The organism is Martinezella miluonensis (genome assembly GCF_900094545.1).
Taxonomy (GTDB): Bacteria; Pseudomonadota; Alphaproteobacteria; order Rhizobiales; family Rhizobiaceae; genus Rhizobium; species Rhizobium miluonense.
This window is the reverse complement of sequence record NZ_FMAH01000015.1, coordinates 1-43,732: the sequence shown is the minus strand read 5'-3', so window position 1 is coordinate 43,732 and position 43,732 is coordinate 1. Positions and strand designations below refer to the sequence as shown.

Sequence of the window (43,732 nt, the reverse complement as noted above, 5' to 3'; positions counted from 1 at the left end):
AAGCTCTGCGGCGTCACCTGCGAGGCCGTCTGCGCTAACGCAACACCTGCCGGTGCCATTACTGCAACGCTCGCAGCTAGGCCCCAAGATCGCGCAAAACGGTATCCGAAAATCAAAGTGAACCTCTATCCATCTATGTTCGCTCGAACCGATTCCAGCTGCCACGGACTTTCTGCTGGAGCGGCTTCAGGCCGCTCCATGTCTCTCAGCGCACGCAGTACTTTCCAAAGAAATGCCGCCAGAAATGGCCACGGATCGCCGCCACAACCCCTTCTCGCAGCAGAACTAATAAAATTGGCCGCAGGCGTCAGCGTCCATTTTTGACTTGCGGGATTTTGAGGACTTTCCGCAGATGAATGTCTGCAGGGGCGGTCAAGGGGGACACACTGCATCATTCGCAATTGTGGGCTCCCCGAGAAGCCGATGAACCGCCGGTTAAAGCTTTCGCGAGCGCGCCATTGAGGATGACCAGCTTTCGCGCCTGGAACTGCGCATATTCCTCGTAGAAACCGCGCGAAATCCAGATCGGCGAATGCCCCGGCCGCCCAGTCCAACCGAGTCCTCCGATCGATTGAGCTTCCGAGAGCTTCCGGCTCGTATGCGCGCGTGAAAGACCGGCAGATTGGGCCAGATACGCAATCGAACAGACGTCGGTGAGGTATCGGTCTTGCCCTGAGAGGGCTTGCCAATCGACACCCGCGATCAGCCGGTCCATCAGCCACCCGCCTGAATCGATCCAGGTGAAGATCGTGTAGAGCGGGCCTGGCGCGCGCACTTCGGAGCTGAAGAACAACGCGTCAGCTACAACCGGCTGGATCAATGGAAGCAAGTCCTCCCATTGAGCGGAGAATTGTGCGTGCCTTTGTCCACCGCCGAGCAGGTCAAGCGCCTGAAAGTGCAGGCTGTACCAGAGTGCCAGAAGAGACAGAGATTCGACGGATGGCTTGGCCAGTCTGCCGTGGCCAGCCGCTCGCTCGTCTACGGGCTGAATCACGCCGTACTTCATGGCTTCATCGAAAAAGGTATAGGCTGTATTGCGGCTGGCGAGACCAAGGAAAGGTCCGAGAAGGCCAAGGCTTCTGCGGCTGAGACCCGGCTCCACATCGCCGATAGGCCGGAAAAAATGTGCCAACGCGGCATGACTCAGAAGCCAACGCTGCTGTGTCGCAAACAGCGCTGCGGTCCGCGGCGATGTCTTGTGAGCCTCAAACATCCCGGAAGCCAAGAAGAAAACAGCGTATGGAAACGATTTCTCCGCAATTATGCCGCTGATGCCTCGATGCTGCAGGTCGTTTGTTTCCTCCCCTGCAAGAGACGAAAATGAAGCCGGAAATTCTATGATCTGCCCCAAGAACGCGACCTCCGGCTAGCACATCCGCCAGCGAAACAACCCTAAGTCATTGCCCGAGTATGCCATTCTGGTGATTCCGTACTTGTTGTCGTCTATGCGCTTTTTGGCAGCCCAAGCCGGAGACGTCCTGATTAGCCGTGGCGTAAGCTCTGAAATTTTGCTGAAATTCCGCTGAAACCCAGGGATTTTCATGGGTTTTGACGGAATAGCGTGATTAGTGGCTCTGTGCCGGAATACGGGACTGTCGCAGGAGGAAGGGGGATCGGTGCTCCAATTTTCCGGCTTTGAACTCGAAGAGAAGCACTCTGAATTGCGCAGGCTCGGTGGTGAAACAATCAAGCTGAGGCAGAAGAAAAACGGGCAAAGGCCGACCTCGAAATGATCGTCAATCCATCAACCTCTCAGTGGCACATGACCGACCCGATTGAGGCTCAAACCTTAAAGAAGGCGTTTGCTCCTCTACTGAAAGAACAGGACTAGCCGCTTCTGGATGCAATCAAGAGACGTCGACGAAGCGCGATATGCTGCTCTTGACCGGAGTTGAACCGGCAGCGTCGATCCCAGTACGGTCGGCATAAGTCCTTATTGCGGAACTATTCAGAGCGATATGAGAAGCTGTCGAACTCCCCGATGCCTTGCCCCATATGTGTTCGCACTGGAGTAAGAACGGGGTGGGTTAGCCGTCGATCGCTCGTTCGGCCAAGTCCTGCCATTCAGTAAGAAAGCTCATTATCCGTAGCGAATCCGCAAGGCTTGGCGACGGAAGCGGGGCTTCGCGATGCCCATTCCCGATGGCCGCTTCTACAAGTTGAACCTGATAATCGAAAGCATCGTATCTCGATGAGCGCGTTACTCTTTCGACCGGATGGCCATAAAGTTCGATTTCGAAGCTATTGTCGCCCGCTGCCGGCAGCCAAGGATTGGTGAGAAAGCGCAACGAGCCGAGTTCCCCTCGAACAGTGAATTCATAGGACATACCAAAGCTATCGGTACTCGTTAGTCCTGCGATAAGTCCGTTATCGAACCTAAGAATTGCCGTAGCGTCACAAAGGTTCCCATCCTTGGCGGAGCGATTGCCGGTGGCTTGTACTTGCCTTCGCGGGAAGGCCGTGTCACCGCAGCCCATTTTCAGGACATAGTGTAGCAGCGAAGCCGGATAGCATCCGAGATTGAAGATCGTTCCATTGCCATGCGGATTAACGACGTCCCAGATATCGGCGGCATAAGTCGCCGAAACCGTGCGCAAACGCCCCAAGCGGCCAGATTCGATAACTTCTCCGAAGGCAGCAATGATCGGGTGACTTAGATACATCAGCCCTTCGACGAAAAATATCCCGGTTTCCGTAACAGCTTGAGCTATCGCACGAGCATCATCCATATTCGTGGCAAGCGATTTCTCGCAAAGAACTGCCTTACCGCGGGCGGCTGCACCAATCACAGCTTGGGCATGAAGGTTGTTTGGAAGGCCAACATAGACCACGTCAACATCCGCATCTTCTGCAACAGCGTCCAACGTGTCATATCGTTTCGGCACCTCGTATTGCGTTGCGAACGCGTCAAGTCGGGCTGGATCGCGTCCGGAAACCGCCACGAGCTTGGAGCCGGCGCTTTTTGCAACCGCTTTCGCCATCGTGTGGGAAATGAAGCTCGTTCCCAAAAAACCCCAACGCAACATGCCAATCCCTCCGGTTTGTCCACCGGCAAAGGCGATACCTGCTGCTCGAAGAGAAAGAAAGCGCTTTAAATCTGCCAGTGGAAGCAGAAAATCTACCACTTACAGCATGACAGGCTGCGGTCCTACGCTCGACGCCTTTGGCACCATTGAGGCGGCCGAAAGTTATCGGCAGCCGTCCCGACCTTCCGACCAGTGTGTGCGATCGCGCAATTCCTGCACCTTCGGATGACTGGCCTGCGCTTCGTCCGGGGGGGGCCTGAGGTCAAAGATCCGGGCCTCACATCGCAGACTTTCGAGCAATCGGAGGACCTCAAATGCAAGCGGCGGTCGCACGACACCTCCGGAAGAGGGCCGCAAAGGATCGAGATCTGTGGTTTGCGACAATTGTCGGCAGGTGATACCTATTGAAACGTCGGCTCCCCACCCCAATCTCAGCTAGGTTACAGGAGCCTGGTCATGCCATATCTTATCCTCACCCTGTGCGCGGTTGTTTGCACGTTTTTCATTACACGCTTCTTTGCCGTCAAAACCCGGCTCGCCGAGAAGGCGGTCGATGACATGATTGGCCTTAAGTTGAAGGCCTCCCCTCTGATTGGCGAACTGGAACGCCTGAAGGAGGAGAATGGAGTGATGCGCAACTTGCTGATCGATATGATCGAGAACGAGGCGTCCGTACCGCCAGCTAACGTCGCGGTAACGGAAGCTGAGCGGGCGCGTGCGATCATCGTTGCAAGGCAGCGGCGACGCGAGATCTTCGGTGAGGCGATCTACGTCATCAGGCAAGCCAAAGAGTCGCGAAACCTGTCTCAGTCCACCCACTCCGACGATACCCGGTATAACGCAGCCAATCGCGACTGATTATGATCCCGATAGGCATCTCCGCTGTCGGTGTCCACAACGCTCTGACCCGTATTTCCATTTGACGCCGATGCATTCAGACGCGGGAAGCCATTGGGAAATTGGCCATATCAATATCGGAGCAGGGTCAGGTCGAAAGCCAAAACCGGGTGACATCGCGATAGAAATGGACAGAAGGTGATCGTCTGAGATTTTCCGCGGCAGCGTTCTCGGATTAACTGCTAAAACTGTCGCATTTTCATATTCAAGTGCGAGGCGATATCTATTTCGATGCCATCGCTGTCGAGTCACGCAACACAAACTGCGGCCGGACTTGAAGTACCGCTGGCTTTAGACTGGAGCCCGATATGTGGTCCAAAAGATGTCGCGCTGCCTGCTCTCCCATTTCCGCGAGTCCGATCTGCACCGTCGTAAGCGGCGGGGCAACCATGTCCATCAAAGGCATATCGTTGTGTCCAACGATCGAAAGGTCAGCCGGACACGACAGGCCACGTACCTTCAGTTCCTGAATAGCGCCGAGCGCGAGCAGGTCGTTGCTGGCTGCAATGGCTGTCACATCGGGCCAGCGGTCGAGCAGCGACGCGGTCGCGGAGCGGCCGGCCGGCCGGCTATATTCGGTGGTAACCACAACTGCGTCGGCGGCAAGTCCCGCTGTCCGCATCGCATCCTCGAATCCCTTGCGGCGAAGCACGCCGGTGGAGAAATCAACGGGGCCTGCAAGATGCCCGATCCTATGGTGTCCAAGCTCTATAAGATGCTCGACGGCCAGGAACATGCCGGCAAGGTCGTCGGTCACGATCGATGAGGCCCGGAGCTCATCCTCGCGCCTATTGACAAGCACCGTCGGCACGCCGGCGTTCAGGCAAATGGTGAGAACGGGGTCGTCGCGGGTCGCAGTCGCAAGTACCAGCCCGTCGACACGCCGAGCGATCAGCTCCTCGACGATGGCTGCCTGTGCGGCAGCGTCAGGCCCCCCGTCTGCGACAAGCATCGAATAGCCTTCACTCGACAGTTGCGCGCCGATCCCATCCAGGATCGGCGCGAAGACCGGATTCGCGAGGTCCGGAACCACGACGCCGACCAGCCTTGATCGGCCCGTGCGTAGCGATGCTGCGATCGCATCCCGGCGATAGCCTTGTCGCTGTGCCTCGGCTCGTACGCGTTCGACCACCTCCGGCGAGATGCGGTGGCTCTGCCCTGGATCGAGCGCACGCGCAGCTGTCGAACGATGCACGCCGGCAGCTGTGGCGATCGATTGGAGTGTGGCCCCGCGCATGGCGGCAGGCGAGCGTGTGGATATAGCGTTCATCAAAACCGGCACGACAGAATCAACTTCGTCAAGAAAGCACTTTCTCCCCGACTTGACAACGTGCAATCGATCGCATAAACATCGTGCAATCGATCGCACAGATGTATCGACAACCGCGTCGGAGGAAGCGATGAATGTAGATACCGCAACCGGCGGAGCCGAGATCGGGCAGCGCTCCCATATTATCGAGGATCAGGATGCTGTGACGGACGTCGTACTCGACGCCATGTCGCGGACACCGAATGAGCGCCTGAACGAGATCATGGCCGCCTTCGTACGGCACATGCATGCCTTTGCCCGCGAGGTGAAGCTCACCGAGGAGGAGTTCGAATTCGGCGTCGACTTCCTCAACCGCATAGGCCAGGCCACCCATGAGGCGCATAATGAAGGCATCCTGTTCTCCGATGCCATCGGCTTCTCGACGCTGGTCTGCCTACTGAACAATGGCCAGAACGGCGCCACAGAAACGGCCGCAGCCCTGCTCGGGCCTTTCTGGCGCCTGCACTCCCCGGCAACGGAGAACGGCGGCTCAATCGTGCGGTCCGATACACCGGGTTCGGCCCTGTTCGCCAACTGTCGCATCACCGATCCGGACGGCAAGCCATTGGCGAATGTCGAAGTCGACGTATGGCAGGCCTCGCCGGTCGGGCTCTACGAGAACCAGGATCCCGATCAGGCCGACATGAATCTGCGCGGAAAGTTCCGGAGCGATGTGGACGGGCGAATCTGGTTCCGCTCGGTCAAGCCGGCCGGCTATCCGGTACCGACCGACGGCCCGGTGGGCGAGCTTCTGCGCGCGCAGCTGCGCCATCCCTATCGTCCGGCGCATCTGCACTTCCTCTGCTACAAGCCGGGCTACAAGACGCTGATCACTCAGGTCTTCGTTGATGAGGACCGGCACCTCAAAAGCGACGTTGTGTTCGGTGTCACCCGTCACCTGGTCGGCGATTTCCAGCAAGGCTCCGGCCCAGCCCCAACTCCCGGAGTGGAAGGCCCTTGGTTCCGGCTGACCTATGATTTCGTGATGGAGCCTGGCAAGGCCAAGTTGCCGAAACCGCCGATCCGCTGACCCCTTTCACACAAAGCGAGAGCACCCCATGTCCAGTCAAGTCCCGTCGGCGGCTGTTGCCGCCCCATCCAACGCTGCAGATCGGCGAGCACCCTATCCTCGCTCACTGGCCGGCAAGGTCGCGCTCGTTGTCGGTGGCGCCGGAGCCATCGGCGCCGCTACCAGCCGCATGCTGGCGGCCGCTGGCGCAACCGTCGTGATCACATATCTCGACAGCGAGCGTGATGCAGCCGCAGCCCGTTCGCTGGTGGCCGAACTGGGTGTCGACCATGCCGCCTATGTCGCCAACGTCGTCGATACCCCGTCGCTGATCGCACTGCGCACACAGTTGCAGGACCGCTACGGCCGGCTGGACATCCTTGTCAACGCTGCCGGTTTCACCAAGCCCGTGCCGCATGCCGATCTCGACGCACTGACCGACGACCTCATCGACCGCATGCTGCAGGTCAACTGGCGTGGCCAGTTCGCGTCGATACGCACTTTTGCACCGATGTTGAAGGCTTCCGGCGACGGCCTGGTGGTGTCGATCTCCTCCATTGCCGCCTTCACTGGCGTCGGCTCGTCCATCGCCTATTGTGCCGCCAAGGCCGGCATCGATGTGATGACCAAGGCGTTGGCACGGGCGCTGGCGCCGGAAGTGCGGGTACTGGCGGTGTCGCCCGGGGTCGTTGATACCGAGTTCGTACCTGGCCGCGGCGCCGATTTCAACGAGAAGGTCAGCGCCTCGACGCCGCTAAAGCGGCTCGGCGAGGCAGAGGACATTGCCGCCGCCATCACCGCATGCGCCACCATGCTCGGCTATTCGACCGGACACATCATCCAGGTCGACGGCGGGCGGGCGCTCTAGAGGGGGGAAGGTAGATCTATGATGCGCTCGCCACTGCCTAAAATCGTCATCACCTGTGCGATCACCGGCAACCTCACCAAACCGGAACAGACGCCACACCTGCCGATCACGCCGCAACAGATTGCCGAATCGGCGCTTGGCGCTGCCGAAGCAGGAGCTGCGGTCGTGCATATCCATGTTCGCGACCCGCAAACCGGACGCCCGTCGATGGAGCTCGAACTCTATAGCGAGGTCATCGAGCGCATACGCGCCCGTAATCCGGAACTTATCATCAATATAACCACCGGCCCCGGCGGGCGTTTCGTGCCGTCGCACGATAACCCCAGGATCGCCGGTCCGGGTACCACGCTGATGGCGCCCGAGCGACGGGTGGAGCATATCGCTGCACTCCGACCGGACATCTGCACGCTCGACCTCAACACGATGAACTCAGGCGGCGAGGTGGTGATCAACACGCCCGCAAACATTCGACGCATGGCCAAGGTCATCGCTGCAGCCGGCGTGAAGCCGGAAATTGAACTGTTCGATTCGGGCGACATCGCGCTGTTGCGCGATCTGCTCGATGACGGCACATTGCAAGGACCTGTGCTCACGTCCTTCGTCCTGGGCGTGCGTTACGGCTTCCAGCCGTCGCCGGAAACCGTGCTTTATGCGCGCAACCTTCTGCCCATGGACGCCACCTTCACCGCGATCGGTATCGGACGCTCCGCCTTCCAAATGGTGGCGCTCTCTTATCTCTCCGGCGGCCATGTCCGCGTCGGACTGGAGGATGCGGTGTATATGGACCGGGGTGTGTTGGCCCCTTCGAACGCAGCGATGGTCGAGAAGGCGCGAAGCATCGTCGAACATCTTGGCGGGCAGATCGCCGAGCCGGGCGAAGCCCGCGCCATTCTCGGCCTTACCAACTTTGCAAATACTCCGAGTGAATGAAGGGCTTCCCCATGTCTCTGACCAGCCGTCTTCCATACACCGTGCAGATCCCAGCAAAGGGCCTGCGCCTCTATGAGAAAGCGCCGGACTACGCTGCGATCAAGCTGAACGTGGAGGAATTCCCATTGCGGGCCATAGCCAGCCACGAGGTCGTGGTCGAGATCCATGCCGCCGCGGTCAACCCTTCGGACGCCAAGGCGGCCACCGGCCTGATGCCTTATGCGGTGTTTCCGCGCACGCCGGGACGCGACTATTCCGGCAAAGTGGTGGCTGGTCCCGACGCCCTGATCGACAAGCTCGTCTTTGGTTCGTCCGGCGACCTCGGCATCCGCCAAGACGGTTCGCACGCCAGCCACATGATCGTTGAGGCGGATGCGCTGGTCGAAGTGCCGCAAGGTGTTGATGCCCGTCAAGCCGCCGGCATCGGAGTACCCTTCGTCACCGCCTGGGAGGGCCTGCGCCGTGCCGGCTTGCCGGCGGCCGGGGAAACGGTGCTTATACTCGGGGTCAACGGCAAGGTCGGCCAGGCCGCCGCACAGATCGCGACCTGGCGCGGGGCACGCGTGATAGGCGTCGTGCGGCGCGATGAGCCTTACGCGGGCCATGCGAGCGGGCCGATGGAAGTCATCGCTGCGAACACAACCGACGTGCCGGCCAAGGTCCGCCAGCTGACCGACGGTAAGGGTGCCGACATCGTCTTCAACACCGTTGGCGATCCCTTCTACGAGATCGGCCAGAAATCAATGGCGGTCGGCGGTCGCGCCATCTTCATCTCTGTTGTGGACCGCTTCGTCACATTCGACATCCTCGCTTTCTACAAGGGCCGCCACACCTATGTCGGCATCGACACGATCGCGCTCAGCTCGATCGAGACAGGTAGTATCCTCAAGGCGCTGACGCCCGGCTTCGCCGAAGGCGTGCTGAAACCGTTCCCGATCGTCGACAGCGCGGTCTACCCGCTCGAGGATGCGTATGCCGCCTATCAGGCGGTGATGGGGGCATCGCGCGACCGCATCGTGCTGGTGCCCGGGAGCTGATGCAATGCATGTCGTCCGCTATGCCGAAGCGCCTGCCTATGACGCACCTGGCCATCACGACATGCACCTGGTTCGGCTGCAGGGGCGTGAGGCAGGCCCGGCTGATACAGTCTGGATTGGCGTATCGACCCTCGAGCCGGGCGGCGGCACGACGCTCGACGCTTCTAACGTCGAAAAGATGTATGTGGTGCTCGACGGCGAGGTGACCATATCGAATGGTCGGGAGGAAGAGCGCCTCCAGCAGTGGGATTCCTGCCGCATCAGCCCGAATGAAGCACGTCAGTTGCGCAACCATACGCTGGGGCTCGCCAAGATCCTACTTGTAATGCCGCTGCAGACGACCGGACCGCCGCGCTGACCGGCGAACAGAAAGCCCGCTAGCGCAGCGGACTCTGCAACTTTCATAGCAACCAGATCAACTCACGCGACAGGCTCCGCCCGTCTCGGCGATGTCATTCGTACTCAGGAGGAGAACCCTATGACAAATGTGCATTCCTCGCGTCCACGTAGACCCTGGTACCAAATCCTCTATGTGCAGGTGCTCATCGGCATCGCATTTGCCATCGTGCTCGGCCATTTCTGGCCCAAGGTCGGCATCGACATGAAGCCGCTCGGTGACGGCTTCATCAAGCTTATCAAGATGGTGATCGGCCTGGTCATCTTCTGTACTGTTGTGTCCGGCATTGCCGGCATGAATGACCTGAAGAAGGTCGGTAGGGTGGGCGGTAAAGCACTCCTCTATTTCGAGGTCGTTTCGACGGCTGCATTGTTCATTGGCCTGATCGTCGGCAACCTGATCAAGCCCGGTGCCGGCTTCAACGCCAACCTGGCAGCGCTCGATATCAGCGCCGTCCAGGCCTACGCAGGCAAGGCTGCGCAACAGTCAGTCACCGATTTCCTGCTGAACATCATTCCGACTACCGTGGTCAATGCTTTCGCCGAAGGCGACATCCTGCCGATCGTTCTGATCTCGATCCTGTTTGGTTATGTACTGTCGCATCTTGGCGACCGCGCCAAGCCGGTCAGGGAAGTGATCAATGCCGGCTCGCACATGGTGTTCGGTGCGATCAACGTCATCATGAGGCTGGCGCCGATCGGCGCATTCGGGGCAATGGCCTTCACCGTCGGCAAATACGGGGTCTCCTCGCTCGGCCCGCTCGTGGTCCTGATCGGAACCTTCTACCTCACCAGCATTATTTTCGTGCTTGGCGTGCTCGGCCTCATCGCCCGGTGGGCAGGTTTCAACATCGTAAAATTCCTATTTTACATCAAGGAAGAGATCCTGGTGGTGCTCAGCACGTCCTCGTCGGATCCGGCCCTGCCCAGTTTGATGGAGAAACTGGAGCGTGCCGGCATATCCAAGCCCGTCGTCGGTCTGGTCGTCCCCACCGGATACATCTTCAACACGGACGGCACCTCGATCTACATGACGCTGGCGGCGCTGTTCGTCGCTCAGGCCACCAACACCGATCTGTCCCTGTCCCAGCAACTCATTATCGTCGCGGTCGCCATGCTTACCTCCAAGGGCGCATCCGGAGTCACCGGCGCCTCGTTCATAGCGCTAGTCGGAACCCTTTCGGTCATCCCCGCCATTCCGGTCGCCGGCATGGCGCTCATCCTCGGCATCGATCGCTTCATGAGCGAAGCCCGGGCGCTGGTGAACATGATCGGCAACGGCGTCGCCACGATCGTAATGGCGCGCTGGGAAGGCGAACTCGACAAAGAGCGCCTTGACGCAGCACTGTCGGGCCTCCTGCCCGACGAGCCCTATACGCTCGACGTCATCGAAGTCGACGGCAAGCCGGTTGCTGCAACGCCTCTTTGAGCCCTCCCTGCCCCGGTCAACGAGCTTGAACAATTGCACTGCTTCGACGCGCTGCTTCGTTCGTCAGGTATTCATGCAACTTCTTGCTTGCCTGCTCCGACGCAATCCATATCCGCGTGATTGCTTCGAACTGTTTCCGGTGCTTGAGATCCGTTGGGCGTAAAAGCCCGACGGAACTGGGCGAACCCAAGCGATTTTGAAGAAAAGTCTCCTATTTTGACGCAAGCTCCTGTCATGAGTCCCGACCTATGGCGATCAATGATCGAAGATGTTAAGCCTCCGCCGGGGGTTGGTAAAACGCGTTCTGATCGGGGGTTGCCTGATGCCGATGCTGACGGTTCGTGATAACACGCGGCTCTATTACAAGGACTGGGGCGACGGTCCAGCGGTGGTCTTCAGCCATGGCTGGCCGCTGAATTCCGACATGTGGGAAAACCAGATGATGTTCCTCGCATCCGAAGGCTACCGTGTGATCGCACACGACCGCCGCGGCTTCGGTCGATCGGATCAGCCCTGGGTTGGATATGACCATGATACGTTCTCGGATGACCTTTGCGAAATTATCGAAGCGCTTGATCTGAAGGATGTTTCGCTCGTAGGCTATGCGATGGGCGGAGGAGAAATTGCACGCTATATCGGCCGCCACGGGACCGGCAGAATTTCGCGCGCTGTGCTCATTGGCGCAACGACACCAAAGCTTGCACGCAGTGAGGACTATCCGAACGGCGTTCCCGAGGCCGTTTTTGAGGGCGTTCGAGCGGGGCTTCGCGCCGACCGGGCGGAATTCATTCGCGGGTTTTCACGATTGTTTTTCGGAGCCGATCGCGATGGGGCGAACGTCTCCGAAGGCAGCCTGATGCAATTGCATCAAATCGCCATGCAATCTTCCTTGAAAGCCGCGCATGATTCCATCACTGCCTGCGCGGTGACGGACTATCGGCATGATATCGAGAAATTTGATGTGCCTGTCCTCATAATTCACGGCGAGGATGATGCCTTTGTTCCCTTTCACGCTACGGCACGCCAGGCGGCCGAACTAATTCCAAATGCAGTACTCAAGGTCTGCGAAGGTGCTCCCCATGGGCTGCTGTTTACCCACAAGGATCGGCTGAATAGCGATCTGCTTACATTTCTGCGACAATGACCGCAGACAAGGAAAAACTTGGCGATCACAACCTCGTTGCTGCAATGCCTTTCGGGATCATCCGTCTGGACGTCCGCAAGGCTCAAAATCTTATCATCGAGATAGGACGGGGCAACGCGCGATCACGAGCGTCTGAACTCACTCAGAGTGTCATCTGTACTCTCGTCAATGCGGCCATTATTGTTCAAGCAAATGACGCGGCGTGCAAATTAGCGGATTTCAATAGGGAGCAATTGCTTTCCGAACCGCTCGCGACAATACTTACCGAGGACGCGTGTCGAACCATCAGCAACGACCTCTTGGATCTCTTTGGCGGCTCCAGCGGCACATCTTCCGAGGGGCGGTTGCTCCGTCCAGGCAAGGAAGGTCTTTCCGTCGTCTTAAACCTTTGGCTCGCCGAAGGCGGAGATTTTCCCGACAGCGTCTATCTCGGGATCACGAATATCAGCGGAAGAGTTACTAGCGAACAGATGAGGGACGACCTTCAGAGCAAGCTCGCCCATGCCGGACGCATTGCGATGCTGGGCGAGATGACGGCTTCCATCGCTCACGAGGTCAATCAGCCTTTGGGATCTATCATCGCAAGCGCAGAAGCGGGCCTAAGATGGCTCGATCGGACGGAGCCGGACCTGGCGGAGGTCAAGGCCCTGCTTGAACGCATCGCCGGAAGCGGCAGGCGCGCTGCCGAAATTGTCGCAGCGATGCGCTCCATGGCACGCAACAAGAAGGCCGAGAGGGAGCTCGTTTCGGTGAACATGATCATCGATGAGGCGATTGTGATATTGCGATCCGATCTTGTAAAACGGCAGATTTCTCTTCGACTTGATCTAGCGTCCGAATTGCCGGAGGTGTCGGTGGATCGAACGCAGATCCTGCAGGTCATTGTCAATCTTGCATTGAACGCTGCACAAGCAATGTCTGATGGGGAGGCCTGGAACCGCACTTTGCTCATCCGCACCAGAAGAGATTCCGAGACCACCATTATCGTGGAGGTTAGCGACAGCGGCCCCGGTGTTGACCCCAATGTTGGAGAGAAGCTATTTGAGAGCTTCTATACGACGAAGCAGACCGGGATTGGTATGGGCCTTGCCATATCCCGAGCGATTGTCGAGGCGCATGGAAGCAAAATCGAGTTCCAATCGTCGCCACACCTTGGGGCGCATTTCAGCTTCAGATTGCCATTGCCGAGCAAATCCGGGCTTCATGACGGAATCCATGGATAAAGCAGCGCACGAGGCACAGGTTGGCCGCAGCGAGTTCTCGTCGTAATATCTGCCTCGATCGTTAAGGCTGCCTGGCGCGTACCGGCAACACTGCAAATCTCGGTGCTAGAGGGCCGATGCGCCCAGCCGGCGCCCATAGGCGGCGATTTCCTTACCTACCGGCAGGCGTTCGTGCTCATAGCGCGCCAGCGCTTCGGCGAGATTATCCGATCTCGACAATGCCTCCCGCAGCGCAAGGGCGTCGCCTGCAGCCTTCGCAACTCCCATTGCGGTGTGAGGGCGCACGACAAATGCGGCATCTCCAACGAGTGCAACGCGACGTGACACCATCCGCTCAGCCTCGTAGTCGAAAATACCGTGAATCGAGGGCAGCGGCTCGGCCTCGACCACCTGTGCAAACTGAGGCGGAAGGACAGAAAAGGCATCTTGCCTCAACGTCTGCAAGCGCGTCTCCGACAGCGCACCCCGCGGCAACGAGTACTCGAATGTACGCCCATCGACGCCCGTAAAGAGGGCCGCGAGCTCCGCATGTGGCACCAAACGATACCAAACCCAATTGTACCGCCGCTTTCCTTTCTCCATTTCGCCATTTTGACCGGGGACGAGATAGCCGAGCATATGAACGCCGCGGACAATGTAGAAGGCAAATCGATCAACGAGGATCGACACTTCGGCCGGAAGCGCCGTTTCAGGGATTAGACCGCGCCAGGCTACATAACCGGCAAATTCGTTGCGGTTCTCTCGACTGACGAAGCCGCGAACAACCGAGCCCATACCGTCGGCGCCAATAACCAGCTCCGCTTCCTCAGTCTCGTTCCCCTCGAACGTCAAACGCACGCCTTGCGGAGTTTCGGCCACGTTTTTGACGGCCCGCCCAACGACGTAACTGTCCATCGGCAGATGCGATGCAACTGTCGCGTAAAGAACATCCCAGGAAATCTGGGTTTGCGGGGTCGAAAAAACCTCGGCCACGCCTCCGTCCCTGTTTAGATATATTCGCTCCTTCGCAACGACGCCGACATGGGCCAGATGCTCGCATCCAAGCACGCGCAGTATCTTGAAGAGCTCGCGCTGCCCTACAAGCCCGGCTCCTCGCCCGGCCAAGCCGGACGAGGAACGTTCATAGATCTTGACGTCATGACCATCCCGCTGAAGGAGATTTCCGATGAACAGACCAGCCAGGGATCCACCAACGATACGAATTCGCATTGGTTTCACGGTGAAGTCCTCAATGGGCCGCGCGAACAGCCGAGCGGACTCGACGCGCTGCAATCTGTATCAGCAGCGCTACGAGCGCCAGCGACGCACCAAGAGCGCTGACCCCAATCCAGCCGGAATACTCCCACGCCATCGTTGCCAAAGCCGCGCCGGCTGCACCGCCCAGAAACATGGCCGTCATGAAGATGGTGTTCAATCGGCTACGTGCCTCCGGGTCGAGGGCATAGACGACATGCTGGTTCGACACGAGTGCGCTCTGGACACCAAAATCCAGAACGATAACGCCAATCACGAGGGCGATAATCGAGGTCCATACACCGAAGACAATCCAGGCAACCAGTGTCAGCAGCGCACCCAACAATACCACGAATTGAGGTCCGCGACGGTCGGCCACGCGACCCGCAAGGGGGGCGACGACAACGCCGACGGCACCAACGACACCGAAAAGCCCTGCGACATCAGCGCCGAGATTGAAGTGCGGCGTTTGCAAATACAGAGCCAAGATCGTCCAAAACGCCGTGAACGAACCAAACAGCGCCGCTTGCATGAGGGCCGCCGTGCGCAGCGCGCCTTCTCTTCTCCATAAATGTGCAAGTGACTTCAGTGCGGTGTGATAGCGCATATGCGAGGCCGGACGATGGCTGGGCAGCGTGAAGAACATCAAGGCGGCGGCGACCAGAGCAAGCGGGACGCCGATCCAGAACATTTCGCGCCAGCCGGCATGGGCACCAACAAAGCCGGACAATGTGCGGCTGAGCAGAATGCCCGTCAGTACGCCGGCCATGACGGTGCCGATTGTCGCGCCTCGCCTTGCGGGTATCGCAAGCGATGCCGCGAAGGGCACAATTTGCTGTGCGACCGTTGCCGTTGCGCCAACAACAAGCGACGCGGCGATGAGTGCCAGGGCGGATTGAGCGATCGCGGCCAATGCTAAGGCCCCCGCAAGCACGACGAATTGACCAATGATCAGCTTTCGGCGATGCACGATGTCGCCCAAGGGAAGAAGAAAGAGAAGCCCCAAGGCATAGCCGAGCTGTGTCGCAGTCGGAATGAAGCCGGTGATCGCTTCACCTGGGAATTCTTTTTCAATGATCCCCAGCATCGGCTGATTGTAATAGATGTTCGCGACAGCAATGCCACTAGCAGCCGCCATCGCAAACAAGGCAGGCTTTGCGATGCCATGAGCGGTTGACGTATCAGGCACGTTTTCCATGTTCAAAATCCTTGATTTCTGCGGAATGCATGTGCTGTTAGTTAGCTCTTAATCGCATATCGATTTAGTGGTCTTGAACGATCATCCGGTGTAACGAGTTTTGATATAATGGACACGGACGATGTCTCGGTTTTCACTGCCGCAGCTTCCGCCGGTAGTCTCGCGGCAGCGGCGAGACGCCTCGGCTTGACGCCCATGGCCGCAAGCCGGCGGCTCGCGGCCCTCGAAACGTCTCTTGGCGTCCGCCTTCTGCATCGCACGACGCGCTCGCTATCTCTTACTCCGGAAGGTGAGAGCTTTCTCCCCTTCGCCCACGCACTTGTAGAAAATGAGAATGCGGCGATGGCGCTATTGCAGTCTGGCGCCAAGGGAGCAGCCGGATTGCTTCGCGTATCCGTGCCCATCGCCTTTGGGACCAAGTTCGTTACGCCGATCGTGCCATCTTTGCTAAACGAGAACCCTGAACTGCGGATATCTGTCGACTTGACGGACAGCCTACCCGATCTTGTGGCAACCGGAACGGACCTTGCCATCCGTATCGCTCGGTTGCGGGACAGCAGCCTCATCGGCAAAAAACTAGCCGATAATCCGCGGCTGGTCGTGGCTAGTTCGGACTATCTCGCGCGTCGGGGCAAGCCGAAGACACTTGACGATATTGCTGGTCACGACTGCTTGGCTCACGCCGGCACGACCCACTGGATCTTTCACCACGCCGATGGGGAGAGGCAGGTGAAATTGGGCGGTCGCTTTTCCTCAAACAGCATCGCTGGCTGTTATACGGCATGCCTTGCCGGGGGCGGACTTGCCTTGCTCTCAAATTGGTACGTGGCCGACGATATCAAAGCCGGGCGCCTGATACGAGTTGACCTTCAAGACGTGCAACCCGAAACAATCAACATTTGGGCAGTCTATCCTACCGCCCGACTTGTGTTGCCAAAGGTTCGTGTTTTCGTGGCGGCATTGCGTGCCGCCCTTGTCGCCGCCGGCGTCGGCGATGATGCTAAAGAGTGACGATCGCAGCCCTCACTTTCTCCGGCGTCAAGGGCATGTCGCGGAAGCGAATACCCGTTGCGTCGGCCAATGCATTGGCAAGGGCTGCCGAGGTTGGTCCTTGACCACATTCGGCGACACCAAGGAAAGGTTGGCCAGGTTGCTCTTCAACGATTACATCGATCTTTTCAGGTATGTCGAGGAAGCGCAGGATCGGATAGGAGCTCCAATCGAAGCTGGTGCGGATGACTGCATCATTGGTAACAGCCTCGCGCGTACACCAACTCAGAGATTGAATGATCGCGCCTTCGATCTGGTTTTGGACGCCGTTCGGACTGACGACCTCTCCGCAGTCCGCTGCGGCTTGCACACGGTGGACAGAGACACGGCCAGTATTTTGATCGACGCTGATCTCCAAACAGACGGCGCAATAGGCACCCAGGTTCTTGTAGCGGGCGAAAGCCATTCCGAAACCGTGAAACGGCCCTTTCTTGTGCCGCTGTCGCCAGCCAAAGGCGTCGGTCGCCGTCTGCATGACTTGGCGCGCTCTGGGATCAGCCATATGTTTCATTCGCAGATCAAGCGGATCGATGCTGCCGGCGAGCGCGAGTTCGTCAAGCGTGCTTTCGATTGAGAAAACGTTCAAATGTGCGCCAAGCGAACGCAGCGCCGAAACCCGGATCGGCATTTCCTTTATGAAATGATAGATCACCTTCATGTTCGGCAGGTCGTAAAGCGGATTGGAATTCCTGCTTCCGTCGCCCTCCGGCATTGGTATCGGCTTGCCTTCAGGAGGCGGGAAACTCGGCACGACCTCGCTGCCGACCAGAACTCCGCCGGCGCCGACAGGTCTGTTGTTGTGCGGATTGCTCCATACATCGTAACGCCACTCAACAATACGGTTGCCGGCATCAATGCCTGCTTCGACCTCCGTGACCATGCCAGGTCCCAAGGGCTCCCAGCCGAACTCCTGCTCACGCATCCACTGTAGCCGCACAGGCCGACCTGGAACTGCCATGGCGATAAGCGCGGCCTCCGCAGCGACATCGTCGGCGCCATTCTGACCGTAGCAGCCTGCCCCTTCAGCGTGAATCGCTCGGATCTTGTCGATCGAAAGTCCAAGCAATTCCGCGGCAACCCGGCGCACGTCAAACGTGCCCTGACTATGCGTCCAGATCGTCAGAAGACCATCGAGCATCCATGCAATTGCGCAGGATGGACCAATGGAACCGTGAGAGATCCATTGACGACTGTAGCGCCCGCCAGCGGTCTTGACGGGAACGCCGGTCGGATTGGCGACGTCAAGAATCGAAATCTCCTCGGCCGGAAGCGATTTCAGCGTATCTGCGACGCTACCGGTTGGGAAAGGCCCGGCGGTCGGTTCGTAGCGGGATGCCTGCAGTTTGCGCATCAGCTTGATCGCATCCCATTCCCGTTCCGCCACAACCGCAGCGAAGTCGCCGTTCTGAACAAATTTGAACAGCTGCGGCATCACCTCTATCTCGGCAAGCGGCGGGAATTTGAGCCTCGTTCGCTCGCTGGGACCACGCACGACCCGGGCGTGCAGCATACCCGGTAGCCGCATATCATGGATAAAAGCCTGACCTCCGGTCGTTTTTGCCGGAATGTCCAACCTTGCAAGGTTGGTACCCATCGTGCGGAACTCTGTTTTTTGTCTAAGCGGCGCCTCTGCGATGGCCTCTACGTGAAGGGATAGAGTCTTTGCAATATCGCCGTAGCTCAATCTTTGACCATCGGGTGCAAGAACATGTCCGTCACCCGTCGTCGTCAGATCCTTGACGTCGCGCTGAAAACGCGCGGCCGCCTGCCGAAGCAGCAACATCCGGACGTTGGCGGCCGCATTGCGGATTGCGGTTCCGCTATCCTGCATCGAATGGCTGCCTGCCGTTAATCCTTCGTCCGGGGTCTTGGCCGTGTCGACGGTTATAAGCGTCACGACGTCCGGCTTCAGATCGAGCTCTTCGGCAGCGACCTGCACGAGGGCAGTGCGTATTCCCTGGCCAAGCTCGGCCTTGCCAGTGAAAACCGTAGCATGCCCGGCTCCGTCGAGCTGGATCCAGGAGTCCAAATAGGGCCATGACTTTAGGCTGCCCGGCAAGTTCGGCGCCACGATTGACGGGCCAGCTCCGCCCTCGCCACCACCAGCGAGCTGCGCCAAAGCGGGTCGAGCCAGCGCGAACGCGACAGTGATGCCGCTCGTGGCAAGAAACGAACGCCGGCTGACGGCTTTTCCAAGCAAGGTACTCATTGCGCACCTCCATTGGAGACTGCCTGTGTCAGCTGATCGCTTGCCCGGCGTACGGCCCGCAATATCCGCGCATGCGTTCCGCAGCGGCAGAGATTGGGCTGCATATGAGTTCGAATCTGGTCTTCGCTTGGCGCCGGATTCTTATCGAGCAGCGCTTGCGCGCGCATGATCATCCCGGCGATGCAATAGCCACATTGTGCGGCCTGCTCGTCCTGAAACGCCTTTTGCACAACGTTTGGTGCCGACAATGAGCCAAGTCCTTCAATCGTTCGAACTTGTCTCTGCCCGAGAGCACCCACAGGGGTGAGGCAAGAAAAGACCGCATGCCCATCAATGTGCACGGTACAGGCTCCACATTGACCAAGGCCGCATCCATATTTCGCGCCATTCAACTGGAGTTCGTCACGCAAGACATAGAGAAGCGGCGTATCGGGATCGGATGTGACTGAGTGCTCACGCCCGTTGATATTGATCGAGATCGTCATTCCGCGTTCTCCTTCCGGATATCAGCAACCTTCGCGTCCAAATTCTTCCACGCCGGCTTGTCGGTGAATCGGGCCCGGGCATAGGCAAGCAGATCAGCAACCTGGCTGTCCGTCAGTATGTTCGAAAAGGACGGCATATAGGGTCCTTTGTCGCCCTCAGGCGCTATTCCCTGCAAAACCGCCTGAATGGCGTTTCGGGGGTCGTCCGCTCGCAGGTCCGTCGCCGTCGAGAGCGCCGGCCGGCTGCGAAGGTTCATTGGAGCTCCGGGAGCGTGACAGCCGGCGCAAGAACCGTTGAAGAGCCTGTCGGCTTCAGGATGGGCTGTTCCTGCGGATGGGTTGTCCATAACGGCTGCTGAAGCCGACGCGGAAACATAGGTCGCCGAGCCATGCATCTGGGAGTTGATATAAACGGCGATTGCTTTCACATCCGCATCATTCAGCCGCGAGAGACCTTCCGTTACGGGGCCCATCGGACCTGCGGCCGCACTATGTTCGCGATCCAATCCCGTCTTCAGATAGTTGAACAGAGACGCCGTGTCCCAAAGCGCAGCGGCCGGATTGCTAGCATCAAGAGCAGGGGCGTTCCAGCCCTCTGCGATGCCGCCAGCAAAACTTTGACCGAGCTCTTCGCCGCCGGCAAGGTTCCTGGGTGTGTGACATCCGCCGCAATGGGCAAGACCCTCGACAAGGTATTTTCCGCGATTCCACTCCGGGCTTTGATCCGCCTGCGGCACGACCTCTCCTTGATGCAGGAAAAGAAGCTTCCAGCCGGCAAGGAGCTGACGAAACCCAAGACCAGGAATGAGCTTGTTATCGGGTGCGGTCTGCGAGACCGGCTGACGCGTCATCAGGAAGGCATAGACTGCCTTTAGATCTTCGTCGCTGACATGCGTAAAGTGCTCGTAGGGCAAAGCGGGATAGAGATGGCTGCCATCTCGAGCGACACCCTGTTTCATGGCCCGGGTAAAGGCCTGCAGCGACCAGCTACCGATTCCTGTTGCCGCGTCAGGCGTGATGTTATCCGAGTAAAGTGTACCAAAGGGCGTCGGCAACGCCCGCGAACCGGCAAAGGGGCGGCCGTTTGGAGCCGTGTGACAGACAATACAGTCACCAACGGTGGCGAGCTGCTCGCCTTTCTGCACGAGCTTTGGGTCGAAGCTAGATACATCCGGCCGGGCAATCTTCGGTATCTCCGGCTCGTAAACGATCCACGCCGCTACCGCCAGCCCAAGCGCAGCCACGACGGCTGCACCACCCAATAACTGCAGTCTTGATAGCCTCATGTCGGACACTTCGTTTTGTTTACCCTTGGTGCTTTCATGTTCGCGCTAGGCCAATCGGTCTTGTCCATCCTCTTCAGTTTTGGATATTCCGATTGCAATTCGCCACACCACAGGATGCATCGATCCCTATGGCCGGCGAGAACCGTTTCGCTGAACAGTCCCTCGCGCTTTCGCAATGCTTTGCCGTCGTCTCGCCGGGCATCGATTCGACGATCGCATGTGCCGGATAAAGGACGGGAGCGATAGCATCGACGCCACCTCCTTTGAGAACAGGAGGTGGCGCCTTCGTTCAGAAGGTTGCTTGGGCGAAGCCGCCAGCTACGCGTCGCCATTGGCGCGCACATGCGACGATAAAGCTTCCAGCCGCCTGTCAATTGCGGCTGCCGTCAGGACCTCGTCTCTCCTCCAAAAGCCTTCGGGTTCATCGCCGCGCCATTGGTTCGAAGCGAAAGCCGGTGTCAATTTTCTGCACGCGTCCGACGCCTGGATAAGTCCAGTGATAACCGAGAAGCGTTGCATTCTCGCTCGCAGCCCGCTCAAGTAGCCTGTGGCGTGTCTCCCTGGCCTGATTGGGGTCCATATCAAAGCCGAAACTCCAGTCAGGATGTTCCATCGAAACAATCTCGCTGGCGGTTGCATCAACAGTTATGATCAACGGCGTCTCGCCAGCAAGAACAAGGGAAATATGTCCGGCAGTGTGGCCTGGAGTTGCGATCACTTTGAGGCCTGGAGCGATCTCGTCACCATCATCGACAAACGTCACACGCGTCTCGATCGCCGCCAGCTCGCGCCGGGCGCCTTCGACAAACGGCTGCAATTGCTCAGGCAATGCGCTTGCCTCCGCCCCCGTCCAGAAGATCCACTCCCGTCGGCTCATGTAGTATCTTGCGTTTGCAAAGCGCAGAGTGCCATCGTCTCGCGTCGTTCCCCAAATATGATCCGGATGCGCGTGCGAGAGGATCACCTTCGTGATGTCATCAGCCGGAACACCGATGGCGGCGAGGTTGGTCTCCAGCCGGCCCTCCCCGGGCTGAAACCGATGTCCGGCACCGACGTCGACCAAGATCTTGTCATGTCCCGTCACGATCAACGGAATGTTGGATTGGGCATCGGCGATATTATCCCGACCATGCAGCCGCCGAATAATGTCTTCACGCTCATCTGATGTCGCCTCAGGCGCGAATATCTCGCCGGGAAGGCTGATCGGCCCATCGGAAAGGACAGTAATGTCAAACTGACCATGTCTGAAGCCGTGAAATTCTGAAACCGTCGCCATTCGTCTAACCTCAATTGTTATATCCGAATGTTAGTTTGGCGAGCAGAGCCATAATTTTAAACTGACGAATCTGGAATGAGGCCGTTCAATTTTGTAGGGCCGAAAACGCCAAATCCGACCCAACCGTTCAAGCGATATCTCCTGCGGTCAGCTAGTAAGGGATGTTAAGCCGCAAGAGATGTTTGATACTTGTTTTGTCAGATCCGGTCATCCAGTTAGCTTTTTTGGCGATGTCCATGCTTGCTGCGCGGTTTGCGCTGCCGAAGAGACAAGCGTTCAAACTTGCAGTGCACAGTGCGTTCTTCGTCATTCTGACAGCGCTGCTTTTAAGCCACGGAATAGAGCCCTATTCGACATCGGCGCCGTCAGGCAGCCTGTGGAGACAGCTGTTCTTCGCGCTTGCCAAGATGATTTGGTGGTTCAGCGGAGCGACAATGCTCGTCAGCTCCATCAGACTGTTTGTGATCTTCGAGCGCCGGCCTCGCGAAGCAAAACTCATTCAGGACATGCTCGCCGGCATCATCTATGTCGGCGCGATTCTATCGGTGATCTCTTACATATTTGGTGTTCCCGTCGGCACCTTGATCGCCACGTCAGGTGCTTTCGCCATCATCCTGGGCCTAGCGCTACAGAGCTCGTTGTCCGACGTTTTCTCCGGCATCGCTTTGAATCTCGGGCGGCCATACAGTGTCGGCGACTGGATCATGCTGGAGAATGGAACGCAGGGCCGCGTCGTCGAGACAAACTGGCGTGCCACTCACCTTTTGAACGCAGCAAACGACCTCGTGGTGATTCCGAATAACTTGTTGGCCAAGTCGCAGTTGGTAAACCTCAACAATCCCGACGAGAGCCACGGGATTACAATGCCGATAAGGCTGATACCGACCCGTTCCCCAGGAGCCATTGAACAACTGCTTGAAACGGTTCTACTGGCGAGTAATCGCATCATGCACTCACCTGCCCCAATGGTTACGATCACAGGCTTGGACGGCGATGTCATCGAAGCCGACCTCTCCTTCCGCATCAAAGACGTTTCCCAGAGCTCGACAGCAAAAAACGAGATCTATGACCTTATCTATCGCCATGCCCATGCAGCCGGGATTTCGCTCGCATTACGCTGCAATCCGCCCTCCGAAACGCTTGTCAGACCGGAAAACCCAATCGATGCGGTAAAGGAAAGCTCCGCAATCCTACTGAAAGCGATGCAGCTATTTTGCACCTTGACGGAGGCTGAGCGCGAAACGCTGATGTTGTCTATACAACAGAATACTTATCCCCGAGGGAGCGAAATTCTGGCGCAGGGAGAGCGGTCTTCTGCACTGATGATCGTCGCAAAGGGCGTCGTTGCCATTCGAAGGCGCTATGATGGCACCGAGATAGAGCTAAATCGCCTCTCTCCTGGCGACTTCTTCGGCGAGCGCGGCGTGCTCATGGGCGCCGAAGAGCCTGGGCGTGCCGTCTCGTTGACGCAACTTGTCGTCTATCGAGTGTCATCGGACTGTTTCTCCGAAATCATGCAAAAGCGTCCTGCCCTTGCCGACGAAATCGGCCAGATACTCGCCGAGCGACTGGAAAAGGAAAAGCGTCTCGTTGGCGTCGGCGACGAAACCTCCAGCCATCCGAACAGCCTCGCGGACCGCATTCGCTACTTGTTCCATCTACCGCATACGGTCAGCCCGCAGAGATCCTCAGGGCGCTAGCATGGCGACCGCCATATCGACGAAGGCTCTCAAGCGACCAAGGCGCCGAAGATCACGATGATAACCCATCCAAACCTCTCTCGAGGGCGGTTCATCCTCCAGCTCCAATCGACGAAGCCCGGGCAGTTGATCTCCGACCGGGCGAGGCAGGACGGCGAGCCCCAATCCTTTCGCGCATAATTGTGCCTGTACATGTCTATTGTTACTTTTCAGCGCCACAGACGCATTGGGAAAGCGCTCACGAAGCCATTGCGCATCTGGAAAATTGCCGAGCGATCCATCCATCGTGATCAGCTCAAAACCGGTACCGTCGCCCAGGATCGGGTCCTTGCTGTTCGTTCTAAGGTATACGCCATATTGCATATTGACCAATCGTCGTTGCACGATATCGGCCTCATCGAACGGGACGATTCTGAACACCAAATCGGCTTCGCGATGAGCAAGATTGAATAGCCTTGTGCCGGTCAGCAGCTCGATATGCACTTTCGGATAAGTCATGCGATATGCTTCAATGACAGAAGGCAGAACATAGCCGCCGAACCAATCCGCTGACGAGATGCGAAGTATGCCGTCAGGTTTCCCAGCATCGCCGGCAAGGCGGCGCTGGATCGTAACGGCGCTTTCTTCCATCTGCGTCGCCAAATCGAGAATCGCATGTCCCTCATCCGTGAGAATGAGACCATCCGCGGTTCGCTGAAAGAGTGTCTGTCCCATCGCTCCCTCGAGTGCGCGAAGTCTGCGACCAATCGTTGGATGGCTAAGCTTCAAGGATCGCGCCGCTCCACCCAAGGTCGAGTTTCGCGCTACCGCAAGGAATATTCTGATATCGCCCCACTCCATCATGAGGCTACTGAGTACTGAGCCCAGGCAGCAGATGCTTCGGATCTGGCAGCCTGGCGCCTCCAGGCGCTCGGCGTGGTTCCGGTGACGCGACGAAAAACACGCGAGAGATGCGCTTGGTCGGCCAAGCCGCAATCGAGGGCGATTTCACAAAGAGGTACGTCACTTGTTACCATCCTGTGCTTCGCATAGGCAACTCGTCGCTCGACGATGTAGTTGTGTGGTGAAGTTCCAAAATTGACTTTGAAGGCCGTAGAGAAATAGCTGGTGCTGAGCCTGACCAGTTGCGCAAGCTCCTCGAGAGAAATTGGCGCTGAAAGATGGTCATCAACGAAGCGCTTCAGACGGCTCACCTGCCACGGCGCCAAACCGCCCTGGTAGCTGCGCTCTCTTGAGCGCCTGTCTTCCGCAGGCTCGAATGGGCGTAGAAGAACCGACGCCTTCCTGATGAGATCAAGCGCTACAGCTTCATCCCACTCAACGCAGCTAATAGCCCGCAGGACCAAGCGTGAGACCTCGTCGGAAGTTTCGCCGGTGACATCATCATATTGCAAGGAGGTGATCGTGTGTGCGTAAGCGGCGGGGCGGACAAGCATCAATGATCTCCTTTGAACCTCGTGAAACAAAGTTTCGGGAGTTCAATATTGAAGCCTTGATGGCCCTCTGGGGTATCGTACTCTCATTGAGTTTTGGCAAACATGAGTTTTATTCCAGCATACCTTGGTATGATTGCCAGCGACCTGGATCTGATGGCTATAATGGAGGATTTGGACCTGGAAGTTCGCCCATCCTTGCCGTGGCCGCGAGATCGCCGCCAAATGAAACTGAAGCTTTCGCCACAAGGTTGCCGCCGCGTGTCGGCTTCTCACTCCATCGCATTCCATTTGATGCGCCAGCCATCGCGCTGCATTCATCGCAGGTAATGGCGAACACCTTTGACGGTTAGACGCCCATGCAGGGCTTCAGACACAACAGCGAGCCTTGCCGGCAAAATCCGTAGAGGCTCGTGCCCCGAACTTCGCCCGTTTCCATCCTGATATGCATTTGGGGCTAGCCCACATTGTCTTCGGATGGAGGCCTCCCGGATATCGGCCTTTGTTGCGATGGGCTATCGAGAACACGCCTGCGGTAAGGAGAAATCTTATAAGGAAGCTCGCCTGCGAGATCCTCCATTTCCGGCAGGCTCGCTATGCTGTCGCGAATATGCTCTTCGTTGTTTCTCGTTTTTCCGATCATGGCATATGCTCTCCATTTGCCGAAAAGTTTACAACAGGCCATTGCAAACAACGATCTTGCTCCGGGCGGGGCTCAGTGCGAGCTTCATGGTGACTTGGCAGGTGCGGCCTCATAGTTTGTTGGAATCCAGTAGAACTTGCCGTCGCGCGCCCCAACGTGCCCAAGGCCTGGAAACGATATATGCGCGGCACCGATCAAATATCCCTTGCGTGCCGCATCCGAATAGATTGCTTCCCGCTCGCTTTCCGCTGCCGCAGCATCGCTATCGTAGGCGACCGTTACACCCGGGTCTGGAAATTGAACGGACGCGACGTGCACGACATCACCCCAAAGCAATAGGGATTGCCCATCGCTTTCAGCCAGGTAAAAGCTGTGGCCAGGCGTATGCCCCGGACTTGCAATTGGACGAATGCCCGGCACCAGCTCGCTATCATAGGAAAACGGCTTGAATCTCCCAGCCGCAATATAGGGAGCAAGCGAAGACCTGTCGCCGTCAAACATTGGTTTTAGCAGCGCGGGTGCGATGGTCTCATTCTTCTCGCTCAGCCAATAATCAGCATCTGCCTGACTGACGCGCACAATGGCATTGGGAAAGGCCATGGCTCCGTTAAGGGCGATGCCTCCAACATGATCGGCGTGCAAATGGGTAAGATAGATTTCGTCAATCTGCTCTGGCTGATAACCGGAGGCTCTCAGATTCTCGATCAAATGGCCACAGCAATCGCCGTAAAGTGATCCCGCCCCGCTGTCGATCAACACGAGCTTTGATCCCGTATTGATCAGAAAGGCGTTGATCGAACCTGCGACAGGCATTGCAAGATGGCTCTCGGCAAGCAGGGCATCCGCCTCACCCGGCGATGCTTGATCAAGCGGAATCATTTGACCATTCGACGTCGTTGGCCGCATCAGTACGGTGTGAACCGGAAATGCATGAGTTCCATCGGACAAGGCGGTTACTTCAAAGCGACCAAGGGACAAACGGTAGAACCCCGGTGCTTGCATTCCTGCTTTTGGAGCCGCCGCATTAGCAGAGCCGGTGAACAATAAGACAGCAATCAGGAGAGTAACGGCTATAGCCATTGCAAACGATATAAGTGGGTCGAAATTCCGCTTGTCCTTGCTGCGCAAATTGCTGAAGTAACTCGACCCCATAGCATCCCTCCATCAAAGATGACATGCAGTCTCGGCCCAATCTCATATTTTCTATTGCATGGAATCCTTGCCATTTGGCGATACGGATGGAAGAAACGAGTTCAATCACCTTCAGGTGTCTCAATCTTCGCAACGAACATCAGCGCGCCGAGAACCGCGGGAACGACAAAGCACCAGACCGGTGAAAGAATGAAAGCGACCGCAGCTGCTGCACAACCGAAAGCGAAGGTAAGAACGCTCAGTGCCATACGCTTGCTGCGCTTGAGCGCGGTGGCAGCACTCTCTCCGCGCGTTACCAGCACCTCCGCCAGATCAAGCATGATTTGCGTGGTGGTACCGGTCATCAGGGTCGATGGCGGCGATTTTGAAAGATGAACACGATGCAGGCCATTCTGAATTGCCATGGCGGCCACAAGCGTCATGCCCATTGCCAGTGCCGCGCCGCTATTCGCGTCAGCAAACCCTCCATGAACGATAGCAAAAGCGGCGGCAGCAATCAGCAGAATCAGCTTTACCGCCAAAAGCGGACGGAGCACGGGCCACCCGGCCCTCTGCAACTGGATGCTGACGATCCTGCTGAGCAATACGACAACACAGAATACAGGAAGAGCAAGAAGCTTGGGGAGTGCGCCAGCTGTTCCCATAGCCACCGCGGCACCTAGGGTTACAAAGTTGCCGGTGACATGTGCTGTAAACAGACCCTGCAGCGCGAGGAATCCGACGGTATCAACATAGCCACCGTTCAGGCTAAGGAGAATCGAGAGCGGGATGCCTTTCATGACTGTCTTCCTAGATCGTCAGGGAACAAAGCTTGGCGCCGGAAAGCGAAGCCAATCTAGCGGACAACCCGCGGCGGGCTAAAGCTCGCCGCGGGTTGAATTCTCATACGCGTTCAGCGCCAAGAGCTGAAATCAGCCCTTGATAAAAGCCAGAAGATCCGGGTTGATAATGTCGGCATGCGTGGTCAGCATGCCATGCGGATATCCCTTATAGACTTTCAGCGTACCATTCTTGAGAAGCTTAACCGAAAGTTCGGCAGAATCGGAAATTGGGACCACCTGATCGTCATCGCCATGCATGACGAGCGTGGGTACCGAGATTTTCTTCAAATCCTCGGTTTGATCCGTCTCGGAAAAGGCTTTGATGCCGTCGTAGTGTGCCTTTGCACTTCCCATCATACCCTGGCGCCACCAATTCTGGATCACACCCGGATAGACCTTTGCATCGGGACGATTGAACCCATAGAAAGGTCCTGTCGGAAAATCCAGAAACAGCTGCGCCCTGTTGTCCGCCAACGACTTGCGGATCCCATCGAAGACTTCGATCGGCAGGCCGCCCGGGTTCGATTCGGTCTTCAGCATCAACGGTGGAACCGCACTGACCAGCACAGCCTTTGCTACGCGCCCCTGCGGTTGGCCGAATTTTGCGACGTAGCGCGCCACCTCGCCTCCGCCCGTCGAATGACCGATATGGACAGCGTTCCTAAGGTTGAGATGCTCTACCACCGCTGCGGCATCCGCCGCGTAGTGATCCATATCATGGCCGGTGCCAACATCGGAGGAACGGCCATGGCCGCGACGATCGTGAGCAATGACGCGATATCCGTGCTGGACGAAGAACAGCATCTGGGCGTCCCAATCGTCAGAGGAAAGCGGCCAGCCATGGTGGAACACGATCGGCTGGGCATCCTTTGGGCCCCAATCCTTGTAATAGATCTGTACTCCGTCCTTGGTCTCGACGAAATTATGGGTCATAGGCTCTAGTCCTTCTTGCGTTGCTGGGGTGGTGGCTTTGGGGAATGCGAGTGACGGCATGGTCATCGCGGCAGAAAGTGTTGCGCCGGCAAGCAAGGTTTGCCGGCGGGAGATCAACGTCACCATCGGGTCGACAGACATCGGTGTTCCTCTTCGATTGGACATCAATGAGATAACCGGTCGAGAGCGTCTGCTCTTGTCTAATGTTCACCCCGTTTGGACAAAGCCAAGGTATCTAATCTCGAGGCCCCCCGATGAACGAAGAGGCATCACCATGCAAGGCTGAGCTGCGCACCGACATAGTTACCGTCGCGCCCGCCAGCCCGACGAATGGCATCACCGACTTCGAAATGAACGGCCTCAACCGCGCCCGTAAGATTAGGCGTAAACTTGTAATCCAATCTGATCTGCCCGTAGGCTCCCGTCCACGCGCCGCCGCGGCCGGCCGTGCCGGCTAGCGGCTGGTTGGGTTGGACATAGATCGCATCGGCAGTCGTCTGGCGCCACTGTAGGCCGACTGCCCCTGTTACCGTAAGATTGTCGGTCGGCTTGACGACGATCGCAGGCTTGAGATGAATTATGTTGGCGTAGCCGGTATAGCCGGCAAGCGAGAAGTAGTATCCGTTTGGAAATAGCGGATTGAAGGTGCCGACTGTGTTGTCGCCACGATGATGGTCACCGGAGGCCATGTCGAACTGCAAGGCAATCCTCGGCGTCCAGCTCACATCTTCGAATGTATAGCCGGCGCGAACTCCGAGAGCCCAGGCACGGATGTCCTTGCCGCCGACCTCGCCAAACTGCCCCATGGTTTCGGCATCCCAATCGAAACCATTGCTCGTGCCGGCGAAACGTGCGTCCAAAATATGGCGGTTCTCCTCACCGCCGCCATCGAGATAGTGAGCGTTGTCGCGCTGATAGAGCGAATAGTAAGCCGACAGCTCGTTCTTTCCGAGCACGAGACGCTCGACGCGCAGCATGCTAAATCGAAAGTCGCCTTTTGACGTATCATCGAAGGGGTCCGCATTGCGGTACTGTACCGGTTGGCTGACGAAACCGATGAAGCGCGTTGACCCCGTTTCCCAGTCGGCCCAGACGGCGTCGAAGGACTGGCGTACGTTAGGTCCGTCGCGCGAGGAAACGAAGCGCTGCAAGTCGAAGGCAAAATCCTGTCGGCCCACACGTGCCTTGAACGTGCCAGCATCGAAATCATGACTGTAGGCGAGAAAGGCAAGCCTCAGGTCGAGCTGATCTGCATCGGCGGACCCGACGCTCTTTTTGTCGAAGGCGCGATCGTCCTCGAATTGGGTAAAGACTTGCCAGTCTTTGAAAAGATGGAGGTCGATGTGGAATTGAGCGCGCTGGATGAGATAATTGTCACGCTGCACGCCTCCAATGCCGAAGCCAGCTGCGCTGTTGCTTTCGAACCGTTCGCGTATGTTTGCGCCGAAGGAGACATAGGTATCGGGATCAGTGGCCGACAGCGGTACATACTTCAGGGTATCCAGCGGCTGTGTACGAAGCGCCGGATCGGCCAGCACCGACCAGTCCTCTTGCCAGCGGTTAGTATTGATAGCCGGCCGCTTCGGCTTCTTTGCCTGATCGTCAGCAAAGGCAGCGGCCGAAGTCACGCAAACAATGGCAGTGGTAGCCAGAAGTAGAAAACCGCGGACGCGCAAGACAGCTTCGAGAGTTGACATGCGCGACCATACCCAGTGTGCTCGCCTTGCTGTCATGGTGCGGCAGCTGCATGGATTTCGGCGATGTAGCCACCGGGAAACTCGACCATTGCGGCTTGACGTTTTTCGGACGCATAAGGGTTGACCACCACGGTTGCGCCGTTTGCCTTGGCCTTATCGAGCGTGGCCGCCAAGTCGGTAACTTCATACCCTGTTGTCTCATGTCCATAGGGGAACGGCAGACGCCCATCCGTGGCAAGCACCGTCATCTTCCCATAGACGGACTCGATGCGGACGCGGTGAAACGTATCGCCAGGACGGCCGATTTCGATGCCGGGTGCCTTTTTCTCATCTGAGACGACCTTGCCCTTCGAGAAGGTGAGGAAGGCCTTCACGAACTTGTCAGCCGCATCCGGAGATACGTAGACGCGGTTCTCCGGGACTTTGTCGAAGGCTGCATAGGACGACTTGGCCGTGTGCCAGTAAAGCTGCATGTTGACACCGCCCGGCCACTGAATGACCGCATCGCGGCCGATCGGATCGGGAAAGACATCGACAACGACCGAGGCGCCAGCCGCGCGGGCAGCCGCAACTGCCTGGTCCATGTCGGTGACGAGGTAGCCGGTGCGCTCCGCACCGAATGGATAGGGGATGGGGGTCTTGAAGCCGAAGAGCGAGACGGTTCCGACCGGCGTCTGCAGCAACTGCGACGTTGTGCTGCTCGGTGTCGGCGTTACGGTGGCGACCACTTGCTTGGTGCTGCTGCCGCCGAACGTGGCAAGGAAGCTGTTGGCAAAGGCATCCACCTTGTCCGGATCGACATAGACATGGGAGGTATCGTATTGCGCGCCGACGCCGACCTGCGGATAAGAGGCTCGGGCAAGGGCGCTGCCGACGGGCGTCAGAGCAAGGGCGGCCAGCAGTCCGATCGTGTAAGCGTAGCGAAATTGCATGTACTAAGCCTCCGTGGTCTTTGGGCTATTCTGATCGAGATCGAGCCAAGCCACCAGTAGGAAGCCGCCGACAAGACCGAGATGTTCGAAAAAGGAATTGGCTGCCATGAACCGCTCCATTCCCGGAGGCAACTCCCAGAAACGGAGCGCCAGGAAGGTGGCAAGAAGCGTAAAGCCAGCCAGCCCAAGCGCTGCGAGCCAGCGCAAGAGGCCGATCAGGATCATAGCCGACGCGACAAGCTCGAGAGCGATGACGACGACTGCGAAAACCGGTGCAGGAGACACGCCGAAATGATTCATCTCGCCGATCGCGGCACCGAAATCCGTGAGCTTATTGAGGCCGCCCTGCAGATAGGCGGCGCAAAGGCCGAGATAGGCCAAAAAGCGCATTGCACTGGAGCCGAAAATCGGACGCGCAATCGAAGAGAGCCTTGCCTGAACATTCTGCATGACTGTCATGCTCACACCGCCCAGCACGAGCATCCGAGCGCCCCAAAGAACCCCTTGAGGTCCGAAATGGGAAGCTTCGAGGTCCAGGCATTGGCGTGTGCGTGACCATGCATGTTGCAGTCATTGGCACAGCCGCAAGACGCAATCAGACGTGGGTTCAGGGAGTTCTTGCCCGCACGCTCTGGCTCACCCCAAGCAGCATAGCCCTTGAAGCTGCGCACGGGCGACCAGTCCGGCATCGCAGGCGGAACAGGATTCTCGTCCAGAGCGTTAAAGTCCCCGGCGCCATATACGATCTTGCCGCCGACCATCGTCAGATCGGATGTCAGGAAAGAGATCTCGTTCTCGGCGCAGGCGAAGAAATCCTTGCTCGGCACGATGAGGTCGGCAAGCTGCCCCGCCTGGATCCGGCCTTTCTTGCCTTGTTCGTTCGAAAACCATGTGACGTTTTCCGTCCACATGCGCAGCGCCGTTTCACGGTCGAGGCAATTGGCGCGAGGATAGAGTTGCATTCCGCCAACGGTCTTGCCGGTCACCATCCAGGCAAGCGATACCCAGGGATTATAGGAGGCGACGCGGGTAGCATCTGTTCCGGCAGAAACATGTACACCCTTTTCCAACATTCGGGCGATCGGCGGTGTGGCTTCCGCCGCGCCGTGGCCATAACGCTCGACGAAATATTCGCCCTGATACGCCATGCGGTGCTGAACGGCGATGCCACCGCCAAGTGCTGCAATGCGATCGATCGACTGGTCGGAGATCGTCTCGGCATGGTCGAAGAACCAGTTCAGGCCCTCAAGCGGAATATCCTGATTGACCTTCTCGAAGACATCAAGCGCGCGGGAGATCGTCTCGTCGTAGGTGGCATGGAGGCGCCAGGGCCAGCGGTTCTCCGCGAGAACCCGCACGACCTCCTCCAGCTCGCCCTCCATCTCTGGCGGCATGTCAGGGCGCGGTTGACGGAAGTCCTCGAAATCGGCAGCCGAAAAGACCAGCATCTCGCCGGCGCCATTGTGGCGGAAATAATCATTGCCCTGCTTGTATTTCACTGAAGCCGTCCAATTGAGAAAGTCCTCCTTCTCCTGCTTCGGCTTCTGGGTGAACAGATTGTAGGCGAGCCTTACCGTCATCAGCCCTTCGTCGGCGAGCTTCTGGATGACGGCGTAATCGTCGGGATAGTTCTGGAACCCACCACCCGCATCGATCACGCCGGTTACGCCGAGTCGATTGAGCTCGCGCATGAAGTGGCGCGTCGAATTGACCTGATAGTCGAACGGCAGCTTCGGGCCCTTGGCGAGCGTAGAATAAAGGATGCCGGCATTCGGCTTGGCAAGCAGCAGCCCCGTCGGATTGCCTGACGCATCGCGAATGATTTCGCCGCCGGGCGGATTGGGCGTGTCCCGGGTATATCCCACGGCGCGCAAGGCGGCTGCGTTGAGGAGCGCGCGATCATAAAGGTGCAGCAGGAAGACCGGCGTATCCGGAGCAACGGCATTGACCTCGTCGATCGTTGGCAAACGCTTCTCTGCAAATTGATGCTCGGTAAAGCCGCCGACAACCCGAACCCACTGTGGCGGCGGCGTTATCGCCACCTGGCGCTTGAGCATGTCCATGGCGTCGGCCAGCGAGCGTACGCCGTCCCATCGCAGCTCCATATTGAAATTGAGACCGCCGCGAACGACGTGCGTATGGTTGTCGATCAGTCCGGGAAGAACGCGCCTTCCCCTAAGATCGACCACCTTGGTGTCGGCCCCCGCAAGCGCCATAATGTCCTTGTCGTGGCCAACGGCGAGGAATTTGCCGTCCTTGATCGCGACGGCGCTTGCCGTCGGATTGGAGCGGTCGAGGGTCGTAAACAAGCCCCGATGCAGGATCAGCTCTGCGGTCATCGATCGGTCTCCGTTGAACCCTGGAGGTTCTAAGTTCAATTGCAAGAATGAGTTAGGCGGGCGAGAATCAACCCGCCATACCCTTAAGGTTAGCCAAGGCGGTCCGCGCGGTCACCAAGTTCATCCGCCTTCTTTGACGGCGCCATGCCGCCGCTCGGCAGATGGCCGAACATATGCGGCTTTACCTGGTTGAACCACGACACGGCGGCCGGCTCTTTGTTCCAGAGCGTTTTTGCAAGGGGCAGGATCTGCTCGCCAACGAGTATGCCCAAAAGGCCGACAAGCGCGACCACGGGCGGTGCTGGCGAACGAACGTTAAGAAGGCTGTATACGATCCCGACCAGTAGTCCGGCGGCCAAAGATAGCAGGTAGACTTTCACGAAATTCCCTCCAATACCAAAGGCGCCGCACAGAACGCTGCGCGGCGACCCATGATCAATCCTCAATCAATGGCCCTCTGAGGCGCCGAACATCGTCTTGGCATAGATGATGCCGAGGCCGTAGGCGCCGCCGAACCGCTTCGCGATGCCGGTGGTCATATCGTAGGTTTCAGTGCGCGCCCAATCGCGCTGCAGCTCCAGCAAATACTGAAGCGACGTCATCGGCTGCGCTCCGACCTGAACCATGCGATCCATCGCACGGTTATGGGCTTCATCGGAAACGTCACCGCAAGCATCGGACAACACATAGACTTCAAAGCCTTGGTCGATTGCCGATAGCGCCGGTCCAACGATGCAAACGCCGGTCCACAGACCGCTCAGAACGATGCGCTTCTTGCCGAGGCGATTAACCTCCTCGATAACGGCGGCATCTTCCCAGGTATTCATCGATGTACGATCGAACAGTTTCTTTCCCGGAAATGCATCGGTGATTTCGGAGAACATCGGACCGGAAAAGCTCTTTTCGGCCACGGTCGTCAGGATGGTGGAAACCCCGAACCCATTTGCGCCGTGAGCGACAAGCGCAGCATTGTTTCGCAAGTTAACGGCGTCGATGCTCTTTGTCGCGAATGACATCTGCGACTGAAAATCGATCATGATGAGCGTGTGATCTTTCGGGGTCAGAAGCTTTGAGCCCGGCGTTGGCGTCGCATTGACGGTCATTTTTGTCCCTCGGATTAATGCATCGGATTGCTGTTTGACGCCCCTAAAATGAAATAGAACGCATCCGTCTTCTTGTCGGTAAGGCGCGCGATTTGGACATTTTGATTGTCCTATCGTCTTATCCGTCGAAATGTCGGATCGAATTGCGCGCGGCCGCCACCGTTGATTGAGCCCACGATCGGGTTGAAATATACCGAGGTATTACAATCATGTACCGCCATGCGAAGACGCAATCCGGAGGCGTCCAAAGCAGCACTAGTCTATGCGCAGATTGAGGTGAGCGACGTCTCGCAGGCGGCGATGAGCGACGCAACGCACCGATCCCGGCCAGCCATCGCGTCGAAGCCGTCAGGACAGACAAACAAAGCCTCATCTCAAGATTGCCGCAAACGAGACAGGACCGACAGATCTGTCAGAGTTGGCGGCCAAAACGATTGTGGCGGCGCCAATTGCCCGGAGGTTCGCCCGTCACTTCCGAGAAAATCCTTGTCATATGGCTCTGATCGGCGAATCCGCACGCGACTGCGATCTCCGCAATCGATGCATTCGACATCAGAAGATCTTTGGCTCTTGCAACCCTATATTCGATGAGCCAGCGATAAGGTGTCTTGCCAAAAGTCTCCTTGAAAGCCTTGATAAAATAGCTGCGCGATAGTCCGCATGCCTGCGCCAGCTCTGCAATCGAAACCTGTACATTGACATGTGCCGAAAGGAACTCGGTCGCCCGCTTTTCCTGCCATGGTGCCAATGCACCTTTCTTGCGGCTTGGAAATTGCACGCCCCCATAAGTTTGGGTCAGGTGCGTCAAGATTGCCAGGCTGACCTGCTCCAAAAACAGTTGGCTCGCATGCAGCGGATCCTCAAGCGATGGCAACAGCGCCTGCGCGAGCCCGAGAATCACATCATCGCGCGTCGAGGGTGGGCAAGCGAGGCTCGTAAACTCCGGCCGCCCCATCTCCGCTGCAAAGCTGCGAATATGAGCCATCGGTATTTGAAATCGCACATTGTCAAAGGGGGAGAGGTGATGGCATGTCCACTCCTCGCGAAGATCCGTGATTGCGAGGGCCCCTTTCGGATGACCGCCCTCAAAGACAAGGGTGCTACCTTTCCAAATCTTGTGGAGCCGGAAATCCATCAATTGCGTGATGACATGGAAAGCATCCTCACGCTCATTCGGAGGGGCTGGCGGGAGATCGTCATCATCATAGCGCATGCGCGTGATGTTTATCATTGAAGCCGTGATCGTCGAGCAATTTGCGGCGCGTCCGCGCTCAACCCAATTGCCTGTTGGCTCCCACCTCAAAATCTCGTCCTCAACGCAAACCTTTGGCTAAGATTGATAGACTACCCCGGAATTTTTGTAAAATGTACCGGTTTTTTTAAAAAAAGTACCTAGTGAATCAAACCCTCACGCCATGCCGTCGGCGTCACGCCTGTTTCTCGCGAGAAAACCTTTGTGAAATAGCTTTGATCCGTAAAACCACAATGCTCGGCGATCGTTCTCAACGCTACCTTGTCATCTGAGAGCATTTCCTTTGCCCGATTGATCCGCATCCGTGTCAGCCATTGATGGGGCGTGTAGCCAGTCGCCTTCTTGAACTCTTGCGAGAAGTGGTTCGCTGAAAGCCCAGCTGCCGCGGCAACAGCGGAAATCGATAGTCCCTCTCCCAGCTTTTCCAGCATGTATTCCTTTGCCGCCTTCTCCTGACGGATGGACAATGAACTCTGGGAGACACCGTTGCGAAGCGTCTCATCGCGGTAATCGTGCAGGAGATGTGCGCAAACAGCCGTTGCCATGTGTTGCAGCAGCAAAGGTGTAAGCAAGCCGGTTGTCTCAAACAGCGGCAATAACGCCACTCCGAGATTGCTGAGGACAACGTCGGGTTCACCCGCCCTCCAGTGCAAGCGGTGCAGCTTGGTAGCAGAAGACATTTCCGCAACTTCGTTGAACAGGGCCCTCGGCAATACGAAAGCCAGAGCATTCAAACTACTGCGCAACGTGATCGACGCCCCCTTGCGCAAATCCACGAGACAAATGGCACCTCGCCCGTAACGGCGAATGTGCGTCAGTGCACCATTCGGCCCAACATCCGAATGGTGCGCCTCATGGAGATAAAGCAGCAGCAAATATGCGTCGCAAGCAGGTAGCTCGGCTTTAGCTTCTTCGCCCACCGCAAGCTGACGCCTAATTCTTGTCACCGAGAACGCGGCCGATTTAATTGGAATAGTACTGAGGCACGGGGCTTCCGGAACACCGAAACTGAGGCCGACCCACCCGATTTCCTGGCAATGCATGGTCAAGACCCTTCCCCGCATTCGTCTCTTTTCGGCTATTTTAGCTGTCGACGCTGGGTGTCGGCGGGGACCATAATCCAGGTGCTGATCTCAGGCAACGCCGACAATCACCCTGATCAATTGGGATTCATAGTCAGTTTGATAAGGATGCGATCACTTGTCCGTGTTTCCGTTCACGACACGTGGAAGGCGGCCATGAAAGGCTGCCAAGAGCAACGATGAACCAGCGCCAGCTAGTACCATTCCCTTGAAATTGGCGAATCCAATTGGACCAAGGCATCTCGATGCCATTATCCTTTGACAGCTAGAACGATGTATGGAATTCTTGACTGATCGGAGCATATTAGCGGTTGGTCTTATGGCGGGCGGGAGACGTCTTGTCGATTCGTTTGGTTGTTCAACAACAAGCTTGAGCGAAGATCTGCATTTTGTTGGTGCAGCTATGCATTTCTACCGCAAGAGCGGAGAAGCGCCCCATAGCGTCCACGCATCGGCGTCGTCAAACGCGCATTTGATTGGTATCTCCATGAGCGGAGGCCACCATAGAGAGATTCACCACGAGCACCATACGCAGCGACATACTTTTCTCGAACAAGACGTTTACATTCGAACCCTTGACGAGGACTACAAGGCCAATTTGTCTGGCACGTTCAACTTTGCTCTTATTCAAATAGATCCGGATGTGCTCGCTCAACTTGCAGACGACGCCAATATGGAAAGCGTGCTTGAGCTGCGCAGGACTATTTCGACGCCAGACCCGGTCTTGGGCGGTTTGATAAACGCGCTTACACTCTCATATCAATCCAGCTTGATACGCGAACGGCTCGCTTTGGCCATCGGAATTCACCTGGTAGACACATATGGAGTCGCCACCCGCCGGCGGCGCCTGGCGCGGGGTGGCTTGTCCCGCCGTAATCAGAACCTTGCCAAAGAACTCATTTTAAATCACTTGGACCATGATCTAAGCGTCGAATCGCTGGCTGAAGAGTGCAACATGTCCAGATCCGCATTTGCGCGAGCCTTCAAGGAAAGTACCGGCGTAACGCCCTATCGCTGGATCACGAATGCTAGAATTGAGCTATCAAAGCAACTCCTGATCGATAGATCTTTGTCACTTGAGCATATTGCAGCCAAATGTGGCTTTGCTGATCAATCGCATTTCAGCCGTGTATTCGCAGTTCATTTTGGCGAGCCACCGGGATCATGGCGCCGGCGGTTGGCGTAACACGTCGACTGCTTGATATGCGCGACATGTCTTCCGACAGCAGGATCAATTCCCAGTTTGTTCATAGTGAGCGCTCATGTAGAACGCTGCGTTGATGACAGCCAGCCGCACCATATCAGCATAGCGACATGGGCAAGTTTTTGAACAAAAGTGCTGTGAATTGACGGATACAATCACTTTAAACCCGCGCCTATAGCGACCTTAGTGTAGCGATGATAAGTACCGGCAAAAGCTCTGAAAATGGCTCCGGAGGATTACGCTATGCTGATGGGGACTATGCGCGATCATGCCCGGCTCTATGACACTCGGCCGGGCGCGCTTCAAAAAATCTCCGGCGACCTTTTGCTGCCGTTCAATGATAGCGGGAAGCGCCGTTTACCGGCGCTTTTACGTCGATGACTATTTCAGTTCGTGATGAGACGGTTGTCCATATCGTCGAAGATGACGAGGATGTGAGATTCTCTCTGGACAGCCTTCTCCGGTCGGTAGGTTTGAAGACACGCCTCTTTGGAAGTGCTGGGGAGTTTTTTGAAGCAGATAGACCGGATGCCATCAGTTGTCTGGTCGTTGATGTCAGGCTTCCCGGGCTCAGCGGGCTTGACTTCCACGAACAGCTAACTCGAAGCGGGTCATCTATTCCGACGGTTTTTATCACCGGTCATGGCGATATCCCCATGACCGTCCGCGCAATGAAGGCCGGAGCCGTCGATTTTTTGGCAAAGCCATTCCGCGATCAAGACTTGTTGGATGCAGTCGCGTCTGCCTTGGAGATCGATCGCCGAAGACGGCAGCAAGCCGGCGAACTCATTGTCGTCAGGGCACGCTTTGCTGAACTCAGTCAGCGAGAGAAGCAGGTCATGACGCTCGTATCCAAGGGTTTAATGAACAAGCAAGTTGCTGGAAAGCTCGCTCTTAGCGAGGTCACGGTCAAAATCCATCGCGGCTCTGTCATGCGGAAGATGGAAGCTCGAACCTTAGCAGATCTCGTAAAAATGGCAGCGCAACTCGATCTGCCAAATGCCTCCGAGGGGCTCTAGGCACGAGAACGCGATGCTATCGCCAGGCTCAATTTTTGAACAATGTCTTCTGTCGTAAATGGCTTCATTATAAGCGAAATCGCGCCACAAGCTGCAGCCTGCTGCGTTAAAGCCTGCTCTATCCGACCGGTCATCAAAATAACGGGTAGCTCCGGAACGACACCATGGAGAAGCTGAACTAATTCTATTCCTGATAGACCCGGCATATGTATGTCACTAATGATACAGGAAAATAGGCTTAAATCAGAACGCGCGAGTATTTGCTCACCGGAATAGAAGCACTCGGCTCTATACCCGATTGACCGCACCAAGCTGCCAAGGGCAGCAGGTATATCCCGATCATCGTCGATGATCCCAATCAAAGGTGCGCGCTGCATTTCCTCTTTCTGCCTGCGGCTAGTTCTCCACAATCTCCGTCAATGATCGAATCCCAATAAGCGCTATGTTTGTTGCAATTTTTCATAGATATTCTTGGCATAAGATACCATGAGTGGATTCCCTTGCTTCGTCGCACGTCGGAAACGATCTGGCAACATCTGCGCCAGCGTGCGATCCCACCTGCAGGCAGGCAATCTAATCTGAAATACGACCTTATATTTCTCGCTTGACGGACCCACTCAATGTTCCTCCCGCAGTTTACTTTCGTGTCTCTCAGGCAAAGAAGCCCAAGCGCTCCCCCTGATCTGGACCTTTACTGCAATGCAAGCTGGCCCGTATTGGACGTTTCAACTGGAGACGACAATCGATTTGTCATAGGCACGAATGACATCCGAAGCCTGCTTCAAGTCACGTCCGGCAGGCTGCCCCATGAAGTTTGTTCGGGGGCACCAGCCGAGGTCTAGCAGTTGGCGCCCCCTCCACCTGTTCGCGGTGCCGCATCTTGCGGATAGCACCAGAAAGTTTTCGGAAGGCTAGGCATGAAGCAGCTTTCCGGATGAAAAGCATTTGAATGCCAGACGAATAGGAAAAAGCGCCTCATCACAAGGTCGCGGTCGCGCGCAATTTTATTCGTCTGCCACCGTTGTCTCCGGCCGGTCGTCTGCGAAAATGACCTCCCGATGCCAAACGCCTTCCTTGTCTTCAAACTCGATGTGGGCATCACGACCGGAAAGCCTATGGCGCAGCGCAGCCGATTTCGCTGCCGCGAATGCTGTCTTATGGCTGGCGAATTCCTCAGACCATGTATCGTCCAACCGATATGCCCAACCGTCTCCATGACGGGCGATGTGATAGACTAAAATCATAGCAACTTCCCTTATCGTGTCGCAGAAACACGCGGCAGGAACCCGATCTGTCGAGCCTGCGGTGCTTTCTGACGTAGCGTCCCAACCATTTCTTCATATTCCCGCTCAACTTCCGGGGTCACCGATGGCCTGGCTTCACGTAGCGCCTTCCCGAATTGCGCGGCAATTACCAATGAGGCCGGCAGGTCCTCTCGCAGCGCAATCAACCCGGCTCGTCTTGTCAGGTCTTCCAGATCTGCAGCCGTGAAGCGTTCGGTCCGTTCCGCAAGCAGATTCAGACCTAAGTCGGTGCCAAGTGGCATCTACTTTGTGTGGATGCCGAGAACCTTGCGCCGCCCATCCGCACCGAACAAGCGATCCCCAGCGGGATCACACCGGTCCCAATCGGCTTGTTCACTTTACTGCGGCGGCTTGATCATATCGCGTGCATAGTCCAGGCCGATGCCATAGCCACCTCCATGCTCAACGACGATCGCCCGCGCTGCCTCATAAGTTTCATGTCTCGTCCAGTCTCGCTGCAATTCCAGCAGAAACTGCAGCCAGGACGTCATCGTCGCTCCAGCAGCTTCCATCCGGCGTAGGGCCGCGTCATGGCTGGCAACCGTCATACCCGCGCACGCATCTGAAGCGACAAAAACCTTGTAGCCATCGGCCAACGCCGACAGGACCGGAAAGCTAACGCAAGCTTCCGTAAGCAGACCGGCGAAAACCAAGACTTTTTTACCGGCGCCTGTAACGGCAGCACGAGCAGCCTCGTCCTCCCAGAGATTCATGTTTCGGCGTTCAATTGGCGCGACGTCCTTCAAGGCGGATCTCAGCGGCGGCATAAGCGGCCCACTATACACCTTCGATGCAGAGGTGCTGACGATAACAGGCAATGAGAAGGCGACGGCAGTCTTGGCCAACGCAATAAGGTTGCTCCGCAAAGCCTGTCTATCAGCAGACCCGGCGGCAAACGCGAGACCGGCCTGCGGATCGACAAGAACCAAAGCGCAGTCTGCAGGAGATAGGAGGGGTATGTCGACCATTGGCACCTCGATGGGCTTTGTGGCGGCATTGTCACTTCCGATGAATCCGAGAGCAGCACGGCGCGCCAAATGAAGGATTTTGTCCTGCTAGCACAATGGCGGCGGAGGATATTGTCGAAAGCTACTTGGTTTGTCGAAATGCCTTTGATGCCGGCTTGCTTTCTTCGGGCGCCTCGCGACAAAGCTGCTTTCGCCGTAGCCCCCCATTATCTATAAGTATCTATAGGTTTTTTGGCCTTAACATAACGCCGCACAGGCTTGACATTCTCCCAAACGAGAGCAGAGATGACAGTCGGTTAGGCCTGTCTGTAATCGAGGTCCACGGAGCGCTAGACCTCGGAGGAGAGACATTGAATCTCAGTCATCCAGAATTCATTTCTCTTGCCCCGTTCCTGGGAGTTTCGGAGACGTATTCGCTCCAAGCTGTACCCGTCCGCTCCTCCCCGATCGAGGTGACGAAAATATTCAGGCCTGTCAGTTCGGATGCGACGTCCCATATTAGGCTACCCCGCTGCGACGCATACTTTCTGATGCTTTACCTCGACGACGCGATCCACTGTGATATCAGGGCTGATGGAAGCCTCGCGCCGCCGCGCTTTTGTTGTCGTGGCTCCATCTGCGTTATAGATTTACGGGATGGAGCAGCCGTAGCACTGCAAACGACATTGTCATCAATCGCAATCACAATGCCAAAAGCGTTCATTGCGGAGGTTGCAGAACTTTCTCCGGGCCTGGATGGTGACGCTCTTCGATGCAGAAGGGCAGAACTTGATCCAGTGGTCAGCAACCTTGGACTGGTGTTACTGTCCCTGTTTGAGCGAGAGCTTTCTTCCTCCCAGGCCATCCTGCGCCATTTGGGAATTGCGATTTGCACCCACTTGTTGCAGGATTTCCCCGACCCAAAGTCGTTGAAGAATGACGTGGTCGTAACCGGTCATCGGGTGGCGTCGATGGCCAAGCACTTCATGCAACACAATCTGTCGCGCCAATTGTCCATTGCGGACGTGGCGGCAATTACGGGCCTTTCGGTAAGACAGTTTTCACAAACCTTTAAAAAGGCTACGGGGCTCACTGCCAATCAATGGCTTTTGCGGGCGAGAGTTGAGGCCGCCAAGGAGCTTCTCTCAGAGCATCAATTGACGTTTGAGGAAATCGCAAAAGTGTGCGGATTCGCCGAGCAGAGCCATTTCGCCAAGGTATTCGCGCGGGAAGTCGGTGTAACGCCTGCCGTTTGGAGGGCCAAGAGAGTCAATTAGCTTCCGGATGGCGCAGGCGAAGACCATAGAATTTTGCAGCAAGCTTATCATTTTTCTGGTGCCATTCAGGCACAGCGTTGTGGAGCATAATGTTGGAGAGTGTCTCCGATACTACCTCGCAAATTTTCGCGAAAAAGGTCAATCGATGGACCGTCAAAACATCTGAGATCACCGTAACGCGCCTTAGCTACGACAAAGACGATCTGCCGATCGCACCGCCGAGCAAGCGTGAGGAAGCCGTATCCGTTATTGTCCAACTTGCTGATTTTAAAATGCATCGCCTTTGGCGAAACGGCGAGCTGTTGTTCGAAGGTGGGCATCCGAAGTCGGCAATTGCGATAACCGACCTCAGAGAAGAATGGCAATGCCATCACCTCTCTCCATTTGACAATGTTCGGTTTAATATTCCGCTGCCACTTGTTCGCGCATTTCTTGATGAATTGGGACGGGCGGAGTTTGATGGCTTTGAATGTCCTCCGGGAACCACAGACCAGGTCATGCTGGGTCTCGCGCAGGCAATTTTACCCTATCTGGTCAGTCACCGCTCTCCCAATCCGCTATTCCTGGAGCAGATTGGTCTCGCCCTGCTGACGCATCTTACGCAGACATATGGAAACCAGCACTTTTCATCGAAAAGGAGCGGCATTCTTGCACCGTGGCAAGAGAGGAGAGCTCTCGAGTTCTTGACTTCGCATGCATCTGAACACGTCTCGATCGTGGAGCTCGCGGCTGCATGCCAGCTATCGCGAAGCTACTTCATCCGGGCGTTTAAGGAGACGTTCGGCAAAACGCCAGATCGTGTCCATGTAGGTGGTGTAGCTACCGGCTGCTTGCCGTGCTTTCCGCCCCAGGTCGGAGCGATTATCAGCGCGCCACAGCAGGCAAGCTG

Annotated in this window: 42 protein-coding genes; 17 read left to right on the top strand and 25 right to left on the bottom strand. The window is 57.0% G+C overall.

The window, feature by feature from the left end; genetic code table 11:
• Positions 1–324: hypothetical protein (locus tag GA0061102_RS33300; RefSeq protein ID WP_208858651.1), on the top strand; the 324-nt coding region annotated here is incomplete at its 5' end.
• Positions 325–391: 67 nt separating this feature from the next.
• Here the strand turns inward: GA0061102_RS33300 and GA0061102_RS14390 are convergent.
• Together GA0061102_RS14390 and GA0061102_RS14385 are read right to left on the bottom strand one after the other, a co-directional pair.
• On the bottom strand, positions 392–1,132 hold the full coding sequence (locus GA0061102_RS14390; protein ID WP_245298017.1) for a hypothetical protein: 741 nt from the start codon (positions 1,130–1,132) through the stop codon (positions 392–394).
• An 895-nt stretch (positions 1,133–2,027) separates the two neighbouring features.
• A complete protein-coding gene (locus GA0061102_RS14385; RefSeq protein ID WP_245298016.1) occupies positions 2,028–3,125 on the bottom strand; it encodes a Gfo/Idh/MocA family protein in 1,098 nt (365 codons plus the stop codon).
• Between the two features lie 357 nt (positions 3,126–3,482).
• Here GA0061102_RS14385 and GA0061102_RS14380 point away from each other — a divergent pair, with 357 nt between their 5' ends.
• On the top strand, positions 3,483–3,884 hold the full coding sequence (locus GA0061102_RS14380; RefSeq protein WP_092849033.1) for a hypothetical protein: 402 nt from the start codon (positions 3,483–3,485) through the stop codon (positions 3,882–3,884).
• A 262-nt stretch (positions 3,885–4,146) separates the two neighbouring features.
• Here the strand turns inward: GA0061102_RS14380 and GA0061102_RS14375 are convergent, their stop codons facing one another.
• Positions 4,147–5,193: a LacI family DNA-binding transcriptional regulator gene (locus GA0061102_RS14375; protein ID WP_245298015.1), complete on the bottom strand. Its 1,047-nt coding sequence runs from the start codon at positions 5,191–5,193 to the stop codon at positions 4,147–4,149.
• A gap of 130 nt (positions 5,194–5,323) precedes the next feature.
• On the opposite strand from GA0061102_RS14375, the gene GA0061102_RS14370 reads away from it, so the two are divergent.
• The 8 genes from GA0061102_RS14370 to GA0061102_RS14335 all read left to right on the top strand — a co-directional run bounded on the left by GA0061102_RS14370 (position 5,324) and on the right by GA0061102_RS14335 (position 13,268).
• Positions 5,324–6,262, top strand: coding sequence for a dioxygenase family protein (locus GA0061102_RS14370; protein ID WP_092849024.1), 939 nt, complete (start codon positions 5,324–5,326; stop codon positions 6,260–6,262).
• A 28-nt stretch (positions 6,263–6,290) separates the two neighbouring features.
• Positions 6,291–7,109 carry an SDR family NAD(P)-dependent oxidoreductase gene (locus GA0061102_RS14365; protein WP_092849018.1) on the top strand — a complete coding sequence of 273 codons (819 nt, stop codon included), beginning with the start codon at positions 6,291–6,293 and terminating at the stop codon, positions 7,107–7,109.
• Positions 7,110–7,130: 21 nt separating this feature from the next.
• Positions 7,131–8,039, top strand: a complete 909-nt coding sequence (locus GA0061102_RS14360; RefSeq protein WP_092849331.1) for a beta-keto acid cleavage family enzyme — start codon at positions 7,131–7,133, stop codon at positions 8,037–8,039.
• Between the two features lie 11 nt (positions 8,040–8,050).
• A complete protein-coding gene (locus GA0061102_RS14355) occupies positions 8,051–9,076 on the top strand; it encodes a quinone oxidoreductase family protein (protein ID WP_092849009.1) in 1,026 nt (341 codons plus the stop codon).
• Positions 9,077–9,080: 4 nt separating this feature from the next.
• Complete coding sequence (locus GA0061102_RS14350; RefSeq protein WP_092849003.1) at positions 9,081–9,434, top strand: cupin domain-containing protein; 354 nt, start codon at positions 9,081–9,083, stop codon at positions 9,432–9,434.
• A 120-nt stretch (positions 9,435–9,554) separates the two neighbouring features.
• Complete coding sequence (locus GA0061102_RS14345) at positions 9,555–10,901, top strand: dicarboxylate/amino acid:cation symporter (RefSeq protein WP_092848993.1); 1,347 nt, start codon at positions 9,555–9,557, stop codon at positions 10,899–10,901.
• 322 nt (positions 10,902–11,223) lie between these two features.
• On the top strand, positions 11,224–12,045 hold the full coding sequence (locus tag GA0061102_RS14340) for an alpha/beta fold hydrolase (RefSeq protein ID WP_092849327.1): 822 nt from the start codon (positions 11,224–11,226) through the stop codon (positions 12,043–12,045).
• Entirely contained in the window at positions 12,042–13,268 is a 1,227-nt protein-coding gene (locus GA0061102_RS14335) for a sensor histidine kinase (protein ID WP_092848987.1), read from the top strand. Before GA0061102_RS14340 ends, GA0061102_RS14335 begins: the two co-directional genes overlap by 4 nt.
• 105 nt (positions 13,269–13,373) lie before the next feature.
• On the opposite strand, the gene GA0061102_RS14330 is transcribed toward GA0061102_RS14335, so the two are convergent.
• Positions 13,374–14,486 carry an FAD binding domain-containing protein gene (locus GA0061102_RS14330; RefSeq protein ID WP_092849324.1) on the bottom strand — a complete coding sequence of 371 codons (1,113 nt, stop codon included), beginning with the start codon at positions 14,484–14,486 and terminating at the stop codon, positions 13,374–13,376.
• A gap of 10 nt (positions 14,487–14,496) precedes the next feature.
• On the bottom strand, positions 14,497–15,699 hold the full coding sequence (locus tag GA0061102_RS14325; protein WP_092848984.1) for an MFS transporter: 1,203 nt from the start codon (positions 15,697–15,699) through the stop codon (positions 14,497–14,499).
• Between the two features lie 108 nt (positions 15,700–15,807).
• On the opposite strand from GA0061102_RS14325, the gene GA0061102_RS14320 reads away from it, so the two are divergent.
• Entirely contained in the window at positions 15,808–16,710 is a 903-nt protein-coding gene (locus GA0061102_RS14320) for a LysR family transcriptional regulator (protein ID WP_092848977.1), read from the top strand.
• Here GA0061102_RS14320 and GA0061102_RS14315 read toward each other — a convergent pair.
• The 4 genes from GA0061102_RS14315 to GA0061102_RS14300 form a co-directional block, all read right to left on the bottom strand.
• Complete coding sequence (locus GA0061102_RS14315; RefSeq protein WP_092848974.1) at positions 16,700–18,958, bottom strand: xanthine dehydrogenase family protein molybdopterin-binding subunit; 2,259 nt, start codon at positions 18,956–18,958, stop codon at positions 16,700–16,702. The genes GA0061102_RS14320 and GA0061102_RS14315 overlap by 11 nt on opposite strands.
• A complete protein-coding gene (locus tag GA0061102_RS14310; protein WP_092848966.1) occupies positions 18,955–19,443 on the bottom strand; it encodes a (2Fe-2S)-binding protein in 489 nt (162 codons plus the stop codon). The genes GA0061102_RS14315 and GA0061102_RS14310 overlap by 4 nt, the downstream gene beginning before the upstream one ends.
• On the bottom strand, positions 19,440–20,729 hold the full coding sequence (locus tag GA0061102_RS14305; protein ID WP_092848963.1) for a c-type cytochrome: 1,290 nt from the start codon (positions 20,727–20,729) through the stop codon (positions 19,440–19,442). Before GA0061102_RS14305 ends, GA0061102_RS14310 begins: the two co-directional genes overlap by 4 nt.
• Positions 20,730–21,150: 421 nt before the next feature.
• Positions 21,151–22,005, bottom strand: a complete 855-nt coding sequence (locus GA0061102_RS14300; RefSeq protein ID WP_092848954.1) for an MBL fold metallo-hydrolase — start codon at positions 22,003–22,005, stop codon at positions 21,151–21,153.
• Positions 22,006–22,187: 182 nt separating this feature from the next.
• Here GA0061102_RS14300 and GA0061102_RS14295 point away from each other — a divergent pair, with 182 nt between their 5' ends.
• Complete coding sequence (locus GA0061102_RS14295; protein ID WP_245298014.1) at positions 22,188–23,705, top strand: cyclic nucleotide-binding domain-containing protein; 1,518 nt, start codon at positions 22,188–22,190, stop codon at positions 23,703–23,705.
• Here GA0061102_RS14295 and GA0061102_RS14290 read toward each other — a convergent pair.
• Positions 23,694–24,545: a LysR family transcriptional regulator gene (locus GA0061102_RS14290; RefSeq protein WP_092849321.1), complete on the bottom strand. Its 852-nt coding sequence runs from the start codon at positions 24,543–24,545 to the stop codon at positions 23,694–23,696. The two genes, GA0061102_RS14295 and GA0061102_RS14290, sit on opposite strands and share 12 nt — an antisense overlap.
• Positions 24,545–25,141 carry a helix-turn-helix domain-containing protein gene (locus tag GA0061102_RS14285; RefSeq protein WP_092848949.1) on the bottom strand — a complete coding sequence of 199 codons (597 nt, stop codon included), beginning with the start codon at positions 25,139–25,141 and terminating at the stop codon, positions 24,545–24,547. The genes GA0061102_RS14290 and GA0061102_RS14285 overlap by 1 nt, the downstream gene beginning before the upstream one ends.
• A gap of 2 nt (positions 25,142–25,143) precedes the next feature.
• Here GA0061102_RS14285 and GA0061102_RS32610 point away from each other — a divergent pair, with 2 nt between their 5' ends.
• Positions 25,144–25,491 (top strand): hypothetical protein, encoded by a 348-nt coding sequence (locus GA0061102_RS32610; RefSeq protein ID WP_139115062.1) that lies wholly within the window; start codon positions 25,144–25,146, stop codon positions 25,489–25,491.
• Positions 25,492–25,865: 374 nt separating this feature from the next.
• Here GA0061102_RS32610 and GA0061102_RS14280 read toward each other — a convergent pair whose 3' ends face one another.
• The 11 genes from GA0061102_RS14280 to GA0061102_RS14230 all read right to left on the bottom strand — a co-directional run bounded on the left by GA0061102_RS14280 (position 25,866) and on the right by GA0061102_RS14230 (position 37,053).
• Entirely contained in the window at positions 25,866–26,933 is a 1,068-nt protein-coding gene (locus tag GA0061102_RS14280; RefSeq protein WP_245298013.1) for an MBL fold metallo-hydrolase, read from the bottom strand.
• A gap of 101 nt (positions 26,934–27,034) precedes the next feature.
• On the bottom strand, positions 27,035–27,712 hold the full coding sequence (locus GA0061102_RS14275; RefSeq protein ID WP_092848945.1) for a YoaK family protein: 678 nt from the start codon (positions 27,710–27,712) through the stop codon (positions 27,035–27,037).
• 132 nt (positions 27,713–27,844) lie between these two features.
• Complete coding sequence (locus GA0061102_RS14270) at positions 27,845–28,828, bottom strand: alpha/beta fold hydrolase (RefSeq protein WP_092848936.1); 984 nt, start codon at positions 28,826–28,828, stop codon at positions 27,845–27,847.
• A gap of 128 nt (positions 28,829–28,956) precedes the next feature.
• Entirely contained in the window at positions 28,957–30,384 is a 1,428-nt protein-coding gene (locus tag GA0061102_RS14265; RefSeq protein WP_208858650.1) for an alginate export family protein, read from the bottom strand.
• Between the two features lie 32 nt (positions 30,385–30,416).
• Positions 30,417–31,316 carry a glyoxalase gene (locus GA0061102_RS14260; RefSeq protein WP_245298012.1) on the bottom strand — a complete coding sequence of 300 codons (900 nt, stop codon included), beginning with the start codon at positions 31,314–31,316 and terminating at the stop codon, positions 30,417–30,419.
• A gap of 3 nt (positions 31,317–31,319) precedes the next feature.
• A complete protein-coding gene (locus GA0061102_RS14255) occupies positions 31,320–31,766 on the bottom strand; it encodes a DoxX family protein (protein ID WP_092849312.1) in 447 nt (148 codons plus the stop codon).
• Positions 31,767–31,777: 11 nt separating this feature from the next.
• On the bottom strand, positions 31,778–33,655 hold the full coding sequence (locus GA0061102_RS14250; protein WP_092848932.1) for an amidohydrolase: 1,878 nt from the start codon (positions 33,653–33,655) through the stop codon (positions 31,778–31,780).
• An 89-nt stretch (positions 33,656–33,744) separates the two neighbouring features.
• The gene (locus GA0061102_RS14245; RefSeq protein ID WP_092848929.1) at positions 33,745–34,035 is read right to left on the bottom strand and encodes a XapX domain-containing protein; all 291 of its coding nucleotides are present in this window, start codon (positions 34,033–34,035) and stop codon (positions 33,745–33,747) included.
• Positions 34,036–34,101: 66 nt separating this feature from the next.
• The gene (locus GA0061102_RS14240) at positions 34,102–34,758 is read right to left on the bottom strand and encodes a hydrolase (RefSeq protein WP_092848927.1); all 657 of its coding nucleotides are present in this window, start codon (positions 34,756–34,758) and stop codon (positions 34,102–34,104) included.
• 412 nt (positions 34,759–35,170) lie between these two features.
• Positions 35,171–35,989, bottom strand: coding sequence for a helix-turn-helix domain-containing protein (locus tag GA0061102_RS14235; RefSeq protein ID WP_092848924.1), 819 nt, complete (start codon positions 35,987–35,989; stop codon positions 35,171–35,173).
• A 161-nt stretch (positions 35,990–36,150) separates the two neighbouring features.
• Entirely contained in the window at positions 36,151–37,053 is a 903-nt protein-coding gene (locus GA0061102_RS14230; RefSeq protein ID WP_245298022.1) for a helix-turn-helix transcriptional regulator, read from the bottom strand.
• Positions 37,054–37,369: 316 nt separating this feature from the next.
• Between GA0061102_RS14230 and GA0061102_RS14225 the strand changes: the two genes are divergently transcribed.
• Both GA0061102_RS14225 and GA0061102_RS14220 read left to right on the top strand, forming a co-directional pair.
• Entirely contained in the window at positions 37,370–38,278 is a 909-nt protein-coding gene (locus GA0061102_RS14225; protein WP_092848912.1) for an AraC family transcriptional regulator, read from the top strand.
• Positions 38,279–38,673: 395 nt separating this feature from the next.
• A complete protein-coding gene (locus tag GA0061102_RS14220; RefSeq protein ID WP_092848909.1) occupies positions 38,674–39,315 on the top strand; it encodes a response regulator transcription factor in 642 nt (213 codons plus the stop codon).
• Here the strand turns inward: GA0061102_RS14220 and GA0061102_RS14215 are convergent.
• The 3 genes from GA0061102_RS14215 to GA0061102_RS14200 form a co-directional block, all read right to left on the bottom strand.
• Positions 39,312–39,692 (bottom strand): response regulator, encoded by a 381-nt coding sequence (locus GA0061102_RS14215; RefSeq protein WP_092848908.1) that lies wholly within the window; start codon positions 39,690–39,692, stop codon positions 39,312–39,314. The two genes, GA0061102_RS14220 and GA0061102_RS14215, sit on opposite strands and share 4 nt — an antisense overlap.
• 878 nt (positions 39,693–40,570) lie before the next feature.
• A complete protein-coding gene (locus GA0061102_RS14205) occupies positions 40,571–40,861 on the bottom strand; it encodes a hypothetical protein (RefSeq protein ID WP_159432165.1) in 291 nt (96 codons plus the stop codon).
• 96 nt (positions 40,862–40,957) lie between these two features.
• Complete coding sequence (locus GA0061102_RS14200; protein ID WP_092849308.1) at positions 40,958–41,587, bottom strand: hydrolase; 630 nt, start codon at positions 41,585–41,587, stop codon at positions 40,958–40,960.
• 530 nt (positions 41,588–42,117) lie between these two features.
• Here GA0061102_RS14200 and GA0061102_RS32950 point away from each other — a divergent pair.
• Together GA0061102_RS32950 and GA0061102_RS14190 are read left to right on the top strand one after the other, a co-directional pair.
• Complete coding sequence (locus GA0061102_RS32950) at positions 42,118–42,843, top strand: helix-turn-helix domain-containing protein (protein WP_159432164.1); 726 nt, start codon at positions 42,118–42,120, stop codon at positions 42,841–42,843.
• A gap of 89 nt (positions 42,844–42,932) precedes the next feature.
• Positions 42,933–43,732, top strand: an 800-nt coding sequence (locus GA0061102_RS14190) for a helix-turn-helix transcriptional regulator (protein ID WP_139115061.1), incomplete at its 3' end; no start/stop codon positions are given.

Excerpts from the sequence above, each read along its gene's own strand:
- GA0061102_RS14310 (WP_092848966.1), bottom strand. The coding sequence starts at position 19,443 with ATGACGATCTCGATCAATATCAACGGGCGTGAGCACTCAGTCACATCC.
- GA0061102_RS14220 (WP_092848909.1), top strand. The coding sequence starts at position 38,674 with ATGACTATTTCAGTTCGTGATGAGACGGTTGTCCATATCGTCGAAGAT.
- GA0061102_RS14365 (WP_092849018.1), top strand. The coding sequence starts at position 6,291 with ATGTCCAGTCAAGTCCCGTCGGCGGCTGTTGCCGCCCCATCCAACGCT.
- GA0061102_RS14360 (WP_092849331.1), top strand. The coding sequence starts at position 7,131 with ATGCGCTCGCCACTGCCTAAAATCGTCATCACCTGTGCGATCACCGGC.
- GA0061102_RS14230 (WP_245298022.1), bottom strand. The coding sequence starts at position 37,053 with ATGCATTGCCAGGAAATCGGGTGGGTCGGCCTCAGTTTCGGTGTTCCG.
- GA0061102_RS14345 (WP_092848993.1), top strand. The coding sequence starts at position 9,555 with ATGACAAATGTGCATTCCTCGCGTCCACGTAGACCCTGGTACCAAATC.
- GA0061102_RS14240 (WP_092848927.1), bottom strand. The coding sequence starts at position 34,758 with ATGACCGTCAATGCGACGCCAACGCCGGGCTCAAAGCTTCTGACCCCG.
- GA0061102_RS14290 (WP_092849321.1), bottom strand. The coding sequence starts at position 24,545 with ATGGAGTGGGGCGATATCAGAATATTCCTTGCGGTAGCGCGAAACTCG.
- GA0061102_RS14370 (WP_092849024.1), top strand. The coding sequence starts at position 5,324 with ATGAATGTAGATACCGCAACCGGCGGAGCCGAGATCGGGCAGCGCTCC.
- GA0061102_RS14300 (WP_092848954.1), bottom strand. The coding sequence starts at position 22,005 with ATGGCGACGGTTTCAGAATTTCACGGCTTCAGACATGGTCAGTTTGAC.
- GA0061102_RS14270 (WP_092848936.1), bottom strand. The coding sequence starts at position 28,828 with ATGTCTGTCGACCCGATGGTGACGTTGATCTCCCGCCGGCAAACCTTG.
- GA0061102_RS14200 (WP_092849308.1), bottom strand. The coding sequence starts at position 41,587 with ATGGTCGACATACCCCTCCTATCTCCTGCAGACTGCGCTTTGGTTCTT.
- GA0061102_RS14325 (WP_092848984.1), bottom strand. The coding sequence starts at position 15,699 with ATGGAAAACGTGCCTGATACGTCAACCGCTCATGGCATCGCAAAGCCT.
- GA0061102_RS14235 (WP_092848924.1), bottom strand. The coding sequence starts at position 35,989 with ATGATAAACATCACGCGCATGCGCTATGATGATGACGATCTCCCGCCA.
- GA0061102_RS14335 (WP_092848987.1), top strand. The coding sequence starts at position 12,042 with ATGACCGCAGACAAGGAAAAACTTGGCGATCACAACCTCGTTGCTGCA.
- GA0061102_RS14285 (WP_092848949.1), bottom strand. The coding sequence starts at position 25,141 with ATGCTTGTCCGCCCCGCCGCTTACGCACACACGATCACCTCCTTGCAA.
- GA0061102_RS32610 (WP_139115062.1), top strand. The coding sequence starts at position 25,144 with ATGATCTCCTTTGAACCTCGTGAAACAAAGTTTCGGGAGTTCAATATT.
- GA0061102_RS14320 (WP_092848977.1), top strand. The coding sequence starts at position 15,808 with ATGGACACGGACGATGTCTCGGTTTTCACTGCCGCAGCTTCCGCCGGT.
- GA0061102_RS32950 (WP_159432164.1), top strand. The coding sequence starts at position 42,118 with ATGCTTTACCTCGACGACGCGATCCACTGTGATATCAGGGCTGATGGA.
- GA0061102_RS14275 (WP_092848945.1), bottom strand. The coding sequence starts at position 27,712 with ATGAAAGGCATCCCGCTCTCGATTCTCCTTAGCCTGAACGGTGGCTAT.
- GA0061102_RS14375 (WP_245298015.1), bottom strand. The coding sequence starts at position 5,193 with ATGAACGCTATATCCACACGCTCGCCTGCCGCCATGCGCGGGGCCACA.
- GA0061102_RS14280 (WP_245298013.1), bottom strand. The coding sequence starts at position 26,933 with ATGGGGTCGAGTTACTTCAGCAATTTGCGCAGCAAGGACAAGCGGAAT.
- GA0061102_RS14265 (WP_208858650.1), bottom strand. The coding sequence starts at position 30,384 with ATGTCAACTCTCGAAGCTGTCTTGCGCGTCCGCGGTTTTCTACTTCTG.
- GA0061102_RS14315 (WP_092848974.1), bottom strand. The coding sequence starts at position 18,958 with ATGAGTACCTTGCTTGGAAAAGCCGTCAGCCGGCGTTCGTTTCTTGCC.
- GA0061102_RS14225 (WP_092848912.1), top strand. The coding sequence starts at position 37,370 with ATGGAATTCTTGACTGATCGGAGCATATTAGCGGTTGGTCTTATGGCG.
- GA0061102_RS14305 (WP_092848963.1), bottom strand. The coding sequence starts at position 20,729 with ATGAGGCTATCAAGACTGCAGTTATTGGGTGGTGCAGCCGTCGTGGCT.
- GA0061102_RS14340 (WP_092849327.1), top strand. The coding sequence starts at position 11,224 with ATGCCGATGCTGACGGTTCGTGATAACACGCGGCTCTATTACAAGGAC.
- GA0061102_RS14380 (WP_092849033.1), top strand. The coding sequence starts at position 3,483 with ATGCCATATCTTATCCTCACCCTGTGCGCGGTTGTTTGCACGTTTTTC.
- GA0061102_RS14350 (WP_092849003.1), top strand. The coding sequence starts at position 9,081 with ATGCATGTCGTCCGCTATGCCGAAGCGCCTGCCTATGACGCACCTGGC.
- GA0061102_RS14215 (WP_092848908.1), bottom strand. The coding sequence starts at position 39,692 with ATGCAGCGCGCACCTTTGATTGGGATCATCGACGATGATCGGGATATA.
- GA0061102_RS14260 (WP_245298012.1), bottom strand. The coding sequence starts at position 31,316 with ATGCAATTTCGCTACGCTTACACGATCGGACTGCTGGCCGCCCTTGCT.
- GA0061102_RS14250 (WP_092848932.1), bottom strand. The coding sequence starts at position 33,655 with ATGACCGCAGAGCTGATCCTGCATCGGGGCTTGTTTACGACCCTCGAC.
- GA0061102_RS14355 (WP_092849009.1), top strand. The coding sequence starts at position 8,051 with ATGTCTCTGACCAGCCGTCTTCCATACACCGTGCAGATCCCAGCAAAG.
- GA0061102_RS14255 (WP_092849312.1), bottom strand. The coding sequence starts at position 31,766 with ATGCAGAATGTTCAGGCAAGGCTCTCTTCGATTGCGCGTCCGATTTTC.
- GA0061102_RS14205 (WP_159432165.1), bottom strand. The coding sequence starts at position 40,861 with ATGCCACTTGGCACCGACTTAGGTCTGAATCTGCTTGCGGAACGGACC.